The following is a 57477-nucleotide window of genomic DNA, read 5'->3' as shown; positions in this document are numbered from 1 at the left end:
AGCGGGTGATGGCAGAAGTTCACCAACAGCCCAAGCTTAAGTCCAGTCGCTTTAAGATAATTCTGAACCTGCGCCCGATGCGCATCCGTCAGTTCTTTCACCGCCTTCAGTTCGACAATGATCTTGTCGTAGCAAACAAAGTCCGGGATGTAAGTGCTCTTCAGCGGCTTCCCCTTATACTCAAGCTTCATTTCTGGATGAGCTATGGCCGGAAGGTCGGACATCTGAAACTCCATCTCCAAACATTCCTGGTAAACCGGCTCAGCAAACCCTGCCCCTTTGATCCGATACACTTCAAAGAGGCAGCCACGGATGGCAAAACTTTCTTCAGAATAAAGCAGTTTGGAATTCATAAGAAATAAAAAGAGAACCACGGAATACACTGAATACACGGAAACCAAACAGTTTCTTATTTCCGTGTATTCCGAGTATTCCGTGGTTAAAAATTCAGGTCCCGATCAACCCCAGATTAACCAGCCTCTCCCGAATCACCGCCCGCTCCGCCTCCCGAAACCGGTGAAACGGCTCCGCCATGTGATCCTCACAAATCCCCAGCAGCGACAGCCCGCACTTGATCCCCTTGATGATCGCAGACTTGTGCCGGCCCACCGTATAAACACTCCCCGCCAGCCGCATCACCTGCGCATGCAGCTCACGCGTCCGTTGCAGATCCTGCGCCGCTGCCGCCTGGTACATCTCCACATACAGCTTCGGGTGCAGATTCGCCCCGCCATTGATCCCCCCATGCCCACCTAGCAGCACCGCCTCCGCCGTCAGTTCCTCCGGTCCCACCAGCACACTCCAGTCCGCACGCTGCTTCGCCACTTCCATCAGCCGATGGAAATAGATCATGTCACACGAGCTGTCCTTCACCCCGCACACCCCCGGCATCTCCAGCGCACGCTTCACCAGGTCGATCTCAAAGCTCACCTTCGTCAGCCCCGGCATGTTATAGAGAAACATCGGCAGCGGCATCTCCGCCACCAGATCCTGGATGTACTCCAGCAGCTCCGGCGGCGCCGCAGGGAAGTAATACGGCGGCGCCGTCACCACATGCGTCGCCCCCGCCTCCGCGCTATGCCGCGCCAGATTCACACTCTCCGTAAAAGAGGTGTCCGTGATCCCCACCAGCACCGGCACACGTCCTTTGGTCTGCTTGCACGTCCGCTCGATCAGCTCCCGCCGCAGCCGATAGCTCAGGCTCGGCCCCTCACCCGTCGTGCCCAGCACAAACAATCCCGACACCCCTCCGCCGATCAGATGCTCGATCAGCCGCTCCAGCCCCTCGCAGTCGAGCAGGTCACGATCACGCAGCGGCGTAACAAGAGGCGGAATAATTCCAGAGAGTGGTTGGGACATAAGCCCACACCTGACTTCCTCACCCTCCAAAGATCAAATCACCAGTGCGTCAAATGTTTGCCGCCCAAATGACGATTCTTGACCCTCCTTCGCAAGATTCCCCGCCTTCAAATCCGTTGATCCTCTCATCCCAGCCATGCCCGCCACCGACCAGGCCGACTACTTCTCCACCCAAGTCGTCCGCACCCGCCGCTTCTTCCTCCCCGAATGGGAAGGCCGCCAGCGCGATGCTACCGCCCTCTGCCTCGTCGGCGGTGGCTGCGAGTGGTGCGCCCCCGACTTCATCGTCGATCGCAAAGCCTTCCCCTACCTCGCCTTCGAGTTTGTTTCCAAGGGAAACGGCAGCGTCACCCTCGCCGATCAAACCCACCCCATCGAGTCTGGCCACGCCTTCATCTTCGACTCCACCACCCCCCAGGTCATCCGCAGCTCCGCCGACGAGCCCATGGTGAAATACTTCTTCAATTTCACCGGCGCCCGCGCCGTGCAGTTGATGCGCGATCTTGACCTCTCCCCCGGCACCGTCCTCCGTGTCACCGATGCCTCCCGCGTCATCTCCTTGCTGGAAGAAGTCATCGACCACGCCCTCCGCGGCGGCCAGTTCGGCCTTCGCGCCGCCTGTTCCGCGCTCGAGCACGCCCTCGTCCTCTGCGCAGACTCCCGCCAGTCCGCCACCACCCCCATCGATCCCGCCTACGCCACCTACCTCCGCTGCCGCGGCCACCTCCTGCGGAACTACCCCGTCCTCAGCAGCATCGAGCAGGCCGCCAGAGCCTGCCACGTCTCCGCCGCCTACTTCACCCGCCTCTTCCAGCGCTACGACACCGAGACCCCTCTCGCCTGCCTCACCCGCTTAAAACTCTCCCAGGCCGCCATCAAGCTCCGCCACCCCGAGGCCTTGGTAAAAGCCGTCGCCGCCGAACTCGGCTACAAATCCGCCGCCCACTTCTCCCGCGCCTTCAAAGCCTGGAGCGGCCGCTCCCCACGCTCCTGACGCAAGGCCCACTCAAGGAGCGCCGCATTCACCATCGCCCCCTGGGAGCACAGCTTGCCCTTCGAAACTTCTCCAGTCCTCCGTCGTGTCCTCCGTAGCTCGTAGAGCGAAGAAGGAAGCTTTAGCGAAGGACGGATAGCGAAGAATGAGGCACTCCGATGCCGCTCTGCGAACGTCCCATCGCTCTCCCATTCACTTGTAGATGTCATCTGCGTTCTTCCAAATCTTCACAGCTCCTCTGTGTACGTAGTTCGGGCTTCAGCCCGCTCTGGAAGCCCCGCATCGCCCAAAATTCAAAACCATCCAGCGCAAGTATTGTAGTACCGGCTTTCACGTCCTCCGTAGCTTCTCCTGTCCTCCGTAGATTTAGCGAAGGACGGATAGCGAAGGAGGAAGCCGGAATCTGGAAGCGTCCTTCTTGCAGGCGGCTCCCAATAAACTCCTCCAGTTACCCTCCGCCCCACAATCCACCCACCTCGAGTTCCGTTCCTCTGCGTTCTCCGAATCTTTGCGGTGCAAATCTCCGGCCATTCCCTTGCCCCTTCATTCGTTTGCCAAAAAAGAGCGTCCCCTTTCCAGAATTCCCCCACTGCAACTTCACCTTCCCGCAGTTGAAATGCTCCACACACGATGCATGTTCATTTGCCCACCATCTCCCACCCCATGCTTTCCTTCCTCAAAATCCGCAATCTCGCCCTCGTTGAAGACGTGACCTGGGACTTGGCCGCCGGTCTCATCGGCGTCACGGGCGAGACCGGCGCGGGCAAATCCATCATCGTCGGCGCCCTCAAACTCATCCTCGGCGAGCGCGCCGACCGCGCTCTCATCCGCAATGGCCAGGACGCCTGCACCGTCGAAGCCGGCTTCCACCTCAAAAACACCCGCGCCATCGACTCCGTCCTTGAAGACGCCGGCCTCGACCCCTGCCAGGACGGCGAGCTCCTCATCAAGCGCACCATCAGCGCCTCCGGCGCCAACAAGCAGTTCGTCAACTGCTCCCCCGTCACCATCCAGGTCCTCAAAAGCCTCGGCGAATTCCTCGTCGATCTCCACGGCCCCCACGACCACCAGTCCCTCAATTCCAAGGAGCGCCAGCTCGAGATGCTCGACAAATACACCGGCATCGAAGACACCCTCGCCAAATACCAGGACGCCTGGAAGCTCTGGCGCGCCGCCGCCACCGAGCTCGACGAACTCGAAAACTCAGAGCGCGCCAGCTCCCAGCAGATCGACATGCTGAAGTTCCAGGCCAACGAAATCGCCGCCGCCCAGCTCAAGCCTGGCGAAGAGGAAGAAATCGAATCCCGCCACCGCATCGCCGCCAATGGCGCACGCCTCGCCGAGCTCTGCGGCAGCATTACCAGCCGCCTCAGTGAAGGGGAGGGGAGCATCATCGATGGCCTCCGCGAGCTCAGCCGCAGCATCCACGAGCTCGAAAAAATCGATCCCTCCACCGCGTCCCTGTTCGAAGGCTTCAAGTCCGCCCAGATCGAACTCACCGAACTCGAAAGCAGCGTGCAGGACTACGCCGACGATCTCGAAATCGACGGCGCGGAACTCGACAAGCTCGAAAGCCGCATCCACACTATTCAGACCCTCAAGCGCAAATACGGCCGCACCATCGCCGAAATTTTGGAGTTCCTCGCCGAGACCGAGCGCAAGCTCGCCAAAATGGAAAATCGCGGCGAAGAAATCGCCCGCCTCCAAAAGCTCGTCAAAGACCGCGAGGCAGACGTCCTCAAACTCGGCAAACAAATCTCCAAAAAACGCGCCGACGCCGCCCCCAAGCTCGCCAAGGAAGTCGCCGCCCACCTCACCGATCTCGGCTTCAAACGCAGCGTCTTCGAGGCCCAGCTCGCCACTCTCCCATCACCCGGACACCACGGCCTCGAAGAAGTCGATTTCCATTTCGCCCCCAATCCCGGCGAACCCTCCAAGCCCCTCCGCCTCACCGCCTCCAGCGGCGAAATGTCCCGCGTCCTCCTCGCTGTTAAGAGCGCCCTCGCCAAACAGGACGCCGTCCCCCTCCTCGTCTTCGACGAAATCGACGCCAACGTCGGCGGCAACATCGCCGAAGCCGTCGGTCGTAAAATGGCCGCCCTCGGCGCCACCCACCAGGTCATCGCCATCACCCACTTCCCGCAGGTCGCTTCTCTCGCCAAGAGCCACTTCGTCGTCACCAAGGAAATCACCGGCAACACCACCCGCTCCCAGATCCAGCAGGTCAGCAATGACCAGCGCGTGGACGAACTCGCCCGCATGCTCGGCGGCAGCGCCGAAAGCGCCCGCGTCCACGCCCTCAGCCTCCTCAAAAGCGCCGCCTGAAGCACTCCGTCGCGAATCCCCCCGGCTCCGTATGGGAGTCCCGGGTTCGCTCCGCGGCTGCGCAGCAGCCGGTTCCGGTAATACCACGAACACTCGAAAACAGGTCTGTATTCCAGAGACAGCAGAGCCCCTTTTCAAGCAGGCGGACAGCGGCGCTTCGGCCGTAGTTGGTCGTGTTTGGCGTCGGGCACTTTCTCAATCCCCTCCCAGAAACCGCCCGACTTCGAGGGCCTCCGCTCGCCCCGGCTCGAACAGCTCGCTACAGCATTTTAAATCATTTCGTGTCCAAACAAAACCCCTCCTAAAGCGCTTCCACAAAGCGGATCTCCTCTCCCCCTCGAGGGCATGGCATCGTCCAAGACATCCATGGGGGAGAGGTTGGGGTGAGGGGGGGAGCCTCATGCATGCGAAGAGGAGGTGCTTCCCCGCCCCGGTCCTTTGACTCACTGCGTTCGCCTTCGGGCTGCCCGTGGCAGTCTATCTCCGCTTCGCTCCGGTTCCCCGGAGAGAGAAATTGGGTGGGCTTGTGCCTTTCAGGGGCAGAGAGAGGGTGCGTCGCGCTGGCCTCCCTGGATTGATCGGACACAAAATAACTTAAAAGGCTCCAACAGCCAGACACGCCGGTCCGCCACGCCACGGCCCATCCTGCGACACGCTGCTTCAGGCCCGTTTTCAATCGGTCATGGTAACGCTGGCACCCCTTGAAAAACGGGTCTGCATCTCTCACGCGGCCTGAAGGGCCGCCGGATTCAGGCCAGGGAGCAGTCACGTAGCGACAAGCCCTGGGTTTCGTTCCGGTAATACCAGGCGCCTTTGAAAAACGGGTCTGCATCTCTCACGCGGCCTGAAGGGCCGCCGGATTCAGCCCAGGGAGCAGTCGCGTAGCGACAAGCCCTGGGTTTCGCCCGCTCTCCACCGTGGGTCCAGGGAGCGCCCTGAAGGGGCGCGGGAACACCCTCTTTTCCCGCCGGCTTTTTGCCTGTGGTATAAACCAGTGCCGTATGGTAGTGCCGGCTCGCTTCGCATCCGCGCAGCAGCCGGTTCCGGTCAAACCTGCCTTTCAAACTGGAAACTGGAAACACTCCGCTCAGGCACTACGCCATCTGTGGCGTGCCCAGGCTCATCCGCGGCGGGCGTCCCTTCACCCGGCTCAGCGTCGCGCGCAGCGCCAGAGATCCCAGTTGCGTCTGCGGGTTCCACCCCTTCGGCGCTTTTTTCCCCGTGCTCGTCCAGTGCATGCCATCCGCTATCCACTGCTGGCGGTAGTCGTCGTAGGTGATCCCTTTGTCTTCGTCGGTCACGCCAAACTGGAATCCGCAGCACGGGCAGATCTCCATCGACGCGCCGCCCGTGCGGTTGCGCGGCGGCTCCGCCAGCTTGTCATAGCCGCAGACGGGGCAGAAATTGGGGTTTATTTTCATGGTTGGTGGTTTGGAAGATTTGCGTGGCATTTTCAGCGGTGGGAAAAATGAAGGTCGCCGGGCTTCACCGCCCCGCCTGGCTGGCGCTGCCAGTAGGTTGGGCTGTCCGGCTTGAAAAAGGTCTTGGTCATCCCCTTGTCATTGTACGCGGCAAACGCCCGCGTGGCCGGATCAAAAACTCGCAGAGTTCCATCGGTCGCATCCAGCTTCATCGGCAGATTTTCCGTACGCGCCCTTTGCAGAAACAGCCACGCCTTCGCGGCATAGTCGTCCGCTGACTTGCTGCCAAAGTCTCCCCCATGCCGGTCGAAATGATCCTGCAGCGAGTCCATGTGGCCCCACGTCTTCCGGGTCGGAGGCACAGTCACCCCTGCCGGCCCTGCCGCGGGCGTCTCCTTCTTCTGATCCGGCGTGATCACGTTCAGCACACGCCGCAGCAGCGAAGGCTGCGGCGCTGCCGCGCCCGCTGCTCCTCCCGCCGTCGTGAAGCTGCCGCTGCCCAGCCGCACGCGCGCGCTGCCCACGCTGAAGTAATACCTCGTCCCCGGGCTCAGCCCCTCCAGCCGGATGCTGTGGTTGCTCGTCACCGCCCCCTCCGCCTTGCGGTCCAGCATCTCCGGTTTCTGCCCAAACTGCACCCGCGTCCCGCACTCCACATCCGTGCGCCATTGAATCGTGGCCGCGTCCGCCGTTGTGCTCGTCTGTGGTTGTCCCACCAGCTCGACCGCATGCGCCATCGCGCCGTTGAGGCATGCGATGACGCAGACGAACCAATGAACAAAAGTTCTCATGAAAAGTGTGCAACCAGCTTGGGCTACACTATGACAGTCTTAGGCTAAAACTGTTCAAACCGCATAGCGCCCGCGTCGTTCTCCATTCATCCATCTCCATGCGGAGTCAATATGCTCTCGCGGATCCTTGTGGACCGCTTCCCACTGAAGGATTTCTTTAGCAAGTTTAGGGTCTGCGATTAGCTCCGAAGGATCTCCCGCACGGCGCTCTCCATAGCTCACCGGAATCTTCTTCCCCGTCACCGCCTCGGCAGTGCTGATGATCTCTTTCACACTGAATCCTCGGCCCGTACCTAGGTTCACCGCCACCGTCTCACCACCCTTGCGCAGGTAGTTCAGCGCCAGCGCATGCGCGCTCGCCAGGTCGCACACATGGATGTAATCCCGGATGCACGTCCCGTCCGGCGTCGCATAGTCCGTTCCGAACACGGTGATGTTCTCTATCTCACCTGTGGCGGCCATCAGGATACGCGGGATCAAATGCGTCTCCGGATTGTGATCCTCGCCGATTTCTCCGCTCGGGTGGCACCCGCTCGCATTGAAATATCTCAGAAACACAGACTTCAATCCCCACGCATTTCCACAGTCGCGCAGCACGCGCTCCAGCATCCACTTGCTCGCCCCATACGGATTCACCGGCGCCTGCGGATGAGACTCATCGATCGGGATCCGCACCGGATCTCCATACGTCGCGCACGTGGATGAAAAAATGAACCGCTTGCAGCCATGCCGCTGCATCGTCTCCAGCAGCGTCAGCGGCGCCGCCAGGTTGTTCCGGTAGTACTTCAGCGGGTCCGTCACCGACTCGCCCACATACGCAAACGCCGCAAAGTGCAGCACCGCCTCCGGCTTGTGCTCCGCAAAAAGTTTTTCCACCAGCGCCGCATCCGCCATCTCCCCCTCCACAAACGTCACCCGGTCCATCGGCAGCGCCTCCCGGTGCCCAAACACCAGATTGTCCAGCACCACCACTTTTTCATTCTGCTCCAGCAAATGCCGCACCGTATGCGATCCAATATATCCCGCGCCGCCAGTGATGAGAAGAGTTCCTTGTGCCATTCCGGTAATACAGCACCAGACATGCCGCTGCCAAACGAAGTTTCCTTCAATTCCCCCCTGCGCCTTGCCTTATGCTTGCATCTTGGGAGCGCGAAATTCATTCCGCCCTGGGCTTCGAAGCCTTGGCGAAGAAGGCACCACTCCGCAAACACCCGCCGCACCGCGAGGCCTCCCAGCGAAGTGGTCCGCACACTCCGTGTGCGGTTCTGGGCCTCCGCGCCCGCTGAAACCTGCGCAAAAAACGTGCCGCCACTTTCTGCGCCAGCCTTCAACCTCACCTCCCGCCACCCAGGCTCGAACCTCTAAAATCAAAAGTCGATGGCTCGACAACGCGTTCTCCGAAGCTCGCAGAGCGAAGGATGAATCGTCCATCTTCCCGCTCTCGAATGTCCCGCCTATGCGTCATCGGCCATGGTCGGACAAAAGCCGCCGCTCCTCTCAAGTCCGACTCAGAGCATGGCACCCGCCATGCGCACCGCAATCCGCAGCGCACGTATTGTAGCCCCTGCTTCAGCAGGCTCCCGGCGCACCACCCAGCGCCCGCAGCCACCCAGGCTCGGCCCCTCTAAAATCAAAAATCGATGGCTCGTCAATCTTCAATCCCTCCGACTCGGGCTCCCCAGCGTCCCGCCTCTCAAAAAGTCGCCCCCATCTACGGCCCCTTCGGTGTCGGCAGCGCCACCTGCACCGGATGCATCAGATACGCGATCAAATCCCGCACCTGCTCCGGCCCAAACGCCAGCAGCAGCCCCTCCGGCATCATCGACATCGGCGAGGTCTCCTGCTTCACGATGTCCGCCTTGTCCAGCGTCATCGTCTCCGTCAGCGTCCGCAGCGTCAGCGTCCGCGCGTTCGACTCCGTCACCACCCCGCTCAGCACTCGTCCATCCTTGTGCGTCAGCAGGCTCATGCGGAAATCCGCGCTCACCACCCCGCTCGGGTCCGCGATGTTCTCCAGCAGATAGTCCAGGTTCGCTCGTCCCGAACCCGTCAGGTCCGGCCCGATCTTCCCGCCCTGCCCGTACATCATGTGGCACGCTCCGCACACCGCCGTGAAAAGCATCCGCCCCTGGCTCAGGTTCGCCTTCGCCAGCACCTCCGGCGTCAGTTGCTTCTTCACCTTCTCCATCAGCTCCTTCTTGTCCGCCGCAGACTCCCGCAGTTCCCCCCACGCCTCCACCAGCTCCTTGTTCAGCGCCTCATCTTTAAAAGCCGCGATCTGCCGCGCATGAAACGCGCTCAGGTCCGCCCGCGGGATCTTCCCCGCCTTCATCTCCTTCAGCAGCTCCTTCGCAAACACCGGCCGCGACACCAGCGTGTCGATCACCACCGGCCGCTCCCCCGCGGCAAACTTCCGGTAGCTCTCCGCCAGCTTCCGCCCGATCTCCGGCTCGCTAAACAGCGCCAGCCCCCTCACCGCCGTCACGTTCACTCCCCGCACCTCCAGCAGCTTCAGGCAGATCTCCCGCAGATCATCCGGCCGCGCATCGATCAGCGTCTTCAGCGCCGCCTCCCGCGCCCCCGCATCCGCCTTCTCATCCAGCGCCATCTTCTTCACATCATCCAGCGCCCTTCCATCCCCAAACAAAACACTCAGCTCCTGAATCATCTGTTTGGCACTCAGCTCCTCTCCGGCATGATTGGGTATTGTAGTACCGGCTTTCTTGTCCTCCGTAGCTTTAGCGGAGGAGGAAGCCGGCTCCGGGTACGTAGTTCGGGCTTCAGCCCGTTCCGGCGCGCCTGCAGCCACCTTCACAAAAGCGTCCCAGCTCTCCGGCTTCTGTGCCTTCCGGATCCCCTTAAACGCCTCCGCCATCCCTTCCAGGATCACCCCGCTCTGCTCCGCCTTAGCCTGCGCCAGCAGCGCATTCAGCGCCTCCGGCTGCGTCGCCACGCTCCGCACCATCCACTTCAGCGTCTTCGGCCACGTGCAGTCCTTCGCCAGCGCCACCAGCGCCATCGGGTCCGCCTTCGCCAGCGGCGAAATACCATACCATACCAGATACGACAGGAAGGGGTCGTTCGCATCCTCCGCATGCGCCAGCAGCGCCGCCCCCAGCTCCGCCCGCTTGCCCACCGGCATCCGCTGCAGCGTGCTCGCCAGCGTCAGCCGCACAAAGCTCGACTTCTCCTCCCGCGCCATCGCCACCGCATCAAACCCAGGCTCCGGATACACCGCCCCCGCCATCGGCCCCGTCAGCGCGTCCAGCGGTGAAAACTGCGTCAGCTCCCGGATCGCCAGCGCCCGCCCATGCTCATCTTCAGAGTTCAGATCCGCCTTCGGCCACGGCTTCTTCCACGCAAACGGCACCTCCGCCTTCTTCGCCTCCCCATGGCTCACACGGAAAATTCTCCCGCTCGTCCGGTGCACCCCCGTGGACTCATGGCACTCCCCCGTGTCACTCCAGTCCAGAATGAACCCGCTCCCCTCCGGCCCCGTGCTGATCTCAATGCCCCGGAACCACGGATCATCGCTCAGAAACACATCCGGCTCATGCCGCCCCACATACCCGCTCCCGTTGCGCTCCAGCCGCTCCACATTCGCCCGCCGTCCATGCATATTCAGCGTGAAAAGCTTGCCCCGGTATTTCTCCGGCCACTGCTCCGCCTGGTAAATCATCATCCCGATGTGCGCATGCCCGCCCCCCAGGCTGTTCGCCTTCCCATCACGCGACGCCGTCCAGCTCCCGCTCCGGTCGTAGTGATAATGATCCGCAATGGTATCCAGCTTCTCATACACCAGCGGGTTCGCATTGCTCGAGTCCATCAGGTGCGCCCCGTGCATCACATGCCACAGGTGCCCCGTCACCGTGTTGATGAAAAACATCTCCCCGTTCGCATCCCAGTCATGCCCCCACGGATTCGTCGTCCCATGCGTCAGCACCTCCACGATCTTTCTCTCCGGGTGGTAGCGCCAGATCCCCCCCTTCATCGGCACCCGCTTCTCCTCCGGCGTCCCCGGCACCCCCAGCTTTCCCGGGCACGAGTGCCCGCAGCGCCCATACAGCCAGCCATCCGGCGCAAACCGCAGCCCGTTGGCAAAGTTATGGTAGTTGTCCCTCGCCACCGTAAAGCCGTCCAGCACCACCTCCGGCTCCCCATCTGGAATGTCATCCCCGTTGCGGTCCGGAATGAAAAGCACCTGCGGCGGGCACATCAGCCACACCCCGCCGCGCCCCACCTCCACGCTCGTCAGCATCTGCACGTCCTCAGTAAAAACCTTCCGCGTCTCCGCCACCCCGTCCCAGTCCTTGTCTTCCAGAATAATCACCCGGTCCTTCAGGTTCAGGTCAAACCGCTTCACCCGTTCCGCATACGTATAATTCTCCGCCACCCACATCCTCCCCTTCGCATCCCACGCCATCCCCACCGGATTCTGCACATCCGGCTCCGCCGCAAACAGCGTCGCCTTGAATCCCTCCGGCAAATGCAGCGCCTTCAGCGCCTCCCCCGCCGGCATCGGCGTCGGATTCCCCGGCTCACTGTTATACAGCGCAGGAAAATCAGCAGCAGAGGCGAGCGATGTGAAAAAGAGGGCAAACAGAACAGGCTTCATGGAGCCCAAAGCCTATTGCGGACTCATCCCCTGACAAGACCCTCCACAAATTATTAATCCGCCAAATGTGCATCACCACCAGCCCAGCGTGGCGTGGTCCGCACATTCCATGTGCGGTCTGAAACGTCCTTCACCTCGGAGAATGGTTTTGGTGCCGCTGCGCCCCCGCCACACGCTCTTCTGAGCACCAAAGGTGCGGCCTATCGCAGCCTAGGGCGAGCGAGCCTCAGCGAGCGCCGCCCTAGGTCTCCACCATCACCTCCGGTGAAGCAAACCCATCACACCGCCACACCCCGCATCCACCAGCAGCCTGTCCTTCGTAGCACGCAGTGCGAAGAACGGGCGTCCGCACTCCGCTCCGCCTCACGCCTGCGCCTCAGCCACCTCCATCACCCATCCCATGGCGCTACCTCGTTTCCTCCGGCCAATTTAAAATTCTCAGTTTTCAGTTCCCAGTTTTCAGTCCCCTCACCGCCCCCCATTCGCCCCATCACCCTCTCCACGCCCACAGCCTCCGGCCAACAACCGTAAACCACCGTCAACAATCGTAAACCACCGTAACCTTCCCCTCACCCCCTTATCAGCCACACCGCCGCAAACGCCGTCAGCCAAAACAGCACGTTCTCAAACACCTTCTGCGGCAGCCGCTTCAAAATCCACCACCCCAGCAGCACCCCCAGCACCACCGCGGGCATCAGCGTCACATTCGTCATCAGCGACCTCGGATTGATGATCCCCAGGTCCGCACTGAACGGCACCTTAAACAGGTTGATAAACAAAAAGAACCGGCTGAACACCCCCAGGTGCTCCTTCTTCTCCAGGTGCTGCGCCAAAAGGTACACCGTCATCACCGGCCCCGCCGCATTCGCCAGCATCGTCACCACCCCCGCCAGAAATCCCATCGCCCACGTGAAGAGCTTGTGCTCCGTCAGCGCCAGAAAATCCTGCCGCCGCCTGTTCAGCACCCAGTTGAAAACCAGCAGCACGATGATGATCCACCCGATCACCACCCGCGCCATCGCGTTGTCAAACCGCCCCAGCAAAAACCACCCCGCCACCACCCCCGCAATCGCCGGCGGCACCATCGGCACGATCCTCCCCCAGCTCCCCCCCCTGCGGTTGATGATGTACCCCATGAAATCCGCCGCGATCAGCATTGGCAAAATCACCCCCACCGACTCTTTGGGGCCGAAGATATAGGCCATTAAAACCACATTCAGCGTCGAAGTGCCCGCGAGCCCCGCCTTCGACATCCCAATGCACATTGCCCCCACGGCCACGAGTACGAGCTTCCAGACATCAGCGGACAGCAGCGTGTGTTCAGTAAGCCAAGACATGGGGGCTGGATGAATGGCGCATGCCGCATGTCCGACAAGCACGGATTTGCCGCCCAGCCATTTTATGACCTCAGATCACAAATGATCACATCGCTTTTATAAAGCGCGTAGCGCTGACATAACCGTAGCCGTGGGTGCCAACCCACGGAACACCCCCAGCCCCGCCTTCGACATCCCGATGCACATCGCTCCGATCCCCGCCAGCACCAGCAGCCAGGTGTCCGCAGGCAGCAGCGTATGTTCAGTCAACCAGTTCATCATGCGTTGTTGGAATCTCGTCGGTCAAATGGCTTCAAATCGTCCTCGTCCTCCTACTCGAACTCGTCCTCGATCCTTCCGCTCCGAATCGAATGGAAGTGTTGGAGCAATGAATCGTCCGAAAGACTCAGCCCCCATCCTCTGCCACCACTCCCCCGTTCCATCAATCCATTCCTCATCCCTTCGCCCATCCAGGCGTCTTCTCCGCACCACCCACCGCAAAGTGGTCCGCACTCTCCGAGTGCGGTCCTCACCGCACAAAGAGCCTTCCAGCCCGCTCTTCCGGCGCCCCATTTTGCCTCGGCAGGCATCCGGCATCGCCTCTCCCAGGCAGGCGCGTAGCGCTGCCACAACCGTTGCCGTGGGTGCCAGCCCACGGAACACCGCCAGCCCCGCCTTCGACATCCCGATGCACATCGCTCCAATCCCCGCCAGCACCAGCAGCCACCCGTCCCCGGGCAGCAGCGTATGTTCAGTCAACCATTCCATCATGCAAAAAGCATTGGGCCGGAATTTCGAGAGTCAAATCCTCCTCACCTTTTTTTGATGGCCCGCATGACACATCATACCACAAACCATTGGCATCAGCCCTGTATTTTAGCCGCATCATGCACTCTGCTCGGGGCCCTCTTCAGGCTTTCCTCCCCTCGTGGCATGTCAGCACTGCATGTTCAATCATCATGTGAACGTTGGTCCATTGTCGTCGGTGTGTTCCAGGCCATGCCAAAAACTGTCACCCATCTGCTTGGGAGAAACTGTTGCCTCTCTGATGAGAACATACCGCGCTTCAATGATCCCGTAGGGATCAAAGCAGGTAGCCAGGGATCAGCTCGCGTAGCGAGCGCCATCCCTGGAAAGAGAACGCCCCCCTTAAAGCAAACCCAGCGCGCTCTGTTCATCCCGCGTCCTCCAGCAGCGTCTCCCCGCACCTCCGCCACAGCCCTCCCCCGCGCCGCGTCCCATCAAAGCACCGCCCCACCCACCGCGAAGTAGTCCGCACTCTCCGAGTGCGGTTCCCACCGCCCCCATCCGCTCCACCCCCCCAAAAAAAAGCACCCACCGCCAACAGCCGCAAACCACCGCCAACAACTGCAAACAACCGCAAGCCTCTTCACAGCGCCATCAACGGCGCCGGCACCAGAAACGCATGCTGCTCCAACAAACTCCACGCCCCGTTCCATGACAGATACGGCGTCAGATACACAAACAGCACATACGCCACCGCCACCGGCACGATCCCCAGCCTCGCCACCCAGCGTGGAAACCAGTGCCTCGGCGCCTCACGCCGCGTCGCCCGGCTCATCGCCCAGCCCGTCAGCACCCGCGCCGGAAAAATAAAGATCACAAACAGCAGGCTCGGCAGCCACGCCAGCTCCCGCGGCGTCAGTTCGATTTTCAGCAGATACAGCGGCACCGCAAACAGCAGCGTAATAAGAAGCGAAAACCAAAACGCCACCGGCGCCCGCAGAAACAGCCGCCGCACCTCCCGCAGTTCAAACAGCGCCCCAAAGCGGTCCGTCTGCGCAAAGCGCGCCTGCAAAAACGGCAGGTGAATCGCCACCAGCAGCAGCAGCAGCCCGCCCAGCAGCGAAAGCAGCACCGATCCCCCCACCGGCAGCCGCGTCGCCGCCAGCAAGATCCCCACCGGCACCATCAGCCACGCCAGCGCCCCCACAAAGCCCCGCAGCCCCAGCCAGAAATAAAACGGCAGCCTCAGGCTCACCACATACTCCGTCACCCGGCTCTGCAGATTCCCAAACTTCTGCGGCGCGCGCAGCCAGCGCACAAAGCGCAGCGGCTGCGGCCACAGAAAATGCCGCAGCCTCCCCCCGCGCACACAGGCCCACACAATGTGCGCCAGCGTCACCGCGATCACCACCATCAGCCCCACGTGCCACGCCCTCGCGATCCCGCTTCCCGGCGCAATCAGCTCCGCATCCTTCCACATCTTCGAGACCAGCCGCGCCGGCCACACCACCAGCCACACCCCCGCTGCGATGCTCCCCAGCACCGCCGCCTTCCGCACGCCAATAAAGCCATCCCGAAACCTCCCCGTCCGCGCGATCGTCCCGCTCACATTCAGCAGATACCCCAGGCTCAAAAAATTCAGCACCGGCACCACCGAGCACGCCGCCAGCAAAACAAACAGCGCCACCAGCCCAAACACCCAGTCCAGCCCCGACCCCACCTTGCCAAAAAAGCCCTTCCTCTTCACCTCAGGTCCTTTGGTTCCCACGCTTTCACGTGCCACAGCGCTTGGCATCACCTCAGGCAAGTATTGTAGTTCCGCCTTTAGGCGGTCCGGCGGTCTATCACTCAATTCCTCCCCACCCCCTGCAAAACTCGGCAGCGGCGGCGTCAGCGCGGGCAATGGCGGCGGTTCAGTCATTCAGAAGACCCTATAAAAGCCAGCCACCAAACAATAGTTGCACATTTCCACACAAACATCGGCAAATCATCCCCCCATTCGCGACACACCACTCGAGGCACCAGCTTCCACCCCCACCGCCCCTGGCAAATGCCCCCCATCCCCATCCAAAAAAACAAGCCCGTTTCCCTCCTGCCGTGAACGCCATCCACCCAGCGGCTCCATTTCTCAGCACCAAAGGTGCGGCCTATCGCAGCCCAGGGCAAGCGAGCCTCAGCGAGCGCCGCCCTGGGTTGTCACCGCACCTCCGGGAAAGCAAAGCCATCACCCCGCCACACGCAGCGCTCACCAGCAGCGTCCACCATCCGCTCCGCCGCACGCCGGCCATTGTCCCGAGGCCCACAGCCCCCTGTACCTCCATCACAAAACCCTCGTTCAACATCAACAAAGAGCCCCCTCACTCCCAGCCCCTCAGAAATCTAAAATCAAAAATCGATGGCTCATCAATCGTCAATCCTCCGGCCGCCAATAACCCCGCAACATCATCCCCTCCGCATCACCTCCCCCTCTCCCCCTCTCCCCCTCTCCCCAACCACCGCAAACAACTGCAAACCATTGCAAACTTCCCCGGGCAACCGAAACTCCCTCCGCGTGTTAGTTAGAGACCGGCTCCTCCTCCGCCACTCGTCATGAACTCCGCCACCGCCACCGCCCCCACGTCCCCTAGCTGGCTGCTCTGGCTGCGCAATGCCCTCATCCTCGGCGCCCTCGCCGCAGCAGCCTTCTGGGGCATCGCCCAGCTCCTCGCCTCCCCGGTCGAGTCCCCGCGCCCCACCACCGGCCTCCCCGCCGCCCAGCTCGCAGACATCCAGCGCACCGCACTCACAGTTGACGCCGTCTTCGCCAAAGCCTGGGCCCAGCAGGGCCTCACCCCCGTCGCCAAAACAGACGCCCTCACCCTCGTCCGCCGCCTCTCCCTCGCCCTCACCGGCACCATCCCCTCTCTCCAGGAACTCCGCACCCTCGAATCCCTCCCAGCAGGCGCAGACCTCCCCCAGTGGTGGCTCTCCCACCTCCTCTCGGACCGCCGCCCCAGCGACTACCTCGCCGAGCGCCTCGCCCGCGTTTACGTCGGCATCGAAAACGGCCCCTTCCTCATGTACCGCCGCCGCCGCCTTGTGGACTGGCTCAGCGACTCCCTCCAGCAAAATCGTCCCTACGACCAGATCGCCCGCTCCCTCATCGACTCCCAGGGCGTCTGGACCACCAATCCCGAAGTCAACTTCGTCACCGTCACCAACGAAAACAAAAAAGGCCCCGACGAAGTCAAGCTCGCCGCCAAAGTCAGCCGCGCCTTCCTCGGCGTCCGCATCGACTGCGTCCAGTGCCACGACGGCAAGCTCGGCAGCACCTGGAAGCAGACCGACTTCCACCAGCTCGCCGCCTTCTTCGGCCAGGCCGACTTCGCCCTCAACGGCCTGCGCGACGACCCCAAGAAGAACTACAAAGTCCGCTACCTCGGCAAAATGGAGGAGGAAAAAGTCCCCGCCGCCGTGCCATGGAAGCCCGAGCTCCTTCCCGCCAAAGGCACCCCGCGCGCCAAACTCGCCACCTGGGTCACCGCCAGGGAAAACAAAGCCTTCTCCCGCGCCATGGTGAACCGCATGTGGGCCCTCCTCTTCAATCGCCCCCTCGTTTCCCCCGTGGACGAAATCCCCCTCGAAGGCCCGTTCCCCCCGGGGATGGAACTCCTCGCCGACGACTTCATCTCCCACGGCTACGACCTCCAGCGCCTCATCCGCGTCATCGTCAGCACCCAGGAGTTCCAGATGTCCAGCCAGTCCGCCGATCCCGCCCATCCCGTCACCACCGCCGCGGAAAACGCCTGGGCCGCCTTCCCCGTCACCCGCCTCCGTCCTGAGCAGATGGCCGGCAGCGTCATCCAGGCCGCCTCCCTCAGCACCATCGACGCCGAGACCCACGTCCTCTTCCGCCTCAAGCGCGACATCGATGTAAACAACTTCGTCAAACGCTACGGCGACTCCGGTGAAGACACCTTCGAAGACGCCGGCGGCACCATCCCCCAGCGCCTCCTCCTCATGAACGGAAACATGATCAGCGACAACACCGGCAACAACCCCCTCGTCAATGCCAGCACCCGCATCAGCATGCTCGCCCCGGACAACGCCTCCGCCGTCGAAGCCGCCTACCTCTCCATTTTCACTCGCCGCCCCACCCCCGCCGAATCAGATCACTTCACCACCCTCCTCGCCTCCGCCAAAAGCCGCAACTCCCGCAGCAACGCCATGTCCGACCTCTACTGGACCCTCATGAACGCCACCGAGTTCTCCTGGAACCACTGAAGCCATGCACGCATCCCGGACCGGCGCGCGGGCCTCCGAGCCCGCAGCACTCCGCCAGCCACCCAAATCCCCGCTCCCACCCATCATTCCGTCTCTTCGTTCGTAGTTCGGGATTCGCTTCGCGGCAGCCCGCTCCAGAATCCCCGCCCCCCCGAATAGCTTCACACCTCCACCCCTGAGTACGTAGTTCGGGGTTCGCTTCGCGGCCTCGCAGCAGCCCGCTCCGGAATCTGAGTACGTAGTTCGGGCTTCAGCCCGCTCCGGAATCCCCGCCTCACCCCGAATCCCAAACCACCCACCACCAGTATTGCAGTACCGGGTTCGCTTCGCGGCTTCGCAGCAGCCGGAATCTGGAAACATTTCTTCACGCAAGAGTCTCCCAAATAAACTCCCCAGGTTGCTCCCCGCTCCAAACAGCAACCTCCCTCTGGAAAATCTTTTTGCCCCCAATTTTTTTGCCCTTTCTCCAACTCTCCAGCCATTCCCTTGCCCCCTCATTCCCTTGCAAAAAAGAGCGTCCCCTTTTTCACCCAGCCCCCGCCATCGCTCCCCGTTCCACCCTCAGTCTCTGTAATTTTTCTACCCCTAATCTTTCTACCTCACCTCCCTCACGCCTCCCCTCTCAGCGTTCTCCAAATCTTCGCCTGCCCTCCGCAGCTTCTCTAGTCCTCCGTAGCTTTAGCGAAGGATGGATAGCGAAGGATGGGCGGTGCAAATCTCCGGCCATTCCCTTTCCAAAAGCAGCACACCCTCTCCTCACCCACATCCCCTCAATGATCCTATTTCCGCGTGTTCCGCGTATTCCGTAGGCGCTCAAATCCGGCCCTCTCCGCATCCCCACACAGGCCTCCGGCTGCTTCCGCTTCGCCCCACAGCCGCGCCCCAAAATCCAAATCCCCCCTCTGAAATTTTTCTGCCCAAAATCTTTCTGCCCCATCCCCTCCGGTTCCCGTTCGTCATTCGGACTTCATTCGTCATTCCTCATTCTGATTTCGTCATTCTTATGAACGCCTGCCACAGCCCCTCCCACATCACCCGCCGCTCCCTCCTCGGCGGTACCACCGCCGCAGGCCTCTCCTGGCTCACCCCCCTCGCCGACATCCTCGCCGCCGAGGCCGAAAAAGCCGCCCCCTCCGGCAAGCCCGCGCGTTCCCTCATCCTCCTCTGGCTCGGCGGCGCCGCCTCCCAGCTCGATACCTTTGACCCCCACCCCGACACCAAAATCGGCGGCGGCGTCAAAACCATCCCCACCGCCATCAAAGGCGTGAACTTCGCCTCCGGCCTCGAGCAAACCGCCAGCGTCATGGGCGATGTCTCCCTCATCCGCTCCATGGTCAGCAAAGAGGGCGACCACGAGCGCGCCTTCTACAACATCAAAACCGGCTACCGCCCCGACCCCACCCTCATCCACCCCAGCATCGGCGCCATCGTCTGCCACGAACTACCAGAAGCTAAAATCGAAATCCCCACCCACGTCTCCATCCTCCCCAATCAGTGGCCAGCCCGCGGCGGCTTCTTCGGCGCCCAGTACGACGCCTTCCAGATGTACGACCCCAAGTTCCCCGTCCCCGACGTCAAAGCCCGCGTCGATGACAAACGCCTCGACCAGCGCATGGCCGGCCTCGCCATCGTCGAGCAAACCTTCGCCCACGGCCGCGAAGCCAACCTCGACCAGACCAAGACTCTCCATCAACTCTCCATGCAGCGCGCACGGAACATGATGTCCTCAGATCAATTGAAAGCCTTCAACGTCAAAGACGCCCCCGCCGCCGAACTCGCAGCCTATGGAGACACCCCCTTCGGCCGCGGCTGCTTCGCCGCCGTACGCCTCATCCAGGCCGGCGTCCGCTGCGTGGAGGTCACCCTCAACGGCTGGGACACCCACGCCAACAACCTCGAAGGCCAGGCCACCCAGGTCAAAATTCTCGACGCCGCCTACGCCTCCCTCATTCGCGACCTCAAAAAGCAGGGCCTCCTCGAATCCACCATCGTCATTTGCGGTGGCGAATTCGGCCGCACCCCCAAGATCAACAACGTCGGCGGCCGCGACCACTGGCCCCACGGCTTCAGCATGCTCGTCGCCGGCGGCGGCTTCGCCGGTGGCCGCGTCATCGGCGCCACCGATCCCCAAGGCGAAAAGAAAGAACCCGAGCGCCCCGTCCTCGTCGAAGACCTCCACGCCACCGTCCAGAACCTCCTCGGCATCGACTACTCCAAAGAAGTCATGACCCCCGTCGGCCGCCCCATGGCCCTCAGCAAAGGCGAACCCGTGAAGGAACTCCAAGCCCACGCCTGACCCCTACAGTACTCATCTCGCTCCGCCGAGATGAGCCCAGCGCCCCCTTTCGTCCCACCCACCACCGCCTGCCCAGCGCGGCGTCGTCCACACGCTCCGAGTGCGGTCCGGCCCCCGCCCATTCTTGCTCCTGGTTTCGATATAGCGTTTTTCAAAACGGATTTCCGGTCAGCGGCGCTTGGAGACGTTCGGCGGAGGCTGGAGGACCAGCCTCCCCAACTTCGCTGCAGGCATGCGAGTGCCCAGCGCAGGTAGGGCTGGCTGTCCTCAGCCAGCCGCCGTCGAAGCCCATGATCCGCGATCAACAAAACAGCCCGCTAAACGGAAATGAGTTTTGCGAACCGCTATAACTCCACAGCTCCCAAAAGCCGTTCTCCCTCGCCCCGTCGAGAAGGTGCTTTGCGGGCAAGGCTCTTCTTCGGGGAGAGGGAAGGGGTGAGGGGGAAGCAGCAATCTCCGCCAGCATGAGCGGAATGCCTCCACCCCTGGTCAGGAATCGCCCTCATCGAAAAGTTCATTCATCCCCTTTTCGGCCCTGCCTGCGCCCGCGCGATAAATCCGCGCCAGCCGCGGCGAGACCGAGCACCGGCTTGGATGAAACCCAACCCAATGCGGAAACAGCCGAAGGCCAAGCTCCCATTCGTCAGCAAAACGCCAGCGCTCACCAAGAATAAGCCCCGTACGATGGTGAAACAGCATCCGCAGCGCCCAGATCAGACGCACCGGCGTGGCATCCGGCGTCTCGTCCGGCCACACCAGCGCGTCAGACATGATCTCGTAGAATGGACGTGCGAAGCACCGGCGTCTCCGGATCCCGTTCAGATGTTCCGCATGCTTGTGAAGCATCTCGATTGGATTGAAGTGTTCTTCATTCATAACCAGCCTGCTTCAGAAGGAGAACGACCAGACCTCACACCATCTCATCGGCCCGTCCCAGTAACCGTAACCCTCCCCCGCAGTCTGCCGCTCGCGTTCTCATACGCCCCGTCACCCACCTCATCCCAGGCTCTCCATGCGACCAGCCTTCGCTCCTTGTCGAACTCAAACATAAACACACCCTGGCCCGGAACATGAAAATGCCGGCGCGGGTCAGAAAGCGAGACAATCACAGGAAGCAGCGCGATGTCCTTGAAGAGGTGCTCATCCAGGGTCCGGTTAAATTCATCCTCCGTCATCCCAGCCCTCAGGCTGGTAAAAAACGCGTTGCTCTCAGAAAAGCTACGTGGAGCTCTCGCCACGCCCAAATGCCGCCTGCTCGAAGACCCGAGCACAGAGACCAGAGCAATGGCAGCAGCAATCAAGATAAGACGGTGCATACGCATGGCGGCCAGATACAACCTCATCCCACGCGAACGCGCAGAACAATACCTTGGTATCCCACAGCAGTGCGCCCCCTGGCGAGCCAAAAACTTGCCCCGTCCGGCGATCCGTTCCTGAAGCACCGGTTTTGAACCCTCCCCGGCGCTCCGCCAATGAAAGTACGATAGACACTCCTGTCTGTCGATCAGCGCTCCCCAATCCCCCCAGACTCCCACACAACCCCTCATCTCACGCCACAGAGCCACCTACCACCCCATCCTGCCGATGCAGTCATGCGTATCGCCACGCACAGGCTCTTCCCGGTCACCGCAGCGCATGATCAGATCACGCTTTGCCCGCCCTCAATCCTCAGTATAACCGGTAAAAGTTTCTTCCGGCGGCCATGGTTCCCACTCACCGCGATTGGAGACTCACCAAATTGGCGCAACTTTCTGTCAAAGCCCAGACAATAGCCCTGCATGTCGTCCCCCAGAAGAACAATGGGGCTGTCCTGGAAACGAGCTCCATAGATCTCCGATGGCTGAGTGGGGCCGCCGTATATCATGCGGCCCGAAGCAGCCTCACCGTCCTCCCGCCGACCTCTCACTCGCACGCAGATCCTTCAGCAACCGCGCAAACGCCGCTTCAAACGCATCATGGTCTTTCCAGTTCGTGAGATCCGGGATGAAGTACTGGCGCACTTCCACGGCGAGGTCCTGGCCGCCGTCAGCATCGAAGCATTCCCACTCTTGCAGCGTGGTATAATCCACCAGACCAATCGGAAACAGCTTTCGCCTGCCAATCTTGCGCTCCGCCTTCCGCGCTTTGCGCAGTTCTGTCATCACCCATTCGCTTTGCAGGCTGTTCGGCGACAGCAGAATCAGCAGCTTGTCATAGATCTTGATCGCCTCGTCAATCTGCTCATGCACCTTCTTGCCGCTCTGCATGTCATGCGGCGCAAACCACACGCGCACATGCTCCTGCTGCAGGCGCGCATGAAGGCGGCGTGCAAATTCGTCGTCCTTGGTGCTGTAGCTGATGAAACAGGAATAAAACTGGATGCCGTCTTCTGCCCCCGCGAGCGCCTTGGCTTGGGTGATGAAGCTGTCAGGCACGCCACAGCCACGCAGAAAGACTTCGGGGATCTGGCCCTTGGATTGGTAGAGGGTGTCGATGCCGATCGTTGAAGGACCTTTATGGTTAACCCTTGCAAGGTTTAAAGCGTTGCTTAGATCAACTTCAGAATAGACTGCACGCGCTGTAATCGTCCCATCAAAATTGGTGGAATGAAGCTCCGCCTTGCTGAAGGTGGAATACGTTATACTTGCTCTGGATAAATCTGCACCAGTAAAATCTGTTCGTATTAACATCGATCCGTAAAAATCCGCTTCTCGGAGGTCTGAATAACTAAAATTCGTTGTGCTGAGTTCGGCATGACAAAATTTTGCGTTGGCAAGTTTTGCTTTCGTAAAAATCGCTCCGTTCAGTTTGGCAAAATGAAATTGGGCATCTTGAGTCAGGCAGCTTGTGAAATCGGCTTCTTCCAAACTACACTTTGCGAAGTAGCCGCCATCCATTGAAACATGCGAAAAATTGGACTTGTTCAGATTTGATCCAGAGAAAAGAGTCTTGAAAATTTTAGCCCTTTCGAAATTGGTTCCCACTAAGTTGAGTCTTGATAAGTTTATTACAGACAGTTGAACATCGCTCAAGTCGGCTCCATTCAGATCTATCTCGTTGTTAGGAACGGTCTTTCTCCAATTGTTCCACACGGCTGCGCCGGCCTTTAGCATCTCGACATGTTCCTGATTCGCCATCTCGCACCCCACCACAAACGGCTGCGATGGCAATGGGTTTTTCGGGGAGGAGTGGGATTCGGAGTCCGCGCCAGAATGGGGTCAGGTGGTTTAGTTCACTTTGTTTTCCCTTCATTCAGCGTGCGCCCCACGGCCTTCTCACTCGCACGCAGATCCTTCAGCAACCGCGCAAACGCCGCTTCAAACGCATCATGGTCTTTCCAGTTCGTGAAATCCGGGATGAAGTACTGGCGCACTTCCACGGCGAGATCCTGCCCACCATCCGCATCGAAGCATTCCCATTCTTGCAGGGTGGTATAATCCACCAGCCCGATGGGGAACAACTTGCGTTTGCCTGTCTTGCGTTCCGCCTTCCGCGCCTTGCGAAGTTCGGTCATGACCCATTCGCTGAGAATGCTGGAAGGTGACAGCAGGATCAGCAACTTGTCATAGACCTTGATCGCCTCATCGATCTGCTCATTCAGCTTCTTGCCGCTCTGCATATCATGCGGGGCGAACCAGACGCGGATGTGCGCTTGTTGCAAACGACCATAGAGGCGGCGAGCGAACTCATCGTCTCTGCCGCTGTAGCTGATGAAGCAAGAGTAAAACTGAATGCCTTCCTCCGCACCGATAAGCGCCTTGGCATGAGTGAGAAAACTGTCCGGCACGCCGCATCCGCGCAGAAAAATTTCTGGAATCTGGCCTTTGGATTTGTAGAGGGTATCGATGCCGATGGAGGACGGTCCGGCATGCATCACACTGGACAGCCCCTGCGTTTGGCTGAGGTCCGTGTCTGCCAGCAGGGTGAAGTCAAACACAGCATCAGCAAAAATTGCCTCATCGAGACTTGCATGACAAAGGTTCGCTCCACTAAGGTTGGCCCCCGTGAAGTCAGCATTGCTGAGCACTGTACTCCTGAGGTTCGCGCCGGTAAGATCCGCGCCTCCGAAATTCGCGCAAATGAGTTCCGAAGCGTTGAGCCGCGCTTCGCCAAGCTCCGCGCCTCTGAAGTCTACGCCATTGAGGTCTGAGTGCCTGAGGTCTACGCACACGAGGTTAGCAAAGCTGAGATCTGCATGCTCGAAATTTGCATGCTCAAGGTTCGCAAAGCTAAGGTTCGCGCCTCCAAGTTTTGCGCAGCAGAGGTTCGCGCCGCGGAGGTCTGGCCACATACCTTGATTTCTTTCCCTCCAGGCATTCCAAATATCTACCCCCTGCTTCAAAATATTTAAGTGCTCTGGATCCGCCATGCCGCACCCCACCACAAACGGCTGCGGAGGCAATGATTTTTTCGGGAGGCCGAGCATGCGGGTCCTCCCTCGAATTGGGTCAGGCAGCTCAGTTTACTTCACCAAGCACTCCCCGCCGCCTTTTCACTCGCACGCAGATCCTTCAGCAGTCGCGCAAACGCCGCTTCAAACGCATCGTGGTCTTTCCAGTTCGTGAAATCGGGTATGAAGTATTGCCGCACTTCCACAGCGAGGTCCTGCCCACCATCCGCATCGAAGCATTCCCAATCTTGCAGCGTGGTATAATCAACCAGACCAATCGGAAACAGCTTTCGCCTGCCAATCTTGCGCTCCGCCTTCCGCGCTTTGCGCAGCTCCGTCATTACCCATTCGCTGATGATGCTGTCCGGTGACAGAAGGATCAGCAGCTTGTCATAGACCTTGATCGCCTCATCAATCTGCTCATGCAGCTTCTTGCCACTCTGCATGTCATGCGGCGCAAACCAGACGCGCACATGCTCCTGCTGCAGGCGCGCATGAAGGCGGCGTGCGAAATCGTCGTCCTTGGTACTGTAGCTGATGAAACAGGAATAAAACTGAATGCCGTCTTCCGCCCCCACAAGCGCCTTGGCTTGGGTGATGAAGCTCTCCGGCACGCCACAGCCACGCAGAAAGACTTCGGGGATCTGGCCCTTGGATTGGTAGAGGGTGTCGATGCCGATGGATGAGGGTCCCCCGTGTTCAACCAGATGCAGTTCTTTGGCCTGGCTGATATCAGTATTATTTAATGCCGTATTCCCTAATTTAGCTTGATCGAAAGTCGCGCCGTTAAGGTAAGCGCCATTCAGATTCGTGTCGACGAGGTAAGCGCCAGTGAGGTTCGTATCTATGAGGATCGCACTGCTGAGGTTTGCACTGATAAGGTCCGCCTCGCTAAAATCCGCACCGCTGAGTTCTGCGCTTCTGAGATCCGCATTACCGAGCCGCGCACGGTTAAGTTTCGCATCGTTAAGTTTCGCACCGTTGAGGCTCGCACCGACGAGATTTGCTCCAATGAGGTCTACGTCGTTGAGTATAGTACCGTTGAGATTTGCCCCACTAAGGTTCGCTTCTTTGAGGTCAGCGCACTCGACGTGTATGCCGCTAAGATCCGGAATTGTACCTTGATTGGTATATCGCCAGTCATTCCACACGGCCGCGCCCTTCTTCAAAATTTTCACATGCTTTGAATTCGCCATGTCCTCACCCCACCACAAACGGCTGCGGTGGCAATTGGAAACGGGTTTAGAGCGCAAAAAATTGACAAACCTAGCAACAGTCGCCCGCCGCACCCTGACTGACCCACAGCCCCGTTCTCAGTCACCTCCCACACCCTCACACGGACTCCCCTCCAGCACCTGCGTCTTCTGCTCCTCCGGCGTCGCCTTCGCATCCGGATTCAGCGTCATGATGTACGCCACCACGTCCCGCAGCATCTGGTCGTCCTCGATGAAGAGCGTCGTCACCTGCACCATCTTCGCACCATCCACCTCATCCTTCACTTCCCCTCGCGTCCCGGATCAAACGCAACCGTAACCCTCGCCTGCAGCCCCCCGCTCGCGTTCTCATACGCCCCGTCACCCACCTCATCCCAGGCTCTCCATGCAACCAGCCTTCGCTCCTTGTCGAACTCAAACATAAACACACCCTGGCCCGGAACATGAAAATGCCGGCGCGGGTCAGAAAGCGAGACAATCACAGGAAGCAGCGCGATGTCCCTGAAGAGGTGCTCATCCAGGGTCCGGTTAAATTCATCCTCCGTCATCCCAGCCCTCAGGCTCGTGAAGAACGCGTTGCTCTCAGCAAAGCTGGGTGGAGTTCTCACCCGGCTCGAACATGAATCGCCGGAAGACCTGAGTATCGTGACCAGAGCAACGACGACGGCAATAAAGATGAGAAGGTTCCTGCGCATGGCTGCCTGAGATGACCTGGTCCTGTACAACAATAACAATGCACAGGCATCCCACTTTATGCCACACCCCCGCAGCCCCTGTCGAGTCATAAAGCGCTTGAGCACCACTCCAACAGAACTCCGTACCGGGAGCGCCGGTTTTTAACCGGCTCAGTCGTCGCACCCAGAATGTACAAATAACACACCTGCTTTTCAGCATTCCGCATCCAACACCTTCAGGCTCACGGGCCCGCGTCCCGCGCCCGATAAGCCGCCTCCAACCCCTTCGCATCCACCTCCTTGCCCGTCAGCGTCAGCGACACCAAATGCGCCCTCAGCCACACCCCCAGCTTGCTCTTCGGCGCAGGCCACTGGCTCTCCTTCCCCCCGACCAGAAACCCGCTCACAATCCAGATCTGCCCGCTCGCATCCTTCGCAATCAGTTTCATCTGCAGGCTTCGGCGGCTTCCTTCCTTGATGAATTCGGTCGTCACCAGCGTGGCCTCGGTCTGGTCGGACAGCTTCACCGCCTCCACCACTTCCTTCCCCACCATCTGCAGCCGGGGATTCTTGCTCGCGCCCTTGGCCAGCTCCTTCGCAATCGTCTCGGTCGAGACATCATCAGCCGGAAATCGTTCCAGTGTCAAACCGATCTGCAGCGGCTCCCCCGTCTCATCGACCTCCGAAACACCCATGCCATCGCCTTGTCGGTAAACAGGCATCGTACGTTTGATCCCATCCAAACTCCGCCACCCCTTCGGAACCGCCATCCGCGCCACCTCCGAAGAAGCAGTTTCCCATCCGGGGGCATCTGCCGCGTAAACGACCTGACAAAGAGCGAGCAGTAATACCGTCAGTTTCATGAATGATGGGGCTGGGTGGCTTTTTCGCGCACAAAGCACGAAACACGGCGCTCCGTATGCCACTCTTTGCCTGAAAAGGCAACAGGCTCACCTCCCCACCACCCCAAACGGACTCCCCTCCAAAATCTGCCTCTTCTGCTCCTCCGGCGTCGCCTTCCCGTCCGACATCCGGCGAGAGACTCTCCGACGGGCGAACGTTCACAGCGCGGAGGAACCCGCCCCCATATGAACCTTCTGCATCCCCTCTTCTTCCTCGGTCTTGGCGCCAGTTCCCTCCTTTCAGGCGCACTGCCCCCGGAACCCATCGAGATCGGGCACGAGCCCCAGTTTGTTCTGGATCAGCAAAGGGTGGATACCACCTGGTCGCTGAAGCTGAAAGGCGAGCCTGTAAAACGGGTGATGCATCAGGCGCGCAAGCATCCGGGCAATCCCCTCATCACCGGCGATGACCCCAGCCACCTCTGGGTGCTGCGGGAGGCGGATGGAAAGTTCCGCATGTGGTATCAGGCCAATGTGAAGAACGCCGCCGTCTCCACGGGGAAGGGCATCTACTCCGTCTCAGTCGCCTACGCGGAGTCAAAGGATGGCATTCACTGGGAGAAGCCGGAGCTCGATCTTTTTCCTGATGCAAAGAAGTATTTTCTGCCGCGCAACTGCGTGATCCATCACCTCGACCAGCCGCAGTGCGAATCAGGCGCGCCGCAGATCCTTGAACTGCCGGAGAAGGACCGGCACGGCTACCGCTACGTGATGCATTACATGATGACCTCAGCCCCGATGAACGGCCTGCGCCTTGTCGGCTCCCACGATGGCATTCATTGGGATTTCGCGAAGGACAAACGCATCGCCAGGCTGCCGAGCGACACTCACAACACGCTGCATTATGACGCGAAAAGCGACGAATATGTCATGTTTTGTCGTTCCAAGCACATCTACCACGCCATCGGCCAGACCAAGGACCCGCTCAGCGGTGGCGAGTCACGCCGAGGCATCTCGCGCATGAGCAGCAGGGAACTGTGGACCGAATGGACCGTGCGCCCCCAGACGATCCTCATGCCCGACGAACGCGATGCGGAGCTGGGCTACAACTACTACATGGCCATGCCCGTGCATCGCCACGCCGGCATTTGGTGGGGCGTGCTGTCACCCTTTTTGTGGAATGATCTCTACGCCAGCGAGATCGCCTGGAGCCATGACGGCTGGGACTTCAGCCGGCTGCCCAAACGCGAGCACTTCATAGAATTTGGCTCCGAGGCCACGTTCGATCACTCCATGGTCGTCTGCACTCCGCGCTGGGTGGAGGTGGGCGATGAATGGTGGTTCTACTACGCGGGATTCGACGGCTCGCACGATGACGCAGCCGGCCGCAAAGGCGCCATCGGCCTCGCGACCCTGCGCAAGGAGGGCTTCATCTCCCAGCATGGCCCCAAAACCGGCGGAGTCGTCTGCACACGTGCGCTGCGCTGGCCCGGCGGTGACTTGAGCGTGAATGTCGATGCTCATGCGGGCGGACTGAAAGTGCGCGTCTCCGATGAACTGCGCAAACCCGTCTCCGGCTTTGATTACGCCGACATGCCCGTCTTCCAGGGCGATAGTGTCGCGCAGACGGTGAAATGGACCGGCAGATCCCTCGATGAGCTCAAGGGCCGCGTCATCCGCCTGGAGTTTCAGCTTCATGACGCCGATCTCTACACCTTCCGCGCGGTGCCATGATACAAGCCGGTGGTGAAGCGAGGCTTGCCGAGTGAGAACCACCGGATTATCCGGGACATGCATACAAGCTCAAGGTCGCATGCGGGAGCCGTGCGAGGGAGTTGCTCATGGCCTTGGGCTGTCTGCCTGGTGCTGGGGCACCCTCACCTCCCCGCGCTCTCAAACGGACTCCCCTCCAGAATCTGCCTCTTCTGCTCCTCCAGCGACGCCTTCGCATCCGGATTCAGCGTCATGATATAAGCCACCACATCCCGCAGCATCTGGTCATCCTCCACAAAGAAGTTCGTGATCTGCACCATCTTCGCACCGTTCACATCATTCTTCATCGCCCCGCGCTTGCCGGTCTTAAATTTCCTCAGCTGCTCCGCCAGATACCACCCCTGACGCCCGATCAGCGGCGGGCTGCCAAACGTCATCTCCCCGCTCCCATTGTAGCGATGGCACTCCATGCAGCGCTCCTGAAACAGCCGCATCCCCTCCTCCGCCTTCGCATCCGCCACCTCCCGGTCTTTTCCCATCGGCACCACCATCGGCATCTTCTCCACATGCGCGATCACCGCCTTGATCTGCTCCGGCTGCAGCGCCTTCGCCACCGCCGCCATCATGAAAGACTGCGGGTCCGCCGCATCCTGCCCACGCCGCCCCTCCCGCAGGTTCGCAAACTGCGTCGTCATGTACCACCCCGGCATCGCCGCAATGGAGGGCGACTTCAGCTCCACCTTCCCCTCACCCGCCGTCCCATGGCACTGCGCGCACACCGTCTGAAAGATCACCTTCCCATCCATGGACTGCGTCCCCGCCACCACCGGAGCCGCCGGATCAGCCGCAAAAACGCCACCCCCGCCAATACCAAAAAGCATGAGCGTCAAAAGTTGGAGTCGGGTGGTTTTCATGGGGCCAAAAAACGCCGTAAGTTGCACCAGGATTACAACAATGCCCCAAACATCCCTCCATTGCCAAATCCGACACACAACTACACAATTTCGGTGCACGCTTGCACCCCCCTCCGCCCTGTGCCTTTCTGCCTCCCATGGACTCCCTCCCTGCGAACGTCGTCGAACTCACCCAGGCCCTCGTCCGCATCCCCTCGGTCAACCCCGACGGCGATCCCGGCACCCCCTCCACCGGCGAAGAAGCCTGCGCCCGCTACGTAGCCGACTTCCTCCGCGCCTCCGGTGCCGAAGTCTCTCTGGACGAAGTCGAACCCGGCCGCCCCAACGTCATCGGCCGCTTCCCCACGCAGCCAGGCCCAAAACCCCGCATCATCTTCGCCCCGCATACAGACACCGTCAGCGTCGGCGGCATGACCATCGCCCCCTTCGGCGGCGAACTCCGCGACGGCAAAGTCTGGGGCAGGGGAGCCTCCGACACCAAAGGCCCCATGGCCGCCATGCTCTGGGCCCTCCATGAAATGCGTCACGAAATCCCCTCTCTCCCTGTCGAAGTTCACTTTGTCGGTTTCATGTCCGAGGAGAGCGCACAGCTTGGTTCTCAACACTTTGCGAAGCACCACGGCCGCTACGACCTCGCCATCATCGGCGAGCCCACCAGCCTGAAGACCGTCTTTCGCCACAAAGGCTGCCTCTGGGCAGACGTGCATACCAGCGGCGTGGCAGTCCATGGCGCCACGCCCGAGCTCGGTGTGAACGCGATCGTCAAAATGGCCAGGCTCGTGCACGCGCTCGATACCGAGTTCCGTGAAATCCTCGCGGAAGCCGGTGGCGTGGATGAATGGCTTGGTTTCAGCACCATCAATCTCGGCATGATCCAGGGCGGCACCCGCAGCAACATCGTGGCCGACTCCTGCAAACTCCGCGTGGACATCCGCACCACCCCCGGTCTCCACCATGCCGGTGGCGCGCTGGCTTTGCTGAAAGAGTTTGTGCACCGGCATGACAGGACCGCCCACGTCACCGTCGCCAGCGAAGCCTTCCACCTCGACACTGATCCCGCCAATCCCTTTGTGCAAAAGCTCATCGCCGCAGGTGCTGACCTCACCGGCGCTCCGTGGTTCTGCGATGCCGCCTTCCTCGCCGCCGCCGGCACTCCCGCCATCGCCATCGGCCCCGGCTCCATCGCCCAGGCCCACACGAAGGATGAGTTCATCGCCGTGAAAGACCTTGAAGACGGCGTGGCCTTCTTCCGCCGCTTCCTAACGAGTCTTGGCTGAACAAAAAAAACCCGGGGCTCAGAGAACCCCGGGTTTGAGAGAGGCACAAGATTACGGCAGGCTGGTCTCGCCCATCAGGTAGCGGTCGCACTCGCGGGCGGCGCCACGGCCTTCGTTGAAGGCCCAGACGACGAGGGACTGGCCACGGCGGCAGTCGCCGGCGGCGAAGACGCCGGGGATGCTGGTGGTGTACTTGTCGTGCTCGGCTTTGACGTTGGTGCGGGCATCGCGCTCGATTTTCAGAGCGTCGAGGAGAGGCTGCTCTGGGCCGAGGAAGCCCATGGCCAGCAGGACGAGCTTGGCGGGGAGGACTTTCTCCGTGCCCGCGATCTTCTGGGGTCCGAAGTTGCCTTTTTCATCCTTCTTCCACTCAACATTGACGACGTGGACGGCTTTGACGTTGCCGTCGGCATCGCCTTCGAAGTGGGTGGCGGTGGTGAGATAGACGCGGGGATCGTCGCCGAACTTGGCGGCGGCTTCTTCCTGGCCGTAGTCCATCTTGTAGGTCTTGGGCCACTCGGGCCATGGATTGTTGGCCGCGCGGCTGAGCGGCGGCTTGGCCATGATCTCAAGCTGGGTGACGGTGGTGCAGCCGTGGCGGACACTGGTGCCCACGCAGTCGGTGCCGGTGTCACCACCACCGATGATGACGACGTCCTTGCCGTCGGCGGTGATGTATTTGCCGGAGGGATCCAGCACTGCCTTGGTGTTCGCCGTGAGGAAGTCCATGGCGAAGTGGATGCCTTTGAGCTCACGGCCTGGGATTGGCAGGTCGCGAGGCTTGGTGGCACCGGTGCAGATGACGGTGGCGTCGAAGTCCTTCATCAGCGCCTCGGCGGTGATGTCGGTGCCGACGTTGACGTTGCACTTGAAGATGACGCCGCTGTCTTCGAGCAGCTTCACGCGGCGGAGAACGACTTCGTTCTTGTCGAGCTTCATGTTGGGGATGCCATACATGAGCAGGCCGCCGGGGCGGTCGGCGCGTTCGAAAACGGTCACGGTGTGGCCGGCCTTGTTGAGCTGGGCGGCGGCGCTGAGTCCGGCGGGGCCGGAACCGATGACCGCGACTTTCTTGCCGGTGCGCTTTTCAGGCAGGTCTGGCTTCACCCAGCCTTCTTCCCAGCCTTTGTCGATGATGCTGACCTCGATGTTCTTGATCGTCACCGGGGGCTCGTGAATGCCGAGCACGCAGGAGCCTTCGCACGGGGCGGGGCAGACGCGGCCGGTGAACTCGGGGAAGTTGTTGGTCTTGTGCAGGCGGTCGAGCGCTTCCTTCCAAAGGCCGCGGAAGACAAGATCATTCCACTCGGGGATGATGTTGTTGATCGGGCAGCCGCTGGCCATGCCGCTGATGAGGGTGCCGCTGTGGCAGAACGGAATGCCGCAGTCCATGCAGCGGGCGCCCTGGTTTTTCAGGCGGTCCTCAGGCAGGTGCAGGTGAAACTCCTTCCAGTCCTTGATGCGCTCAAGCGGATCGCGGTCGGCGGGGAGTTCGCGTTCAAATTCGATGAAGCCGGTTGGTTTTCCCATGGTCTCTTGTCAGTGAAAAGGTGATGTCTGCTGGTTTTTTGCGCGGGATGTCGATGCTAGCTGCCGCCGATACGGGCGACGTCGCGGGCGTTGGCTTCAAAGGCGGCGCTGAGGGCGTCGTCGCCGGTAAGGCCGTCCTCCTTGGCCTTCTTGATGGCCTGGAGCACACGCTTGTAATCTTTGGGCATCACTTTGACAAACTTGGGCACCATCTGCTCCCAGAGCGCGAGCACCTTGAAGGCTTTCTGGCTCTTGGTCAGGTCGGCGTGCTTTTTGATCAGCGCATAGAGGTCGTCGATCTCGGCCTTGTCCTCGAGTTTTTCCAGGCCGGCCATCTGCGTGTTGCAGCGGGTGGCAAAGTCACCCTCTTCATCCAGCACGTAGGCCTCGCCACCGCTCATGCCTGCGGCAAAGTTGCGCCCGGTGGTGCCCAGCACAACCACACGACCACCGGTCATGTATTCGCAGCCGTGGTCACCCACGCCTTCGACGACGGTGTCCACGCCGGAGTTGCGCACGGCGAAGCGTTCACCCGCGCGGCCGCGCAGGAAGAGCTCGCCGCTCGTGGCGCCATACAGCGCCGTGTTGCCGGCGATGATGTTGTCTTCGGCGGCAAAGTCGGAGCCTTCCGGCGGATAGATGATGATGCGTCCGCCGCTGAGGCCCTTGCCAATGTAGTCATTGCCGTCGCCTTCCAGCTCCAGCGTGACGCCCTTCGGAATGAAGGCGCCAAAGCTCTGGCCGGCGGTGCCGTTCATCTTCAGGTGCACGGTGTCGTCCGGCAGGCCGTGCCAGTGGCGCTTGGTGATCTCGTTGCCGAGAATCGTGCCCACGGTGCGGTTGACGTTGCGGACGGTGACGTTGGCGGTGACTTTTTCACCCTTCTCGATGGCCGGTTTGCACAGGTCCAGGAGCGTGGTGATGTCCAGCGAGCGGTCGATGCCATGGTCCTGGATTTCGGTGCAGTAGCGGCCGACTTCCGGGCCGACGTCCGGCTGGTAAAGCAGGTTGGAAAGGTCGATGCCGCGAGCCTTCCAGTGGTCAACGGCGGCGCGCGCTTCGAGGACCTCGGTGCGGCCCACCATTTCCTGAATGCTGCGGAAGCCAAGATGGGCCATGAGCTCGCGCACTTCCTGGGCGATGAAGCGCATGAAGTTGGCCGCGTGCTCGGGATCGCCGCTGAACTTGGCGCGGAGCTGAGGATCCTGGGTGGCAACGCCGACGGGGCAGGTGTTCAGATGGCAGACGCGCATCATGATGCAGCCCAGCGTGACGAGCGGAGCGGTGGCAAAGCCAAACTCTTCGGCGCCAAGGAGCGCGGCGATAACGACGTCACGACCAGTCTTCATCTGGCCGTCTGCTTCGACGACGATGCGGCTGCGGAGGTTGTTGAGGACCAGCGTCTGATGTGTTTCGGCGAGGCCGAGCTCCCAGGGCAGGCCAGCATGTTTCACGGAGGTCTGCGGAGAGGCTCCCGTGCCACCGTCAAAGCCGGAGATCAGCACCACGTCAGAGTGAGCCTTGGCCACACCGGCTGCGATGGTGCCGACGCCGACTTCAGACACGAGCTTCACGCTCACGCGTGCTTCGCGGTTCGCGTTCTTCAGGTCGTGGATGAGCTGGGCGAGATCCTCGATCGAATAGATGTCATGATGCGGGGGCGGGGAGATGAGGCCCACGCCCGGCGTGGAGCCACGCACCTTGGCGATCCAAGGATAGACCTTCGTGCCAGGAAGCTGGCCGCCTTCACCGGGCTTGGCGCCCTGGGCCATCTTGATCTGGATTTCGCGTGCCTGGGAGAGGTAGAGACTGGTGACGCCGAAACGGCCGGAGGCCACCTGCTTGATGGCGCTGTTCTTGGAGTCGCCTTTCTCGTTGGTCCAGGTGTAGCGCTCGGGGTCTTCGCCGCCTTCACCGGTGTTCGATTTGCCGCCGATGCGGTTCATGGCGATGGCGAGAGACTCGTGCGCCTCCTTGGAGATGGAGCCGTAGCTCATGGCGCCCGTCTTGAAGCGCTTCATGATGGACTCGACAGATTCGACCTCTTCGATCGGCACGGACTTGCGCGCCTTGAACTCCAGCAGGCCGCGCAGCGTGTAGAACTGCTTCACCTGCGTGTTCACCAGGGCGGTGTACTGCTTGAAGGTCTCGTAGTTGCCGGTGCGCACTGCTTTCTGCAGCGTGTGGATGGTCAGCGGATTGAAAAGGTGGGCTTCGCCTTCTTTGCGCCACTGGTAGTCGCCGCCGACGTCAAGGGCGTGCACCTGGGAGTCGCGCTCGGGGAAGCCGCGCATGTGGCGCTGAATCGCCTCTTCGGCGATGACGCGGATGTCGCTGCCTTCCACACGGGTGGCGGTCCAGGTGAAATACCTGTCCACCACGCTCTTGCTGAGACCCACGGCTTCAAAGATCTGCGCACCGCGATAACTCTGCATCGTGGAGATGCCGATCTTCGAGGCGACCTTGATGACGCCCTTGGTGGCGGCCTTGATGAAATTGTACACCGCCGTCTTGTGGTCCACTTTGACCAGCAGGCCCTGACGGATCATGTCATCCAGAGTTTCGAACGCGAGGTAGGGATTGATCGCGCCGCAGCCGTAGCCGATCAGCGTGCAGAAGTGGTGCACTTCGCGCGGTTCGCCGGACTCCAGCACCAGGTCACATTGCGTGCGGGTGCCCTTGCGGATCAGGTGGTGGTGCAGCCCGCCCACGGCGAGCAGCGCCGGGATGGCGGCCTTTTTGGCGGACACGCCGCGGTCGGAAAGGATGAGGATGTTCCAGCCCTGGGTGATGAGTTCGTCAGCCTTGAGGCAGATGTCAGCCATGGCTTTTTCCAGACCGGCAGCGCCCTGCTCAGGATCGAACAGGATGTTGATGGTGGCGGCCTTGAACTGGCCATGCGCCACGTTCTTGAGCTTGGCCAGGTCTTCATTGCTGAGGATCGGCGTCTTGAGTTCGATCAGGTGGCAGCTCTCAGGCTTTGGATCCAGCAGGTTGCCTTCCGCGCCGATGGTGGTGATCGGAGAAGTCACGATTTCTTCGCGGATACAGTCGATCGGCGGGTTGGTGACCTGCGCGAAGAGCTGCTTGAAGTAGTCGTAGAGCAGCTTGGACTTGTTGGAGAGCACAGCGAGCGGGATGTCCGTGCCCATGGAGCCGATGGCTTCCACGCCGTCGCGGCCCATGGGGACCATGAGCTTGCGCAGGTCTTCAAAGCTGTAACCAAACGCCTGCTGGCGCTGCAGCATGGTCTCGTGGTCCGGCGGAGCCACAGGCTCGCCGTCCTTGATGTCGGCCAGCTTCACCAGGTGCTTGTCCAGCCAGTCGCGGTAAGGCTTCTCTGCGGCAATCTTTGCCTTGATCTCATCATCCGGGACGATGCGGCCCTCTTCCATGTTCACGATGAACATCTTGCCGGGCTGCAGGCGGCCTTTGAGCTTCACGTTTTCAGGAGCCACGGGGAGCACCCCGGCTTCGGAGGCCATGATCACCAGATCGTCCTTGGTCACGTAGTAACGGGAGGGGCGCAGACCGTTGCGGTCCAGGGTGGCGCCCATCATGGTGCCGTCCGTGAAGGCCACGGAAGCGGGGCCGTCCCAAGGCTCCATGAGGCAGGAGTGGTACTCGTAGAAGGCCTTGCGCTTGTCGTCCATGGACTCATGGCCGCTCCACGGCTCAGGAATCATCATCATCATGGCATGCGGCAGCGAGCGGCCGCCCATGACCAGGAGTTCCAGCACGTTGTCAAACATGGCGGAGTCGGAGCCGCTTTCGTTGACGATGGGGAAAAGCTTCTTGACGTCCGGGAAGAGGGGGCTGGCCAGCAGGGACTGGCGCGCCTTCATCCAGCTGATGTTGCCACGCAGCGTGTTGATTTCGCCGTTGTGCGCGATGTAGCGATAGGGATGCGAACGCTCCCAGCTCGGGAAGGTGTTCGTGGAGAAACGGGAGTGCACCAGTGCGAGGGCGGACTCCATGTCCGGATCCTGCAGGTCCAGGAAATACTGGCCCACCTGCTCCGGCATGAGCATGCCTTTGTACACCAGCGTGCGGGAGGAAAGGCTGGAGCAGTACCAGAAGCTGTCCGCATCCGCCGTGCGGATGGCGGTCACCGCGCGCTTGCGGATGATGTAGAGCTTGCGCTCAAAGGTCTGCTGATCCGCGCAGTCGGCACCGCGCTGGATGAATCCCATGCGCATGAAGGGCTCGCTGGCCTTCGCCGTGAGACCGATCATGGAATTGTCCACCGGCACGTCGCGCCAGCCCAGGACCTTTTGGCCTTCTTCCTCGGCCACTTTTTCAAAGATGCGCGCAGCGGCGTCGCGCTGGGCCTTGTCCGGGGAGCAGTACGCCATCGCCACGCCGTAGTGGCCTTCCGCCGGAAGGGTGATGCCGAGGGGCGCGGTGACCTTGCGGAGGAACTTGTCGGGCACCTGCATGAGGATGCCGGCGCCGTCGCCCGTGTTTTTTTCGCTGCCCACCGCTCCACGGTGATCCAGATTGATAAGAATCGTCAGCCCCTGTTGTACTATGGAGTGAGAACGTTTGCCCTTCATCTGACAAATGAAGCCGACGCCGCAGGCGTCGTGCTCGAATTGCGGATCATAAAGGCCTTGTTTCGGGGGTAGTCCGTGGTTTCTCATTTTTGCGTCAAAAGGGGGTCCGCATTTAGGCCATGCGGGGAAGTAAATCAACAAGCATTCCACCGGCCAAGATGGCGGCTATTTTAAATCCCGGAGGGAGATTTTGGCGGTTGTCTGTCTGGCGGGGCTCATCCGCCTTGCATCCGGCGGGGCAAGCCGTTAAAAACAGGCCATGGTGCGTCTTACAATTCTCGGCAGCGGCAGTTCGGGGAACTGCGCCGTCATTTCGACGGAGCGCACCACCCTGCTGCTGGATGCCGGCCTCAGCGCCAAGCAGATCTGCCTGCGGCTGGACGCCTGCGGCTTCTCCCTGGACATGCTGGACGGCATTCTGCTGACGCATGAGCATCAAGATCATACGGGTGGGATCGAGGTGCTGAGCCGGAAACGCCAGGTGCCCCTCTTCTGCACGGCGCTGACGCAGGAGACGCTGGCGGGCAGCCTGGGCTTCCGCAAACCGCCCGCCTGGAGGCTGATGACCACGGGGGCGGCTTTTGAGTTTCAGGACCTGCGGATCGAGTCCTTTCCTGTGCCGCATGATGCGGTGGACCCGGTGGGTTTTGTGATCGCGGATGAAGAATCCAGGCTGGGAGTGCTCAGCGACGTGGGTTTTGTGACGAACCTGATCAAGGACCGGCTGCGGAACTCGGACAGCCTGTTTATCGAGGCCAATTACGACACGCAGCTCCTGGAGAACGACACCAAGCGCCCCTGGTCCACGAAGCAGCGCATCAGCTCCCGTCACGGCCACCTCTCAAATGAACAGGCGGCCGAGCTCGTGCGGGAAGTGGCCCACCCCGGTCTGAGCCACGTGGTGCTGGGACACCTGAGCGACGACTGCAATGACCCCGCCACGGCCTCCCGTTACATCCGGCAGGCGCTGGATACTGCAGGCGCCCCCGAGGCCCGGGTGATGTGTGCGGAGCGCCACAAGCCCACGCCCACCATTGAGGTCGTGCGTCGTCGCAGCGGCAGCACGGTGAGCTTTTGCATGGCTGCCTCAGCGGACTCCACCGGGCAGCTGGCCCTCTTTTAGTTTTAGACATGAAGAAAATCATTCTGCGCAGCCTGCTGGTGCTGTTCGTCATTGAGGGGCTGTGGCTGGCGTGGTGGGTTTTCGGGCGTTCGCCGGAAACCCAGGTGCGTGCCGCTCAGGAAAAGCTGGTCAAGGCGGTGGAGGAGCGGGACTGGAAGGCGCTGGAGAAGCTGCTGAGCCCGGCCTACACCGATGCCTTCGGCCACAACCGCGACTCCGCGATTGCGGACGGGCGCAAGTATCTCAGCACTTTCTTCACCCTGACGCTGAAAACGGACCAGACAAAGATCGAGGCCGTGAAAGGGCAGGGGATCGTGAGCATGATGATCCGGCTGGAAGGCAATGGCGTGGGCTACAGCCAGGCGATTCTAGGGCACGTGAACCAGATGACCGAGCCGTGGGTGTTTCACTGGAACAACCCCGGCCGCTGGCCCTGGGAGTGGCAGGTGAACATGATCCACAACGACCAGCTCCGCAGCGCCGCGTCCTACGGCACGCCGTGACCCTTCGCGGCTTCCCACAGGCCGTACCAGTCTTCCCGGTCCAGCTTGAGGTCCGCCGCCTTCACCACCGCCTGGATGCGCTCCAGCTTGTTGGTGCCGATGATCGGCAGAGGGCAGGAAGGATGGGCCATGATCCAGGCATAGGCGAGCTGGTCGAGCGTGGCACCGCCGTATTTGGCGGAGAGTTCGGCGGCCTTGGCATGGAGCCTGAGGGCCTCGGGGCTGGTCTTTTCCATCAGGGCACCTTTGGCCAGGGGAGACCAGGCCATGGGGAGGATGCGCTGGCGCTGGCACTGGTCCGCCGTGCCGTCGTAGATCGGGTCCATGTGGAGCAGGCTGAACTCGATCTGGTTCGTCACCAGAGGCTGGTCCATGCGGGAGTTCAGCAGGTCAAACTGGTGCACGTTGTAATTGGAAACGCCGGCGCTGCGGATTTTGCCGTCCTTGAGGAGCTTGTTCAGGCCTTCGGCGGTCTCGTCGGCGCTGGTGAGCCAGTCGGGGCGGTGGACGAGGAGGAGGTCGATCTCATCGATGCCCATGAGGCGCAGGGATTTTTCGGCGCTTTTGATGATCCGGGCGGCGGTGACATTGTAGTGCGCCACTTTGCGGTCAGGATGAAACTCGCAGGGGATGTAGATGCCGCATTTGGTGACGATCTCGATCTTGCTGCGGAAGGAGGGGTCCAGCTTGAGAGCTCCGCCGATGGCCTCCTCCACCTTGTACACGCCGTAGATTTCGGCGGTGTCCAGCGTGGTGATGCCCATGTCTGCACAGGCCTTGAAACGGCTGAGCAGGGCCTGTGGGGCGCAGTTGGCCGGGTCTGTCTCGTCGAGGATGCGCCACGTTCCGTAAACAAGGCGGGAGAACTCGGGACCGTTGGGGGCAATCTTGTGGCGGGTGATCATGGTGGGTGGGCCGATCTTTGCCGCCCTTGCGCCGTCCGACAAACAAAAAACGGCATCTCCTGCGAGATGCCGTTTTGAAATTGTTGCTGCTGAACGCTGCGCTTACTTCGTCAGGGCGCTGACCTTGAGGGCCAGGCGGCTCTTCAGACGGGAGGAGGTGTTCTTCTTGAGGACGTTGGTCTTGGCGGCCTTGTCCGTGGCGGAGGCAAATTCGCTCAGGCTGGCTGCTGCTGCGGCGGCGTCCTTCTTGTCGATGGCGGCGATCACCTTCTTGCGCAGGGTGCGGATGCGGCTTTTCACCGTCTGGTTGTGGGCGGTGCGAGCCGTCGTTTTGCGGATGTCTTTTTCTGCGGAGCGGATATTGGCCATAAAAGGGGCGGGGGGAAAGGGCGGCGAGAATAGGACCACTGGCCCACCCTGTCAAACTGGAATCTGCCTGTGAAGCCCCGGCAGGTTTTGCTTGGCTAAGGCCGGCAATTCCGATAGAACCGTTCCCATACCCGCCATGATCGAAGTCGAAATCTACGCTCCCGGCCTCCGGTCGGACTCCAATGTGATGCAGCTCCGCAACCAGATGGACCACTTTCCGAAGGTCCGCTACAAGGTGGATGCCCGCCATGACCTGGTCTATTTCGAGATCGACAAGCCCGGGGACATCAGCCAGATGGAAATCCACCAGATCTTTGACGCCATTGATCTGCAGCCGCGGTTTGTGGGCCAGATCCCCGAGCAACTGCGTACCGGGCAGACCACGCGGCTGGCCTAGGCGGCCGCGGCCAGCTTCCGGGCGGCCTCTTTCATACGGCCCAGCACATAATAGACGGTCTGGCTGCGCAGCCGCACCAGGTCCGCGCCGACGATGCGTGGAACGAAGTCCGGAGGCACGGCAAGAACCTCCGCGAGCGTGCAGCCATTGAGCCCGCGGCAGAGGATGGTGGTCATGGCCTTGGTCAGGGTCTGAACCCTGGGGCCCAGGCTGACGGCAAAGTGAACGTGGCTTCCATGATGAAGGCGGGCATGCACTCCCACGGTGTCTGTGCACTCGGCATCGTGCCGCACATCCTCCAGGGCAAAGGCCTCGCCTTCTTTCGGCGCGTAGCCTGGCGCAGCGGCGGCCAGGTCGATCAAATTATCCCGCCGCTCGCCTTCCGGGAGCGATTCGAAAAAGGAGATCAGTTCGCCCAGGGCGGCGGGGTATTCGGCCATGCTCACTTCTTGGCCGGTTTTGGCGCCAAATCCACCACGGGCATCGCGGTGAATTTCTGCCACTGCGCCTCGCTTTCGGCCTGGGTGGCCACGCCGTCATGCACCCACAGCGCGTAGCGGACGCGGAGCTTTTTCTCCTCGGTGACCTCCACGGGGGTGTCCAGGCTCAGGCAGCAGCCCATCCAGCCGTCATTGCGCACATGGAAGGCGGTGGGGTTGTGCGGATTCATGGGGTGATTCATGAGGGTGATGCCGCCGAAGCCGTCGGCGTCGTTGGTGATGCGGCCGCTGTAGTCGCACCAGCGCGCCGGTTTGCGGAAGATGGCCTCCTCATTGAGCTGCCCTTCGGAGTTGAGGATGCGCCCGCCGCCGTCATGCACGCCGATGCTTTTGGCCATGCGCACTGCGACCAGTCCGAAACCCGTGGCGCCAAAGGTGGTGGTCTTGCCCTTGGGCGGAGTGAATTCCAGATCGATGATCATGAACCAGCTCTTCGCGCCATCAATGGGGCGGATTTCCGTGCGGCGAATTTCGGTGAGCTGGATGGACTTGTCGGCCTCGCTGATCCAGCGGTTGACCATGCGCATGGAGGTGAATTCGTCGGTGTCTTCGTAGCCTTCGCGGGAGACCTCCACATTGATGATGCGGCCCTGTTTCTTGGCGTAGTCGCCCCAGAAGTCGAGGTCGTTCACCATGTTGTGCGTCACCCACACGCTGTTGTGGTGGGAATGAGTGAGCGGATCGTGCGGATGGCCCATGCGGGTGAGGCTCACGTCCTTGGAGGCGCGGATGGGGTAGCAGAAGGGGCGCATGTCCAGCGGATCGAAATGCATGGCGGTGAGTTCACGGCCATCGAGCTGGAAGGAGGTGATGTGATGCGGCAGCGGCACCGCCTGCAGGCGCGGGATGGGCTTTGCCGTGGGGAGTTGCGCCAGGGCGGCCGTGGTGGAGAGCAGAAACAGGAGCGGGAACTTCATGGTGCCTTTCAAAACGCTGCTTCCGGGCCGCTTTTCCATTCTCGCTTCTTCCATTTCGCGAAGAACTCGCCAGACTTCCTGCTCCACCCACCATGAAGCATCTCCTTCTCTCCCTCCTTTTCGCGAGCGCCTCCCTGGCGGCCACGATTCCTGACGCCGCCAAAGTCGGCCAGTTCTACGCCGGCTGCCAGGCCTACAGCTTCAACAAGTACAACGTGTTTGAAGCCATCGACAAAACCGCCCAGTGCGGCGGCAAGACCATCGAGTTTTATCCCGGGCAGAAGTTCTCCACGACCAAGCCGGACGCCAAGTGGGACCACAACGCCACGCCGGAAATGATCGACGAAGTGATGAAACATCTGGAGTCGAAGGGACTCACCGCCGTGGCCTACGGCGTGGTAGGACTCGGCAAGGACGATGCGAACAACCGCAAGATTTTTGAATTCTGCAAGAAGCTGGGCATCGGCGTGGTGGTCACCGAGCCGGATGTGACCGCGCTGGATAACATCGAAGCGCTGGTGAAGGAGTTCGACATCAAGATGGCCATCCACAACCATCCGAAGCGTCCGCTGGACCGCGCCTACATGTTCTGGGACCCGAACTACGTGCTCGGCCTGGTGAAGGACCGCGACCCCCGCATGGGCGCCTGCGCCGACGTGGGCCACTGGGTGCGCAGCGGACTGAATCCCGTGGACTGCATCAAGATCCTCAAGGGCCGCATCTTCGACAGCCACATGAAGGACCTCAATGAGTTTGGTGATCCCAAAGCTCACGATCTCCCCTTCGGCACCGGCAAGAGCGACATCCCAGCCATCCTCGCCGAATACACCGCCCAGGGCTACCCCGGCCCGCTTCACTGCGAGTACGAGTACCACTGGGAGACCAGCGTGCCCGAAATCACCCAGTGCCTGGACTTCATCCGCAACTGGAAGCCCGCTGCGAAGTAATCCGTTGATCCAAGGAGTGGGGGACTCTGTCCCCTATTCTCAAGGTGCCTCACCCATGAGCTTCTTCACCGTCGGCTCGATGGCCTCCGCCCAGATGCGATAGCCTTTTTCATTGGGGTGGAGGAAGTCCGGCATGATGTCCTTGGTGATCAAGCCTTCGGGCGTGAGGAACTTCGGTCCAATGTCGAGGAAGGTGACGCCGTTCTTGCCATCCAGCTTGGCGATGATGCCATTGATCTCGGCGATCTTCTCGCGCTGCGGGTTGGGTTTTTCACCGCGCGGGAAAACGCCGAGCAGCAGGATTTTGGACTGCGGCAGGCGCTGGTTGAGCTCCTTCACGATGGCTTCGATGCCCTGGGCGATGTCGGGCGCGGAGCAGTTCCCGGTGTTGTTGGTGCCGATCATCATGACGACGAGTTTGGGCGCGATGCCGTCGATAGCGCCGTGCTGCAAACGCCAGAGAACGTTTTCGGTTTTGTCCCAGCCGAAGCCGAGGTTGCCAGGATTGCGCGGGGCGTAGAATTCGCCCCAGGTCTGCGGGCCGCGCAGCGCGTAGCCATCGAACTGCTCGCCACCGAAGAAGTGGGTGATGGAGTCGCCGATGAAGAGAATCTGCGGCTTCGCTTTCTTCACCGCCGCACTGGTGAGGGCGTGGCGTTTTTCCCAGTCGTAGCTGGGCCAGCTGCGATCCTGGGTGACGGGGACGACGGTGCTGGGCAGAGCGGAGTGTCCGGGCAAGGGCTCAAATGTAGCCTGACCCGCATCGCTCATGGTTTTGCGGTCTTTGGAGAAGGCCCGCGCTTTCAGCGTGCCGCCGGAGGCGAGATCAATGGGGGCAAGGTAGGGATTGGACTTCGCGCTGGGGTCTGCTCCATCCAGGGTGTAGAGGAGGGTGGTGTCTGGCGTGGCGCTTTGAAGAGTCACGCTGCCGGCGGCATCCCGTTTGATCTCAGGCGGTGCGATCTGAAGCGCCGTCTGGGCGTGGAGCAGGGGACTGAAAACGAGAAGGGAGAGAAGCGCTTTTTTGCTCATGGAAAGGACAGACTAACGAGAATGCCGCGTGCTGTCCATGCCAGCGTGCGAATCCAGTTGGTCAGAATGAGGCGGTGGATGAGCCGGGCGTCGAAGCCGCGCATGAGGCGGAGGTGGATGGGCGCCTGAAACACCGCCGTGCACAGCCAGATGAGGGGGATCAAACCGATGCTGATGACAAAGAGCGACGAGCGCTGCCCCGCGTACAACAGCCAGGCAGCGGTGGTGATTTCGACAAAGAGCAGCGGCGCGATGATGAGGCCGATGCGGAAGCAGTGCGCGAAGTCAAAACTTTTGAACTCCGCGGAGCCGACTCGCAGAAACTGCGGGTAGGCGAGAATCTGGATGACCCAGATCAGGCCGACGAGCATCCAGGTGACCGCGAGGTGGAGAATGAACGAGGGGCTCATCCTTCACAGAAAGCAATTTGTGATTGTCATCGCGAGTGGAATCTGAAAAAAATCGCGGCATGAGTATTAATCCTGCTCTTCCAGCCATGGCAGTCCCGGCAGCCATTGCGATGGTTGTCCTTCTCCGAAAATCGTCTCTTCGCTGGCGCTGCGCGGCATTGGCGGGGATCGCGGCGCTTTGGCTCTGGGGCACGTCTTTCACGCTATGGAGCTTCCTGAACTACTGCCTGGCGGTGCGCATGAAAGGAATGAGTGATCCGGTGGCGGTAGGGCATCATGTTGGGGAGGCTTTGATCAACGCGGCGGCGACTCAAGCTTCGACGGCACCACTGCTCATCGCCATTACGGTGACGTTTTTCATTCACAAACCGCAGGTTGCAGGGAGGGATGCATAACATGAATGCGATCACCGAAGCGGACTCCATGGAAATGCATTACAGCCTTTTGGATGTGGTGAAAATGATGGGCTGGTCAGCCTGGCCTGTCTTTCTTTGGACCCTGTTGCTGCTGGTGCTCGGCGCCATTGCGCTGGTGAAGCGTTTTCCGCCGGGCAAGTGCTGGGCTTTCGTGATCGGGGCTTTTGTGCCGGCTTGCTACGGTGTGGCCGGCACGGTGACGGGGGCGATGAGTGCTTTTGCCACACTGAGAAGCGGCGGATTATCGGACCCGGCCAAATTTCATGGAGCTCTTCATGAGATCTCGCTTGCTGCCACAGCAGGCTTTTTTTGCTCTGCGGTGCTGATGACCCTGGCGATTTTTGTCTGGCTGAGGAGCCAGAGCAGGATCGAGCAGCCGCTGTCATGACAGGCCCGTGATTACTTGTTTAGGGAGCCAACATCCGCCGCCTGATGCAGCTTCATCATCTCAGCATCGCTCAAGGCGCGATTGAACACCGCTAGGCCGCCGAACCTGCCGATGGTTGCCTCTCCCGTCATGGAGCCGACGGCCATGCGCGCGCCGACGGTGAAATCAGAAGGGGCGATCTTGGTCTTCGCGTGAAGGGCGGGGTCGTATTTGAAGATGCCGCGGCCGTGGTAGTAGGGATTCATGCCGCGGTCTTTGCCATCCGGGCCTTCCTTGGTGAAGTAGGGATCATTGCGCTTGTCTTTGACGGCATCGAGCTGGCGCGAGTCCAGCACGCCGTTGATGTAGGCGCGGATGTATTTGGAGTCGTAAGTGAAGGCCAGCGTGCACCACTTCTCCTCGGGCACTTCGAGCCTGGTGGCGGCGTAGTCGGCGCACCAGGGGAACTTGCTGCCGTCCGCGCGCATGGTCACGCCGCCTTCGCTGCTGATGTGAGGCACCAGATTGCGCGGGCCGCCGTAGGTGGGCATGTTCATGAGCAGCGCATACTGCCGCGTGCCGGTGTCGTCGTTCGCGCCTTTCCCCTCGCTCCACATGCCGGCGATGGTGCGGCTTTTTTTGAGATCGACGATGCGCACGACGGCGAAGAGGGTGACCTGCGCGTCCTTGCCGGAGATGTTGAGGTCGCCCGTCTCGGCATGCTTGATTTCGAAGTACTGGTGGCCGTTCAAATCCGCCGAGTAGCCGGAGAAGGGGCCGCCGGCCGTGCGCTTGATGGGGCCGTTCACCTCGGAGAGCGGATGCTTTTCCGGGGTGCCCTGCGAGGCGCGCTTCTGACCTTCGTCCTCGCCAAAAGTCCAGAAGGCGACGAGGCTCGGGGTCTTCTCAATGACAGCGGCGTCACCGGCGAGGGCTGCGAAGGAAAACGAGGCGGCAAAAAACGAGGAGAGGATCGTGCGCATGGGAATGAGGGAAGAATGGGAGACAGATCAAGGCTTGGGAAAGCTGTTTTTGGACGATAAAGAGCGCGTCAGCGGGTGCGTAATGTTTGGACCGGTCTTACCCCATGAAGAAAATCGTCCTCCAATCTGCCAGCACCAGCGCGCCGTTTCGCGGCGTGGCGGTGCTGGCATGGGCTGCCTTCGCCGCACTGCCGGCAGCGGCGGTGGATTATGAAAAAGAGATCAAGCCCCTGCTGAAGGAGCGCTGCTATGCCTGCCATGGGGCTTTGAAGCAGAAGGCGGACCTCCGACTCGACACCGCGGCCGCCATGCGCAAGGGCGGTGACAATGGCGATATTCTCGCCCGTGATTCGTCGCTCCTGCTGGAGCGCGTGACGACCACGGACAAGAGCGACCGCATGCCGCCGGAGGGCGAGGGCTCGATGCTCACGAGTGAGCAGGTGGCCAAGCTGAAGGCATGGGTTGATGCGGGTTCGCCTGCGCCTGCAAACGAACTGCCCGAGGTGGATCCGCGCGCGCACTGGGCCTACCAGCCGCCGCGTTCCTCCAGCAAACCGATGGATGCGCTGCTGGCGGAGCGCCTGGCGGCGAAAGGACTGAAGCCGCAGGAAGAAGCCGCGCCGGAAATCTGGCTGCGCCGCGTGTATCTGGATCTCATCGGACTGCCGCCTTCGGCGGAGCAGATCACGACCTTCCTGCGGGACACCACCCTGCCGGCGCGGCGGCGCGTGGTGGATGAACTGCTCGCGTCACCGCAGTATGGCGAGCGCTGGGCGCGGCACTTCATGGACCTCTGGCGCTACTGCGACTGGTATGGCCTGGGGCCGCAGCTCCGCCACAGTCAGAAACACATCTGGCACTGGCGCGACTGGATCGTCGAATCTCTGAACGCGGACAAAGGCTATGACCGCATGATTGTTGAACAGCTCGCCGGGGATGAACTCGCGCCCGCAGACCGCGACACCCTTCGTGCCACCGGCTTCCTGGCGCGCAGCTACTATCTTTTCAACCGCACCACGTGGCTGGACGAAACGATTGAGCACACCTGCCGCGCCTTCCTCGGTGTGACCATGCAGTGCGTGAAATGCCATGATCACAAATACGATCCTATCGAGCAGGCCGACTATTACCGCATGCGCGCCATCTTTGAGCCACTGCATGTGCGTCTCGATCCCTGGCAGGGTGAAACGGACTTTGAGAAGAACGGCCTGCCGCGTGTCTTTGACCTCCATCTTGACCAGCAGACTTACCGCCACGTGCGCGGGGATGAGAAGAATGAGGACAAATCGAAGTCGATGACGCCAGGCATTCCGCAGGTGCTCGCTTTCGCCTCGTTCCAGCCCCAGGCGGTGAAGCTGCCACCAGCCTCTGCGCAGCCGGTGCTGCTGCCGTTTGTGCTTGGCGATCATCTGCATGCTGCGGATCTGCAATTGGAGGCGGCACAGAAGGCGAATGACTCTGCCGCTGTCAAAGCCGCCAGCCTGCGCATTGCGATGATCCAGGCGGTCTATGCGGCTGATCTCGCGAGGAATGACAAGGCTGTCGCCAAAGCCGCGGCGCTGGCCGAGGCGCGGTATCTGCTGGCCAGGGCCGAGCTCGATCTCGCCAAAGCGGAAAAGGACCCGCAGGCGAAGGACGCCGAAAAGAAGATCAAAGCTGCGCGGGAAACGCTCGACAAAGCCCAAAAGAAAGCCGCCGAGCCGGGTGAAAGCTACACCTCCCTGCCTGCGAGCCTGAAAGCGCAGGAGGGGCCGGAGGAAAAAACCAACGCCGCTGTGCAGACCTACCCTGAATCGAGCACGGGGCGCAGGCTTGCCTTTGCGCAATGGGTGGCGGACAAACGCAATCCGCTCACGGCCCGCGTGCTGGTGAATCAGGTGTGGATGCGGCACTTCGGTGCTTCGCTCGTGGCGGGGGTGGATGATTTTGGCCGCCGCTCGCCGGCGCCGCTGCACCAGGACATTCTCGACACGCTCACGGTCGATTTCATGAGCAACGGCTGGAGCCTGAAGCACCTGCACCGCGTCATGGTTCTCTCCGAAGTGTACCGCCGCAGCTCCTCCAATGCCGGAGCGGATGCCCGAACCCTGGCCGCTGATCCTGACAATGCCTGCTACTGGCGCATGAATCCCCGCCGCATGGAAAGCCAGGTCGTGCGCGACAGTCTGCTGCAACTGGCCGGGAAACTGGACCTCACTCTCGGCGGTCCCAGTCTGAATCCGGCGACTTCGGAAACGAGCCCGCGCCGTTCGCTTTACTTCACGCAGAACGCGGATGTGGAGGACCGTTTCCTCGCCACGTTTGACAATGCCAACGTCCTGGAATGCTACCGCCGGAATGAGAGCGTGGTGCCGCAGCAGGCGCTGGCGCTGACGAACAGCAGGCTCAGCCGCGAAAGCGCTGACAAGCTGGCCGCCAGACTCGGCCAGCTCGATGAGAAGGCGTTCATCGCGCAGGCTTTCCTGGCGGTGCTGGGCCGCGCACCGACCGTTGCGGAGCAGGAGACGAGTCTGGCCGGCTTCGTGGCCTTGAAGCAAAACCGCAGCCTCTTTTTGCAGGCGCTGCTCAACCACAACGACTTCGTCACCCTGCGATGAACTTTCCGCTGCACCATCCCACGCCCTTCCTCCGTCGTGACATCCTCGGCGGCCTGGGCTGCATTGCCGTGGCGTCCATGCTGAGAGCCGAGGAGGCGTGGCGGCCGCCGAGCGGTCTCCCGATGATTCCGGCGAAGGCAAAGCGGGTGATCTGGGTCTTCATGCGCGGCGGGGTCAGCCACATGGAGAGCTTTGATCCCAAGCCGATGCTGACGAAGTATGCGGGCAAGAGCATCGCTGAGACGCCGTTCAAAAGCGTGCAGGACCCGGCCAAGCTCAAGAAGGTGCGCGTGGTGGTGGTGAATGATGCGAACGGGCAGCAGCGCAATGTCATCTACCCGCTGCAGACTGGCTTCAAGCGCTACGGCCAGTGCGGCATCGAGATCAGCGACTGGTTTCCGCACATCGGCTCCTGCGCGGATGAGATAGCCTTCATCCGCAGCATGTGGACCACGGACGACAACCACGGCGCGCAGGTGCAGTTTCACAGCGGGCGGCACATGCTGGAGCCGCGCGTGCCGACCATTGGCGCCTGGATCAGCTACGGTCTCGGCTCCATGACGGACAACCTGCCCTCCTTCATCAACATGGGGCCGCGCTACTTTGACATCCGCGACGGCCACTACCTGGGGCCGGCGTATGACGCGGTGAACTTGAAGGTGGACCCCAAAAATCCGCTCACGTTTGCCACGCCTGAAATCGCGGTCGGCAGAGCCGAGCAGGCGGCGCAGTTTGATCTCATCCACAAGCTCAACACGCTCAATGCCGAAGAGTATCCTGGCGACAAAACGCTCGCCGCCCGCATGAAGAGCTACCAGCTTGCTTACAACATGCAGACCGCCGTGCCGGAGACGATGGACCTGGAAGCCGAGAGCGCTGAAACCAAAAAGCTCTACGGCATGGACGACAAGGTGACCGAGCCCTTTGCGCGGCAGCTCCTCGTCGCCCGCCGTCTGGCCGAGCGCGGTGTGCGCTTCATCCAGCTCCAGCATGGCGATGGCGCCGCCGGTGCCTGGGATTCGCATTCGGGCCTGAAGAAGAACCACTCCATGCTGGCGCAGCAGGTGGACAAACCCATTGCGGGACTGCTCAAGGATCTGAAGCAGCGTGGGATGCTGGACGATACGCTGGTGGTTTTCGCCACCGAATTTGGTCGCACGCCTGGATCTCAGGGCAGTGACGGCCGCGATCATCATCCCTTTGGCTTCAGCGTCTGGATGGCCGGAGGTGGTGTCAAAGGCGGCACCGTGCACGGCAGCACGGATGAGCTGGGCTTTCATGCCGTGGAGCACCCGCACTATGTCACGGATGTGCATGCCTCCATTCTGCATCTGCTGGGGCTGGACCCGCATCAGCTTGAAGTTCCGGGCCGCAAGCGGCTGGAGCGTGACTTTGGGCAGGTGATTCCTGAAATCCTTGCCTAGAGGCCAAAGTTTAGGGTTGCCAATTTACCGGATATGTGTCCAATATACCGACACAACCATGAAGGCACTCGTCAAAGCAAGGTCGGAACGCGGTCTCTGGCTCCAGGATGTCCCGGAGCCGCAGGTGGGCATCAATGATGTTCTGATCAAGGTTCACAAGACCGGCATCTGCGGCACGGACCTGCACATTTACAAATGGGATGCGTGGGCGCAGAAGACCATCCCGGTGCCGATGGTCGTCGGGCATGAGTTTGTGGGCGAAGTCGTCGCCGTGGGCTCGAATGTGAATGATTTCCATCCGGGAGAAATCGTCAGCGCCGAGGGACACGTGGTGTGCGGCCGCTGCCGCAACTGTCTGGCGGGACGGCGGCATCTTTGCAAGGACACCGTGGGCATCGGGGTGAACCGTACCGGCGCCTTCGCCGAATACATCAGCGTGCCGATGACGAATGTGTGGCATCACCGCGATGGCGTGGATGAAGAAGTGGCGAGCATCTTCGACCCCTTCGGCAATGCGGTGCATACGGCGCTGGCCTTCGAATGCCTGGGTGAAGACGTACTCATCACCGGGGCGGGGCCCATCGGCATCATGGCCATTCCCGTCGTGAAGCACGCAGGCGCCCGGCACGTGGTCATCACGGACGTGAACGAATACCGTCTGGATCTGGCACGGAAGATGGGCGCGACGCATGCGGTGAACGTGACGAAGGAGAAGATCGAGGACGTGCAGAAGCAGCTCGGCATGAAGGAGGGCTTTGACGTCGGGCTGGAAATGAGCGGGAACGCCGCCGCCTTCCGCAGCATGATCGACAACATGTGTCACGGCGGCAAGATCGCCATGCTCGGCATCCCGAGCGAGCAGATCGCCATCGACTGGAACAAGGTCATCTTCAACATGCTCACCATCCACGGCATCTATGGCCGGGAGATGTACGAGACGTGGTACCAGATGAGTGTGATGCTGGAAAGCGGGCTCAACATCAAGCCGGTGATCACGCACCGTTTTCACTACACCGAGTTTGAGAAGGGCTTTGCCGCGATGGAGTCCGGAAATTGCGGCAAGGTGGTACTGGACTGGGCCTCGTAAATTGTTCGTCCATTGCTTTCCTTTGCTCCATCCATTAGGAGTTGGCTAACGATGAAAGTCAAACGCAGCACTCCCCGTAGAATCGGCGCAGCCGTGGAAACTCCAGCACGGCGCTACTTCAAAGAAGTGCGCTTTCGCCAGATCCGCTCGCTGGTGGAACTCTCGCGGCAGGGGAGCTTTGCGGCGACCGCGGCGGCACTGGACCTGGCGGTGCCCTCCGTGTGGCAGCAGATTCGTTCGCTTGAGGATGAATACGGCGTGCAGTTCGTGGTGGCGGAGGGGTCAAAGGTCTCGCTGACCGACGATGGACGTGCCCTGGTGGATCTCGCGGCGCCGCTGGTGGAGTCCTTTGATGGACTGCGGGCCATGTTTGAGGAGCGCCGCAGCACGGCGGCACGCACGCTGACGGTGGTGGCTCCGCCGACCATGATCGCGGGTGCGCTGCGGCGTCCCATCATTGCCTACCGCCAGCATCACCCCAAAGTGAAGCTCGTGCTGCTGGACCGCACCTCTTACCTCGCCCGGCAGGTGATCGAGCAGGACGGCGCTGATCTCGCGGTCATGGGCATGGCGGAAGGCGACGAACCGATGCCGCAGTTTCAGTGCCTGCCTCTGACGCGCTTTGCCTTTCACCTCATCTGCCCGGCGAATCACGCGCTGCTGCAGACGCGGCAGCTCACGCTGGCGGGCATCGTCAATGAACCGCTGGTGCTCGCGCCGGAGGAGAGCAGTTCGCACCGGCAGATCCGCCGGGTGTTTGCCCGCGCCGGACTGGTCGAGCGGATGAATGTGACCATGATGGCCACCAATCGTGCGTTGCTGTTGAACTATGTCGCCATTGGATTTGGCATCGCCATAGGAACGGCCGCGGCGGGAGTCAGACTTCCCAAGCGCACGGCTGGCGAGGCCGAGATTGTGTTCCGGGATGCGTCCGATCTCTTTGGGTACGAGGACGTCTTTCTGGTGCAGCGCAAGGGCCGCTTTGAGCCGCCACATGTCCGCGCCTTCCGCGAGCTGGTGGTGAAAGCCTTCCGCAGTGAATCTTGATCCGAACGGACTCAAAGCATGAACACCACATCAATGACTCGAACCACTCTTCTCGCGGCCGTTTTCGGCCTTCTGTCTCATGCGCATGTGCATGCGGAGCTGAAGGTGCCGGCTTTCACCGCCTATGCGGAGCTCGATGCCGGCGGCGTCACCATCTCCAAGGAGAAGGGCGTCACCGGCTGGACGGACAAAAAGCAGCGGGTGCTGTGGTTCGGCGAGATCAAGTCGGCTGGCAAGCTCAGCGCGGTGATCCGGGCGAAAGGCGATGACGGACGCAGCCTGCGGCTGACGGTCGGAGGGCAGAGCCTCGAAGCAACGATCAAGAAGGGCACGGCGTCTTTTGGTGAATTTGAAATCGCCAAGCCGGGATACGTGCGCTTTGAACTGGCCACCCGCAGTGGCGGGGATGAAAAGGGAGAGATCGAGGCCATGGTGCTCGACGGTCCTGCGATCAAAGGCGCGCACTTCAATCTGGAGCCGCGTCGCAACGCCGCCTCGGTGCATCTGTTCTACCCCACGCCGAAGGACGCGCCGATCGCGATGTTTTACAATGAGGTCACGGCGGTGGAGGCCCCTGTGGCCACGTATTACATGGCCTGTGGTTTCAGCCGGGGATACTTCGGAATGCAGGTGAACTCGCCGAAGGAGCGCCGCATCATCTTCTCCATCTGGGATGCGGGCAGCGGCCAGAATGCGAAAGACCGCAGCAGTGTCTCCGCTGACAATCAGACGCAGTTGCTTGCGAAAGGGCCCGGTGTGGAGGCCAGTGTTTTCGGCAATGAAGGCACCGGCGGGCATTCGCATCTCGTGTATCCATGGAAAACCGGCGAGGCGCAGAAGTTTGTGGTCGCCGTGAAGCCGGAGGGGGATCACACGACCTACAGCGGCTTCTGGTTTCATCCGGAAAAGAAGGCCTGGATGCTCATCGCGAGCTTTCGCGCGCCGAAGGACGGGAAATATCTGCGCGGGCTCTATTCGTTCAGCGAAAACTTTGGCGGGCAGAACGGGCACCTGCAGCGCAAGGCCTTGTACGGTCCGCAGTGGATCGCCACTGCGGATGGCAAATGGACCGAGCTGACCCGGGCGACTTTCAGCCACGACGGCACGGGCAAGGTCAGCCGGCTGGACCGTTTTATGGGTGTGGAGAAAGGGCGTTTCTTCCTTTCCCAGGGAGGTTTCGTGGAAGGCTTCACCGAATTTGGCAAAGCTTTTGACCGCCCGGCCTCGGAGGGGCCGCCAAAACTCACGCTGCCGCAGTGAGCCGTGCCGGCGGATTGAGGTTTGATCGGGTAGGCAGGGGGTGTAATCTCATCCCCTTCTGCTGATGAAAACCGCTTTCTTCCTCGCCCTGGTCCTTGCCTGCTGCTGCGTGTCCGCGCATGCGGATGATTTGAAACCGCGCCTGCAAGCCACGGGTGTCACTGCAACGACCGCCGCGGACTTCCATGGATTCGCGGAGCTCGATTTCGCGCTTCCAGGTGATGGCGCTGAATGCAAAATCGTTTCGCCGAAGAAGACTGCGGCAGGCAGCCCGTGGGTGTGGCGCGCGCGCTTCTGGGGACATGAGCCTGCTTTTGAGATTGCGCTTTTGGAGCAGGGTTATCACGTGGCCTACTGTGATGTGGTTGAATTCTGGGGAGCTCCCAAGGCTGTGGAGCGCTGGAACCAGTTTTATGCGCTGACGCAAAAGATCGGACTCGGGCCCAAGCCGGTGCTGGAGGGCATGAGCCGTGGCGGCACCTACATCTTCAACTGGGCGAAGGCCAACCCCGGAAAAGTCACCGCCATCTATGCAGACAATCCGCTGCTGGATCTGCGTGCCTTTCCGAACAATACGAAGGAGGCGCGCGCCATGCGGAAAGAATGCCTGGAGAGCTATGGCATCACCGAAAAGCAGCTTCCGGATTTCAAGGGGAGCCCGATCGATGGACTGGAAGGCCTGGCGGCGGCCAAGGTGCCAGTGTTCCTTGTGCTTGGCATGAAGGACGATGTGGTTCCGCCGAAGCTGCATGCGGATGTGCTGGAGGCCCGCTACAAGGCGCTCGGCGGAACCGTCAGACGCTGGGAAAAGCCTGAGGCGGGGCATCATCCGCATGGTCTGGATCCGGTGCAGCCGCTTGTGGATGCGGTGCTGGAGGCGGCGAGGTAAAAAGACTTGTTGCCAAAATACAGGACATGCATCCAGTATATCGGCAGACATGAATCCAACCTTTTTGACTCATCTCGCGGCGCAGATCGATGCGATCCGCGCCGCAGGCACGTACAAGCGCGAGCGTGTGCTCTCCACCCCGCAGGGCACTCTGGTGCGCGCGAATGGCGGCAAGGCGGTGCTGAACCTGTGTGCCAACAACTACCTCGGCCTGGCGCAGCATCCGAAGGTGCGGCAGGCCGCGCACGAGGCGCTGGAGCACTGGGGCTACGGGCTGGCCAGCGTGCGCTTCATCTGCGGCACCCAGGGCGTGCACAAGGAGCTGGAGGCCTCTTTGTCGGACTTCCTCGGCACGGAGGACACAATCCTCTACGGCTCATGCTTTGATGCGAATGGCGGCCTGTTTGAGACGATCCTTGGACCGGAGGATGCGATCATCAGCGACGAGCTCAACCATGCCTCCATCATTGACGGGGTGCGTCTGTGCAAAGCGCAGCGCTACCGCTACAAAAACTGCGACATGGCCGATCTGGAGGCGCAGCTGGTCGCCGCAGATGCCAAAGGCGCGCGCTTCAAGCTCATCGCCACGGATGGGGTGTTCTCCATGGACGGCTTCATCGCGCCGCTGAAGGCGATCTGTGATCTGGCGGATAAGTACGGCGCGCTGGTGATGGTGGATGATTCCCACGCCGTGGGCTTCATGGGAAAAACGGGACGCGGCACGCATGAGCATTGCGAGGTGATGGGCCGCATCGACATTCTGACGGGCACGCTGGGCAAGGCGCTCGGCGGCGCCAGCGGCGGCTACACCAGCGGGCGGAAGGAAATCATCGAGCTGCTGCGGCAGCGCTCACGGCCCTACCTGTTTTCAAACACGCTCTGTCCCAGCATCGCGGGCGCCTCGCTCGCGGCGCTGCATCTGCTGAAGCAGTCCACCCAGTTGCGTGATGCGCTGGAGACCAGCACACGATTCTTCCGTGAACAAATGACGAAGGCGGGATTCAACATCGTGCCGGGTGAGCACCCCATTGTGCCGGTGATGCTGGGCGATGCGGCGCTGGCCGCGAAATTTGCGGACGCGATGCTGGAACGCGGTGTTTACGTCATTGGCTTCAGCTACCCCGTGGTGCCGCAGGGGAAGGCACGCATTCGCACGCAGATCAGCGCAGCACACACGCGGGAGGATCTGGAGACGGCGGTGCGGGCGTTTGCGGCCGTGAAGCAGGAGCTGGGAGTCTGATCACACCTCGCTGCGCATGAGCCTCTCCGTTCTCGATCTTTACACCATCGGCATCGGGCCGAGCAGCTCGCACACGGTCGGGCCGATGCGTGCGGGGAACCGCTTTGTGGCGCATTTGAGGGAGGCGGGACTGCTGGCGCAGACGACGCGTGTGGAAGCGCACCTGTATGGCTCGCTGGCGCTCACCGGCAGAGGCCATGGCACCGACAAGGCAGTGCTCCTCGGCCTCGAAGGCGAGACACCGGAAGCAGTGGACGTGGATGCCGTGCCTGCGAAAATCGAGGCGATCCACACGCAGCAGCGGCTGAAGCTGGGTGGAACGCATGAGGTGCCCTTTCATGAGAAGGACGACCTCGTTTTTCATCGTCTCGAGTCCCTGCCTGAGCATCCGAACGGCATGCGCTTCATCGCGCGTGGGGCCGATGGCGCTGAACTGCTGAGCCGGGTGTATTACTCCATCGGCGGCGGATTCGTGGTGAACGAAGAGACGGCGAAAAGGGACGAGCTGAGCGGACCGCGTGCTTTGCCATACCCCTTCCGCACGGGCGATGACCTGCTGCGGCTGGGGCGGGAAACAGGCCTGAGTGTGAGCGAGCTGACGCTGCGCAATGAATCCGCATGGCGGCCTGAGGCGGACACGCGCGGCGCCCTGCTGCGGGTGTGGCAGGCCATGCAAGCCTGTGTGGAGCGTGGCTGCCATCGGGAGGGCATTCTGCCGGGAGCTTTGAAGGTGGAAAGGCGTGCGCCGAAGATATTCCGCGAACTGAGTGCCAGCCCCGAGGCGGGGCTGCGTGATCCGCTCACGGTTCTGGACTGGGTAAGCCTGTGGGCGATGGCGGTGAATGAAGAAAACGCTGCCGGAGGGCGGGTTGTCACCGCGCCGACGAATGGCGCCGCGGGCATCCTTCCGGCGGTGCTGCATTACTTTGTGCGGGTGCATGGCGGCGCGGATGACGACCGCATCGTGCGCTTTCTGCTCACAGCGGGCGCGATTGGCATGATCTACAAGCTGAACGCGTCCATTTCGGGGGCCGAGGTCGGCTGTCAGGGAGAAGTGGGCGTGGCCTGCTCGATGGCTGCTGGGGCGCTGGCAGAGGTGCTCGGCGGCACAGTCTCGCAGGTGGAAAATGCCGCCGAGATCGGCATGGAGCACAATCTCGGGCTCACCTGCGACCCCATCGGCGGGCTGGTGCAGGTGCCCTGCATCGAGCGCAATGCCATGGGCGCGGTGAAGGCGATCAACGCCGCCCGTCTCGCGCTGCGGGGCGACGGCACGCACCGGGTCTCGCTCGACAAGGTGATCAAGACCATGAGGCAGACCGGGGCAGACATGAGCACCAAGTACAAGGAAACCTCCCGCGGCGGCCTTGCCGTGAACGTTACCGAATGCTGAGACCGTTTAGAGCCACACCATGATGCCACGACTCCTCCTGCCGCTGCTTGTCTGCTCTCATCTCAGTGCGTATGCCGCGGCCGTGCGCCTCGTGCATGAGCCGGCGCTTTCACCGGATGGCAAAACGCTCGCGTTTCAATGGCAGGGGGACATTTGGACGGCACCCAGCAGCGGCGGCCGTGCGACGCGGCTGACGACTCACCCGGCGCTCGATTCCGGAGCGGCATTTTCGCCGGACGGCAAGCAGATTGCCTTCAACAGCGAGCGCGAGGGCAGCAAGCTGCTTTATACCATGCCCGTCGGCGGTGGTGAGCCAAAGCAGCTCACCTTTCACACGGACGGCTGCGATCTGCGTGAGTGGACGCCGGACGGCCAGGGGCTGCTGGTGGGTCTGGGACGTGATTTTTCATGGATGCGCGAGTCACGTGCCGCGCGCCTGGCGATCATCGACGCCC

The 57477-nt window shown here is 61.3% G+C and carries 47 protein-coding genes (2 of these 47 running past the window's edge); 21 read left to right on the top strand and 26 right to left on the bottom strand.

The window, feature by feature from the left end; translation table 11 throughout:
- Both ACILSQ_RS11990 and ACILSQ_RS11985 read right to left on the bottom strand, forming a co-directional pair.
- Window positions 1–353 carry the 5' portion of a GxxExxY protein gene (locus tag ACILSQ_RS11990; protein ID WP_395743868.1) on the bottom strand. 28 nt of this gene lie to the left of the window's left edge, so 353 of the gene's 381 nt are visible here — the first part of the coding sequence; the start codon lies at window positions 351–353; the stop codon falls past the left edge of the window.
- Between the two features lie 94 nt (window positions 354–447).
- On the bottom strand, window positions 448–1359 hold the full coding sequence (locus ACILSQ_RS11985; protein WP_395743867.1) for a dihydrodipicolinate synthase family protein: 912 nt from the start codon (window positions 1357–1359) through the stop codon (window positions 448–450).
- A 136-nt stretch (window positions 1360–1495) separates the two neighbouring features.
- Here ACILSQ_RS11985 and ACILSQ_RS11980 point away from each other — a divergent pair, with 136 nt between their 5' ends.
- Together ACILSQ_RS11980 and recN are read left to right on the top strand one after the other, a co-directional pair.
- Window positions 1496–2353, top strand: coding sequence for an AraC family transcriptional regulator (locus ACILSQ_RS11980; RefSeq protein ID WP_395743866.1), 858 nt, complete (start codon window positions 1496–1498; stop codon window positions 2351–2353).
- 663 nt (window positions 2354–3016) lie between these two features.
- On the top strand, window positions 3017–4678 hold the full coding sequence (gene recN, locus ACILSQ_RS11975; protein WP_395743865.1) for a DNA repair protein RecN: 1662 nt from the start codon (window positions 3017–3019) through the stop codon (window positions 4676–4678).
- A 1094-nt stretch (window positions 4679–5772) separates the two neighbouring features.
- Here the strand turns inward: recN and ACILSQ_RS11970 are convergent.
- The 6 genes from ACILSQ_RS11970 to ACILSQ_RS11945 all read right to left on the bottom strand — a co-directional run bounded on the left by ACILSQ_RS11970 (window position 5773) and on the right by ACILSQ_RS11945 (window position 15363).
- The gene (locus ACILSQ_RS11970) at window positions 5773–6099 is read right to left on the bottom strand and encodes a hypothetical protein (protein WP_395743864.1); all 327 of its coding nucleotides are present in this window, start codon (window positions 6097–6099) and stop codon (window positions 5773–5775) included.
- A gap of 32 nt (window positions 6100–6131) precedes the next feature.
- A complete protein-coding gene (locus tag ACILSQ_RS11965) occupies window positions 6132–6890 on the bottom strand; it encodes a fibronectin type III domain-containing protein (protein WP_395743863.1) in 759 nt (252 codons plus the stop codon).
- Between the two features lie 54 nt (window positions 6891–6944).
- Window positions 6945–7949: a UDP-glucose 4-epimerase GalE gene (gene galE, locus ACILSQ_RS11960; protein WP_395743862.1), complete on the bottom strand. Its 1005-nt coding sequence runs from the start codon at window positions 7947–7949 to the stop codon at window positions 6945–6947.
- Between the two features lie 652 nt (window positions 7950–8601).
- Entirely contained in the window at window positions 8602–11505 is a 2904-nt protein-coding gene (locus tag ACILSQ_RS11955; RefSeq protein ID WP_395743861.1) for a PVC-type heme-binding CxxCH protein, read from the bottom strand.
- Window positions 11506–12074: 569 nt separating this feature from the next.
- A complete protein-coding gene (locus tag ACILSQ_RS11950; RefSeq protein WP_395743860.1) occupies window positions 12075–12842 on the bottom strand; it encodes a sulfite exporter TauE/SafE family protein in 768 nt (255 codons plus the stop codon).
- Window positions 12843–14211: 1369 nt separating this feature from the next.
- Entirely contained in the window at window positions 14212–15363 is a 1152-nt protein-coding gene (locus ACILSQ_RS11945) for a DUF4013 domain-containing protein (protein ID WP_395743859.1), read from the bottom strand.
- Between the two features lie 794 nt (window positions 15364–16157).
- Here ACILSQ_RS11945 and ACILSQ_RS11940 point away from each other — a divergent pair.
- Entirely contained in the window at window positions 16158–17831 is a 1674-nt protein-coding gene (locus ACILSQ_RS11940) for a DUF1549 domain-containing protein (protein WP_395743858.1), read from the top strand.
- Between the two features lie 1003 nt (window positions 17832–18834).
- Window positions 18835–20127 (top strand): DUF1501 domain-containing protein, encoded by a 1293-nt coding sequence (locus ACILSQ_RS11935; RefSeq protein ID WP_395743857.1) that lies wholly within the window; start codon window positions 18835–18837, stop codon window positions 20125–20127.
- 489 nt (window positions 20128–20616) lie between these two features.
- On the opposite strand, the gene ACILSQ_RS11930 is transcribed toward ACILSQ_RS11935, so the two are convergent.
- From ACILSQ_RS11930 to ACILSQ_RS11895, 8 genes are all read right to left on the bottom strand, one after another.
- On the bottom strand, window positions 20617–20898 hold the full coding sequence (locus tag ACILSQ_RS11930) for a hypothetical protein (RefSeq protein ID WP_395743856.1): 282 nt from the start codon (window positions 20896–20898) through the stop codon (window positions 20617–20619).
- A 149-nt stretch (window positions 20899–21047) separates the two neighbouring features.
- Entirely contained in the window at window positions 21048–21443 is a 396-nt protein-coding gene (locus ACILSQ_RS11925) for a hypothetical protein (RefSeq protein ID WP_395743855.1), read from the bottom strand.
- Window positions 21444–22007: 564 nt separating this feature from the next.
- Entirely contained in the window at window positions 22008–23243 is a 1236-nt protein-coding gene (locus tag ACILSQ_RS11920; protein WP_395743854.1) for a toll/interleukin-1 receptor domain-containing protein, read from the bottom strand.
- Between the two features lie 95 nt (window positions 23244–23338).
- On the bottom strand, window positions 23339–24532 hold the full coding sequence (locus ACILSQ_RS11915; protein ID WP_395743853.1) for a toll/interleukin-1 receptor domain-containing protein: 1194 nt from the start codon (window positions 24530–24532) through the stop codon (window positions 23339–23341).
- A gap of 41 nt (window positions 24533–24573) precedes the next feature.
- The gene (locus ACILSQ_RS11910) at window positions 24574–25749 is read right to left on the bottom strand and encodes a toll/interleukin-1 receptor domain-containing protein (protein WP_395743852.1); all 1176 of its coding nucleotides are present in this window, start codon (window positions 25747–25749) and stop codon (window positions 24574–24576) included.
- 60 nt (window positions 25750–25809) lie between these two features.
- Window positions 25810–25995 (bottom strand): hypothetical protein, encoded by a 186-nt coding sequence (locus ACILSQ_RS11905; RefSeq protein ID WP_395743851.1) that lies wholly within the window; start codon window positions 25993–25995, stop codon window positions 25810–25812.
- Window positions 25992–26405 (bottom strand): hypothetical protein, encoded by a 414-nt coding sequence (locus ACILSQ_RS11900; protein ID WP_395743850.1) that lies wholly within the window; start codon window positions 26403–26405, stop codon window positions 25992–25994. The genes ACILSQ_RS11905 and ACILSQ_RS11900 overlap by 4 nt, the downstream gene beginning before the upstream one ends.
- 221 nt (window positions 26406–26626) lie before the next feature.
- On the bottom strand, window positions 26627–27106 hold the full coding sequence (locus ACILSQ_RS11895) for a hypothetical protein (RefSeq protein WP_395743849.1): 480 nt from the start codon (window positions 27104–27106) through the stop codon (window positions 26627–26629).
- 366 nt (window positions 27107–27472) lie between these two features.
- On the opposite strand from ACILSQ_RS11895, the gene ACILSQ_RS11890 reads away from it, so the two are divergent.
- Window positions 27473–28960: a hypothetical protein gene (locus ACILSQ_RS11890; RefSeq protein ID WP_395743848.1), complete on the top strand. Its 1488-nt coding sequence runs from the start codon at window positions 27473–27475 to the stop codon at window positions 28958–28960.
- A gap of 143 nt (window positions 28961–29103) precedes the next feature.
- Here the strand turns inward: ACILSQ_RS11890 and ACILSQ_RS11885 are convergent, their stop codons facing one another.
- A complete protein-coding gene (locus tag ACILSQ_RS11885; protein ID WP_395743847.1) occupies window positions 29104–29853 on the bottom strand; it encodes a c-type cytochrome in 750 nt (249 codons plus the stop codon).
- A 137-nt stretch (window positions 29854–29990) separates the two neighbouring features.
- Between ACILSQ_RS11885 and ACILSQ_RS11880 the strand changes: the two genes are divergently transcribed.
- Window positions 29991–31130: a M20 family metallopeptidase gene (locus ACILSQ_RS11880; protein ID WP_395743846.1), complete on the top strand. Its 1140-nt coding sequence runs from the start codon at window positions 29991–29993 to the stop codon at window positions 31128–31130.
- A 51-nt stretch (window positions 31131–31181) separates the two neighbouring features.
- On the opposite strand, the gene ACILSQ_RS11875 is transcribed toward ACILSQ_RS11880, so the two are convergent.
- Together ACILSQ_RS11875 and gltB are read right to left on the bottom strand one after the other, a co-directional pair.
- Window positions 31182–32660, bottom strand: a complete 1479-nt coding sequence (locus tag ACILSQ_RS11875; protein ID WP_395743845.1) for a glutamate synthase subunit beta — start codon at window positions 32658–32660, stop codon at window positions 31182–31184.
- Between the two features lie 56 nt (window positions 32661–32716).
- The gene (gene gltB, locus ACILSQ_RS11870) at window positions 32717–37303 is read right to left on the bottom strand and encodes a glutamate synthase large subunit (protein WP_395743844.1); all 4587 of its coding nucleotides are present in this window, start codon (window positions 37301–37303) and stop codon (window positions 32717–32719) included.
- A 172-nt stretch (window positions 37304–37475) separates the two neighbouring features.
- Here gltB and ACILSQ_RS11865 point away from each other — a divergent pair, with 172 nt between their 5' ends.
- Together ACILSQ_RS11865 and ACILSQ_RS11860 are read left to right on the top strand one after the other, a co-directional pair.
- The gene (locus ACILSQ_RS11865; protein WP_395743843.1) at window positions 37476–38339 is read left to right on the top strand and encodes an MBL fold metallo-hydrolase; all 864 of its coding nucleotides are present in this window, start codon (window positions 37476–37478) and stop codon (window positions 38337–38339) included.
- Between the two features lie 8 nt (window positions 38340–38347).
- Window positions 38348–38842 carry a hypothetical protein gene (locus tag ACILSQ_RS11860; protein ID WP_395743842.1) on the top strand — a complete coding sequence of 165 codons (495 nt, stop codon included), beginning with the start codon at window positions 38348–38350 and terminating at the stop codon, window positions 38840–38842.
- Here ACILSQ_RS11860 and ACILSQ_RS11855 read toward each other — a convergent pair.
- The gene (locus tag ACILSQ_RS11855; protein WP_395743841.1) at window positions 38827–39747 is read right to left on the bottom strand and encodes an aldo/keto reductase family oxidoreductase; all 921 of its coding nucleotides are present in this window, start codon (window positions 39745–39747) and stop codon (window positions 38827–38829) included. The two genes, ACILSQ_RS11860 and ACILSQ_RS11855, sit on opposite strands and share 16 nt — an antisense overlap.
- A 102-nt stretch (window positions 39748–39849) precedes the next feature.
- Window positions 39850–40116 carry a 30S ribosomal protein S20 gene (rpsT, locus tag ACILSQ_RS11850; RefSeq protein WP_395743840.1) on the bottom strand — a complete coding sequence of 89 codons (267 nt, stop codon included), beginning with the start codon at window positions 40114–40116 and terminating at the stop codon, window positions 39850–39852.
- Between the two features lie 136 nt (window positions 40117–40252).
- Between rpsT and ACILSQ_RS11845 the strand changes: the two genes are divergently transcribed.
- Window positions 40253–40513 (top strand): hypothetical protein, encoded by a 261-nt coding sequence (locus ACILSQ_RS11845; protein WP_395743839.1) that lies wholly within the window; start codon window positions 40253–40255, stop codon window positions 40511–40513.
- Here the strand turns inward: ACILSQ_RS11845 and ACILSQ_RS11840 are convergent.
- Both ACILSQ_RS11840 and ACILSQ_RS11835 read right to left on the bottom strand, forming a co-directional pair.
- Entirely contained in the window at window positions 40510–40953 is a 444-nt protein-coding gene (locus ACILSQ_RS11840) for a SufE family protein (protein ID WP_395743838.1), read from the bottom strand. The two genes, ACILSQ_RS11845 and ACILSQ_RS11840, sit on opposite strands and share 4 nt — an antisense overlap.
- Before the next feature lie 2 nt (window positions 40954–40955).
- On the bottom strand, window positions 40956–41930 hold the full coding sequence (locus tag ACILSQ_RS11835; RefSeq protein ID WP_395743837.1) for a PmoA family protein: 975 nt from the start codon (window positions 41928–41930) through the stop codon (window positions 40956–40958).
- 92 nt (window positions 41931–42022) lie between these two features.
- Between ACILSQ_RS11835 and ACILSQ_RS11830 the strand changes: the two genes are divergently transcribed.
- The gene (locus ACILSQ_RS11830; RefSeq protein ID WP_395743836.1) at window positions 42023–42877 is read left to right on the top strand and encodes a sugar phosphate isomerase/epimerase family protein; all 855 of its coding nucleotides are present in this window, start codon (window positions 42023–42025) and stop codon (window positions 42875–42877) included.
- Between the two features lie 39 nt (window positions 42878–42916).
- On the opposite strand, the gene ACILSQ_RS11825 is transcribed toward ACILSQ_RS11830, so the two are convergent.
- Both ACILSQ_RS11825 and ACILSQ_RS11820 read right to left on the bottom strand, forming a co-directional pair.
- Window positions 42917–43909 (bottom strand): GDSL-type esterase/lipase family protein, encoded by a 993-nt coding sequence (locus ACILSQ_RS11825; protein ID WP_395743835.1) that lies wholly within the window; start codon window positions 43907–43909, stop codon window positions 42917–42919.
- Complete coding sequence (locus ACILSQ_RS11820) at window positions 43906–44319, bottom strand: hypothetical protein (RefSeq protein ID WP_395743834.1); 414 nt, start codon at window positions 44317–44319, stop codon at window positions 43906–43908. The genes ACILSQ_RS11825 and ACILSQ_RS11820 overlap by 4 nt, the downstream gene beginning before the upstream one ends.
- A gap of 59 nt (window positions 44320–44378) precedes the next feature.
- On the opposite strand from ACILSQ_RS11820, the gene ACILSQ_RS11815 reads away from it, so the two are divergent.
- Window positions 44379–44714, top strand: coding sequence for a hypothetical protein (locus ACILSQ_RS11815; RefSeq protein ID WP_395743833.1), 336 nt, complete (start codon window positions 44379–44381; stop codon window positions 44712–44714).
- 1 nt (window position 44715) lies between these two features.
- A complete protein-coding gene (locus ACILSQ_RS11810; RefSeq protein WP_395743832.1) occupies window positions 44716–45123 on the top strand; it encodes a hypothetical protein in 408 nt (135 codons plus the stop codon).
- Window positions 45124–45134: 11 nt separating this feature from the next.
- On the opposite strand, the gene ACILSQ_RS11805 is transcribed toward ACILSQ_RS11810, so the two are convergent.
- Window positions 45135–46085: a hypothetical protein gene (locus ACILSQ_RS11805; RefSeq protein WP_395743831.1), complete on the bottom strand. Its 951-nt coding sequence runs from the start codon at window positions 46083–46085 to the stop codon at window positions 45135–45137.
- Between the two features lie 104 nt (window positions 46086–46189).
- On the opposite strand from ACILSQ_RS11805, the gene ACILSQ_RS11800 reads away from it, so the two are divergent.
- From ACILSQ_RS11800 to ACILSQ_RS11760, 9 genes are all read left to right on the top strand, one after another.
- Window positions 46190–48682, top strand: coding sequence for a PSD1 and planctomycete cytochrome C domain-containing protein (locus ACILSQ_RS11800; RefSeq protein WP_395743830.1), 2493 nt, complete (start codon window positions 46190–46192; stop codon window positions 48680–48682).
- A complete protein-coding gene (locus tag ACILSQ_RS11795) occupies window positions 48679–50106 on the top strand; it encodes a DUF1501 domain-containing protein (RefSeq protein ID WP_395743829.1) in 1428 nt (475 codons plus the stop codon). The genes ACILSQ_RS11800 and ACILSQ_RS11795 overlap by 4 nt, the downstream gene beginning before the upstream one ends.
- A 58-nt stretch (window positions 50107–50164) precedes the next feature.
- Window positions 50165–51193: an L-threonine 3-dehydrogenase gene (gene tdh / locus ACILSQ_RS11790; RefSeq protein ID WP_395743828.1), complete on the top strand. Its 1029-nt coding sequence runs from the start codon at window positions 50165–50167 to the stop codon at window positions 51191–51193.
- A 51-nt stretch (window positions 51194–51244) separates the two neighbouring features.
- A complete protein-coding gene (locus tag ACILSQ_RS11785; protein ID WP_395743827.1) occupies window positions 51245–52240 on the top strand; it encodes a LysR family transcriptional regulator in 996 nt (331 codons plus the stop codon).
- 18 nt (window positions 52241–52258) lie between these two features.
- Window positions 52259–53500 (top strand): DUF3472 domain-containing protein, encoded by a 1242-nt coding sequence (locus ACILSQ_RS11780; RefSeq protein ID WP_395743826.1) that lies wholly within the window; start codon window positions 52259–52261, stop codon window positions 53498–53500.
- 64 nt (window positions 53501–53564) lie between these two features.
- A complete protein-coding gene (locus ACILSQ_RS11775) occupies window positions 53565–54389 on the top strand; it encodes an alpha/beta hydrolase family protein (protein ID WP_395743825.1) in 825 nt (274 codons plus the stop codon).
- 49 nt (window positions 54390–54438) lie between these two features.
- The gene (locus tag ACILSQ_RS11770) at window positions 54439–55629 is read left to right on the top strand and encodes a glycine C-acetyltransferase (protein ID WP_395743824.1); all 1191 of its coding nucleotides are present in this window, start codon (window positions 54439–54441) and stop codon (window positions 55627–55629) included.
- Window positions 55630–55645: 16 nt separating this feature from the next.
- Window positions 55646–57022, top strand: coding sequence for an L-serine ammonia-lyase (locus ACILSQ_RS11765; RefSeq protein WP_395743823.1), 1377 nt, complete (start codon window positions 55646–55648; stop codon window positions 57020–57022).
- A gap of 19 nt (window positions 57023–57041) precedes the next feature.
- Window positions 57042–57477, top strand: the 5' end (the start) of a protein-coding gene (locus ACILSQ_RS11760) for a S41 family peptidase (protein WP_395743822.1). It continues 2882 nt past the right edge of the window; only the first 436 of its 3318 coding nucleotides appear in the window; the start codon lies at window positions 57042–57044; the stop codon falls past the right edge of the window.

The organism is Prosthecobacter sp. (genome assembly GCF_044227185.1).
GTDB lineage: Bacteria > Verrucomicrobiota > Verrucomicrobiia > Verrucomicrobiales > Verrucomicrobiaceae > Prosthecobacter.
Note: the sequence above shows the minus strand (reverse complement) of the source record. Positions and strands in the feature narration are given on the sequence as shown.

What these genes read in the sequence shown, in the direction of transcription:
- ACILSQ_RS11980 (WP_395743866.1), top strand. Translation starts at nt 1,496, where the DNA reads ATGCCCGCCACCGACCAGGCCGACTACTTCTCCACCCAAGTCGTCCGC.
- rpsT (WP_395743840.1), bottom strand. Translation starts at nt 40,116, where the DNA reads ATGGCCAATATCCGCTCCGCAGAAAAAGACATCCGCAAAACGACGGCT.
- ACILSQ_RS11935 (WP_395743857.1), top strand. Translation starts at nt 18,835, where the DNA reads ATGAACGCCTGCCACAGCCCCTCCCACATCACCCGCCGCTCCCTCCTC.
- ACILSQ_RS11860 (WP_395743842.1), top strand. Translation starts at nt 38,348, where the DNA reads ATGAAGAAAATCATTCTGCGCAGCCTGCTGGTGCTGTTCGTCATTGAG.
- ACILSQ_RS11880 (WP_395743846.1), top strand. Translation starts at nt 29,991, where the DNA reads ATGGACTCCCTCCCTGCGAACGTCGTCGAACTCACCCAGGCCCTCGTC.
- ACILSQ_RS11830 (WP_395743836.1), top strand. Translation starts at nt 42,023, where the DNA reads ATGAAGCATCTCCTTCTCTCCCTCCTTTTCGCGAGCGCCTCCCTGGCG.
- ACILSQ_RS11835 (WP_395743837.1), bottom strand. Translation starts at nt 41,930, where the DNA reads ATGAAGTTCCCGCTCCTGTTTCTGCTCTCCACCACGGCCGCCCTGGCG.
- ACILSQ_RS11955 (WP_395743861.1), bottom strand. Translation starts at nt 11,505, where the DNA reads ATGAAGCCTGTTCTGTTTGCCCTCTTTTTCACATCGCTCGCCTCTGCT.
- ACILSQ_RS11765 (WP_395743823.1), top strand. Translation starts at nt 55,646, where the DNA reads ATGAGCCTCTCCGTTCTCGATCTTTACACCATCGGCATCGGGCCGAGC.
- tdh (WP_395743828.1), top strand. Translation starts at nt 50,165, where the DNA reads ATGAAGGCACTCGTCAAAGCAAGGTCGGAACGCGGTCTCTGGCTCCAG.
- recN (WP_395743865.1), top strand. Translation starts at nt 3,017, where the DNA reads ATGCTTTCCTTCCTCAAAATCCGCAATCTCGCCCTCGTTGAAGACGTG.
- ACILSQ_RS11845 (WP_395743839.1), top strand. Translation starts at nt 40,253, where the DNA reads ATGATCGAAGTCGAAATCTACGCTCCCGGCCTCCGGTCGGACTCCAAT.
- ACILSQ_RS11800 (WP_395743830.1), top strand. Translation starts at nt 46,190, where the DNA reads ATGAAGAAAATCGTCCTCCAATCTGCCAGCACCAGCGCGCCGTTTCGC.
- ACILSQ_RS11815 (WP_395743833.1), top strand. Translation starts at nt 44,379, where the DNA reads ATGAGTATTAATCCTGCTCTTCCAGCCATGGCAGTCCCGGCAGCCATT.
- ACILSQ_RS11810 (WP_395743832.1), top strand. Translation starts at nt 44,716, where the DNA reads ATGAATGCGATCACCGAAGCGGACTCCATGGAAATGCATTACAGCCTT.
- ACILSQ_RS11890 (WP_395743848.1), top strand. Translation starts at nt 27,473, where the DNA reads ATGAACCTTCTGCATCCCCTCTTCTTCCTCGGTCTTGGCGCCAGTTCC.
- ACILSQ_RS11895 (WP_395743849.1), bottom strand. Translation starts at nt 27,106, where the DNA reads ATGCCTGTTTACCGACAAGGCGATGGCATGGGTGTTTCGGAGGTCGAT.
- ACILSQ_RS11970 (WP_395743864.1), bottom strand. Translation starts at nt 6,099, where the DNA reads ATGAAAATAAACCCCAATTTCTGCCCCGTCTGCGGCTATGACAAGCTG.
- galE (WP_395743862.1), bottom strand. Translation starts at nt 7,949, where the DNA reads ATGGCACAAGGAACTCTTCTCATCACTGGCGGCGCGGGATATATTGGA.
- ACILSQ_RS11805 (WP_395743831.1), bottom strand. Translation starts at nt 46,085, where the DNA reads ATGCGCACGATCCTCTCCTCGTTTTTTGCCGCCTCGTTTTCCTTCGCA.
- ACILSQ_RS11785 (WP_395743827.1), top strand. Translation starts at nt 51,245, where the DNA reads ATGAAAGTCAAACGCAGCACTCCCCGTAGAATCGGCGCAGCCGTGGAA.
- ACILSQ_RS11855 (WP_395743841.1), bottom strand. Translation starts at nt 39,747, where the DNA reads ATGATCACCCGCCACAAGATTGCCCCCAACGGTCCCGAGTTCTCCCGC.
- ACILSQ_RS11865 (WP_395743843.1), top strand. Translation starts at nt 37,476, where the DNA reads ATGGTGCGTCTTACAATTCTCGGCAGCGGCAGTTCGGGGAACTGCGCC.
- ACILSQ_RS11770 (WP_395743824.1), top strand. Translation starts at nt 54,439, where the DNA reads ATGAATCCAACCTTTTTGACTCATCTCGCGGCGCAGATCGATGCGATC.
- ACILSQ_RS11820 (WP_395743834.1), bottom strand. Translation starts at nt 44,319, where the DNA reads ATGAGCCCCTCGTTCATTCTCCACCTCGCGGTCACCTGGATGCTCGTC.
- ACILSQ_RS11900 (WP_395743850.1), bottom strand. Translation starts at nt 26,405, where the DNA reads ATGCGCAGGAACCTTCTCATCTTTATTGCCGTCGTCGTTGCTCTGGTC.
- gltB (WP_395743844.1), bottom strand. Translation starts at nt 37,303, where the DNA reads ATGAGAAACCACGGACTACCCCCGAAACAAGGCCTTTATGATCCGCAA.
- ACILSQ_RS11950 (WP_395743860.1), bottom strand. Translation starts at nt 12,842, where the DNA reads ATGTCTTGGCTTACTGAACACACGCTGCTGTCCGCTGATGTCTGGAAG.
- ACILSQ_RS11775 (WP_395743825.1), top strand. Translation starts at nt 53,565, where the DNA reads ATGAAAACCGCTTTCTTCCTCGCCCTGGTCCTTGCCTGCTGCTGCGTG.
- ACILSQ_RS11795 (WP_395743829.1), top strand. Translation starts at nt 48,679, where the DNA reads ATGAACTTTCCGCTGCACCATCCCACGCCCTTCCTCCGTCGTGACATC.
- ACILSQ_RS11885 (WP_395743847.1), bottom strand. Translation starts at nt 29,853, where the DNA reads ATGAAAACCACCCGACTCCAACTTTTGACGCTCATGCTTTTTGGTATT.
- ACILSQ_RS11840 (WP_395743838.1), bottom strand. Translation starts at nt 40,953, where the DNA reads ATGGCCGAATACCCCGCCGCCCTGGGCGAACTGATCTCCTTTTTCGAA.
- ACILSQ_RS11940 (WP_395743858.1), top strand. Translation starts at nt 16,158, where the DNA reads ATGAACTCCGCCACCGCCACCGCCCCCACGTCCCCTAGCTGGCTGCTC.
- ACILSQ_RS11930 (WP_395743856.1), bottom strand. Translation starts at nt 20,898, where the DNA reads ATGTCTGACGCGCTGGTGTGGCCGGACGAGACGCCGGATGCCACGCCG.
- ACILSQ_RS11945 (WP_395743859.1), bottom strand. Translation starts at nt 15,363, where the DNA reads ATGCCAAGCGCTGTGGCACGTGAAAGCGTGGGAACCAAAGGACCTGAG.
- ACILSQ_RS11780 (WP_395743826.1), top strand. Translation starts at nt 52,259, where the DNA reads ATGAACACCACATCAATGACTCGAACCACTCTTCTCGCGGCCGTTTTC.
- ACILSQ_RS11965 (WP_395743863.1), bottom strand. Translation starts at nt 6,890, where the DNA reads ATGAGAACTTTTGTTCATTGGTTCGTCTGCGTCATCGCATGCCTCAAC.
- ACILSQ_RS11875 (WP_395743845.1), bottom strand. Translation starts at nt 32,660, where the DNA reads ATGGGAAAACCAACCGGCTTCATCGAATTTGAACGCGAACTCCCCGCC.
- ACILSQ_RS11920 (WP_395743854.1), bottom strand. Translation starts at nt 23,243, where the DNA reads ATGGCGAATCAGGAACATGTCGAGATGCTAAAGGCCGGCGCAGCCGTG.
- ACILSQ_RS11985 (WP_395743867.1), bottom strand. Translation starts at nt 1,359, where the DNA reads ATGTCCCAACCACTCTCTGGAATTATTCCGCCTCTTGTTACGCCGCTG.
- ACILSQ_RS11915 (WP_395743853.1), bottom strand. Translation starts at nt 24,532, where the DNA reads ATGCTCGGCCTCCCGAAAAAATCATTGCCTCCGCAGCCGTTTGTGGTG.
- ACILSQ_RS11825 (WP_395743835.1), bottom strand. Translation starts at nt 43,909, where the DNA reads ATGAGCAAAAAAGCGCTTCTCTCCCTTCTCGTTTTCAGTCCCCTGCTC.
- ACILSQ_RS11925 (WP_395743855.1), bottom strand. Translation starts at nt 21,443, where the DNA reads ATGCACCGTCTTATCTTGATTGCTGCTGCCATTGCTCTGGTCTCTGTG.